We start from the raw sequence: 54,942 nt of genomic DNA, 5'->3' as shown, positions 1-54,942 counted from the left end.
CCTTGGTCAGCTCCGGCAGCTTCTCCCGGATCTGGTGCGAGATCGTCACCGCGTTGCCGTCGGGCGTCATCGTCACCGACACGCCCAGGCTCGTCTTGCCGTCCGTACGGGTGATCGTCGTCGAGTCCGCCAGCCCGCGCGTGATGTCCGCGACCTCGCCCAGCTTGACCGGCTTAAGTGGCTTCGGCCGCACCAGCTGCGCCTGAGCCTGTTGTGCCTGGGCCTGGGCGGACTGCCCCTGCCCCGGCTGCCCGGTCTGCGGGCGCGCCTGCTGCGGCTGGGACTGCTGCGGGGTCGCCGCCGGCTGGGCGGGCGTCAGGTACAGGTCCTTCAGCTTCTCGACCGAGTCGACCCGCGTGCCCACCTGGACCGTCAGCGACTTGCCGTCGGAGGTCAGCGAGCCCGCCGGGATCGGCGTGCCGTTCGCCTTGAGCACCTCGGGGATCTGCGCCGCCGACACACCCGCCGCCGCCATCTTCTTGGCGTCCGGCTCGATCGTCACGACCTCGTCACGGGTGCCCGTGATCGACGCCTCGCGTACGCCCGCCACGCCCTGCAGCTCCGGCACCATGATCCGGCGCAGCTTGTCGGCCATCGCCCGCTCGTCGCCACCGTCGCCCACCGCCAGCACCAGCACCGGGATGTCGTCAGTGTTGCCGGCCACCACCTGCGGATCCACGCCGTCGGGCAAGGGCACCCTGGCGATGGCCTGCTGCATCTTGTTCAGCGAGGACTCGATGTCGGTGCCGTACTCGAAGGCCACCTGGATCTGCGCCAGGCCCTCCTTCGAGGTCGAGGTCATCTGCTCCATCCCGGCCAGCCCCTGGAAGGAGTCCTCGATCGGCGCCGTGACCTGATCCTCGACGATCTCCGGCGAGGCACCCGGATACGGCGCGACCACGAAGGCGCCCGGGAACGACAAAGACGGCAGCAACTGCTGTTTCAACTGCGGGATCGTGAACGCGCCGAACGCGCTGAGCACGACCGCCAGCAAGATCACAAGGCTGCGGTTGACCAAGCTCAACCGGGCGAATGCGGTCATAGGCTCCCCTCCAAGAGTTCGCCCCAGACTAACACTTCGCCTTGTACGAATATTTAGACGACTGAAGCTTTCCTGATAACCTTCTCAGGAAGCGAGAGGTGAGCGTGAGCAACGAACGCGAAGAACTGATCCGCCGGATCGGCGAAACCCAGCGGGGCCTGGCCCGGCTGTTCGCCCAGCACCAATCCCCCCTGTTCAGCTCCAACCTCACCATGCGGCAGCTCAAGGTCATCATGGTCCTGTCCATGAACGGCTCCGTCTCCGGACAGGACCTCGCCCACAACCTCGGAGTCGGCCTCGGCACCGTCACCGGCATCGTCGACCGCCTCGTCGCCCACGGCCTCGTCAGCCGCCACGAGGACCCCCACGACCGCCGCGTCCGCCGCGTCGAGCTCACCCCCAAGGGCACCGAGCTCATCGAAGAGATCAACAACGCCGGCGTGCAGCACTACCAGCGCATCATGGACCACCTCGACACCGAGACCCTGCGCGCCCTCGACCACGTCACCCGCACCATCCACGCCGTGGCCGACAAGCTCTCCCACGACAACGGGTGATCCACCCCGCCGGTTCCCGCCGCTGAGGGTTTTCGAAGCGGGCGGCGGGAGGATTGCACCGACCCGCCGCCTTTACATTGTAGATTCCTTAGGTCAGGCGGGACAGGACCGGCGGCAGCTCGCCCTCGTGCACCACCGTCAGCCGCCGCGTCGCCCGCGTCACCGCCACGTACAGATCCTGGCCGCCCATCGGCGACTGCTCCAGGATGCCCGCCGGATCCACCACCACGACCGCGTCGAACTCCAGCCCCTTGGCCTGCCCCACCGTCAGCACCACCACCGGCGCGTCCAGGTCCCCCCGCGGGAACAGCCGCGCCACCTCCGCGTGCCGGGCGTCCGGCGTCACCACGCCCACCCGCCCCTCACCGCTCCCGCCGGCGACGGCCGCCAGCTCCCGCTCCACCAGCTCCGGCAGCCCGGACACCGGCAGGCGCACCGCCCGCGGCTCCGCCTCGCCCTCACGCACCGACTCCGGCGGCTCCTGACCCGGCGAGTACGCGCGCAGCACGTCCGCCGCCACCCGCATGATCTCCACCGGCGTGCGGTAGTTGACCAGCAGCCGCTCCACCCGCCAGCGGCCCGCCAGATGCGGGTCGAGCACCTCGCCCCACGTACGCGCGCCCGCCGCCGACCCCGTCTGCGCCAGGTCGCCCACCACGGTCAGCGACTTGGCCGGCACCCGCCGCATGATCATCCGCCAGGCCATCGGCGACAACTCCTGCGCCTCGTCCACGATCACGTGACCATAGGCCCACGTACGATCCGCCACCGCCCGGTCGGCCGTGGTCAGGCCCACGCCGTCGTCGGCATGCCGCTCGGCCAGCACGTCGGCCCGGTCGAAGACGCCCGCCTCGGCCACGCCCGTCGTCACCAGCACCTCCCGCGCGTACAACTCCTGCTCGGCCTGCTCCTCCCCGGACAGCCTGGCCCGCACCCGCCGCGCGGAGTCGTCCTCACCCAGCAGCTCGGCCGCCTCGTCCAGCAGCGGCACGTCCCCGTCCGTCCACTCGGCGCCGGCCGGGCGCACCAGCTCCTGCCAGTCCAGCCCCGGCGGCGCCACCGACCACAACGTCTCCGGCGAGGACAGCAGCTCCGACACCAGCCGCTGCGGCGTCAGCTCCGGCCACAGCCCGTCCACCGCCCGCCGTACCTCCGGCTCGCCCCACAACCGGCCCGAGGCCAGCTCCAGGTCCAGCTCGTCCAGATCGCCCTCCAGATCGAGCGGCTCGGTCAGCTCCGGCTCGTCGACGTCCAGCTCCTCGATGTGCAGCGACTCCTCCAGCGCCCGCGCCTCCGCCCTGGCCAGCTCCTTGAGCATCTCGGTGACGTACAGCTTGCGGGCCATGTTGTGCGGCAGCCGCACCGCCCGCGCCCGCTCACGCAGCCGCGCGCACGTCTCGTGCGGCACCCGCAGCCGCAGCCCGTCCAGCTCCACCACCAGCTCGCCCTCCGGCACCCGCTGGCGCAGCGCCAGCGCCCCGGCCACCACCTCGGCCATCCGCACGTCGCCCTTGACCACCGCCGTCGCCGGCCGGTCGGCCGCGACCGCCCGCACCCCCGGGAACATCTCACCGACCGTGGTCATCACCACCTGCGTCTCACCCAGCGCCGGCAGCACCTGCCCGATGTACCGCAGGAACATCGGGTTGGGGCCCACCACCAGCACCCCGCGCCGCTCGAGCGTGTCGCGGTGGGTGTAGAGCAGGTACGCCGCCCGGTGCAGCGCCGCCACCGTCTTGCCGGTGCCCGGCCCGCCCTGCACCACCAGCGCCCCCTGCAGCGAGGAGCGGATCACCCGGTCCTGCTCGGTCTGGATGGTGGCCACCACGTCGCCCATCCGCCCCGTACGGCCCCGCCGCAACGCCGCCAGCAGCGCCGCCTCGCCCACCAGCGTGCGCCGGTCCCCCTCGCTCATCCCCTCCAGGTCGAACACCTCGTCGTCGATGCCCACCACCTGACGGTCCTTCAGATGCAGATGCCGGCGCCGCACCAGGCCGCCCGGATCGGTGGCCGTGGCCACGTAGAACGGCCGCGCCGCCGGCGCCCGCCAGTCGATCAGCACCGACTCGTGCCCCTCGTCACGCAGCCCGATCCGGCCGATGTAGGTGCCCTCCCCCGAGGCGTCGTCGATCCGGCCGAAACACAGGCCCCGCTCGACCGCGTTGAGCTGCGCCAGCCGCCGCGCCTGCTCCGAGGCCAGCACCTCGCGCTCGACCATCGCCTGCCGCGTCGTTCCCGAGGACCCGCCCCTGGCGTAGACCGTACGCAGCGTCTCCCGCGCCCGCTCCCTGGCGACGTCGAGCCTGCCGTAGAGCCAGGTCACAGCACGCTGCTCGCTGTCAAGGGCTTGCGCGAGACCATCTTGACGGTTAGTCATTCCGTGGTATACTCCTATCGGGAGTCTTGTGAAGGCCCGGCTGTCGATTTGCAGTGTTCGAGCCTATCCCCGCGCCCGCCCGCGCGCAAACCCTCCCCTCTCGCGACCAGGTCAGCTGCCACAGGACCGGCCCGCCTCCCGCACCCTCCGCGCCGTGACCATCCGTGCCGGCGCGCCAACCTGCCCGGAACCGAACCCCGGGCCCCCAGGCCCCCAGGTGGCCGCGCGGCTGCTAGCTTGACCGTCCATGTCGGACTATCTGCGGGAGCTGTTCTCCCTCCACGGCCGGCGCGCGCTGGTGACCGGCGGCAGCTCCGGAATCGGGTACGCCATCGCCGAGGCCGTCGGGCGCGCCGGGGCCGAGGTCGTGCTGGTCGCCCGCCGGCCGGCCGAGCTGGAGCAGGCCGCCACCCGGCTGCGCGGGCACGGCGTCACCGCCTCCTGGATCAGCGCCGACCTCGGTGACCGCGACGACGTCCAGCGCGTCTGCGACACCACCGGCGACATCGACATCCTGGTCAACGACGCCGGCAACAACATCCGCAAGCCAATGGCCGACCTCACCCCCGACGACTACGAACGCACCCTCGCCGTCAACCTCACCGCCCCCTACCTGCTCGGCCAGCACTATGGGCCGAAGATGGCCGGTCGCGGCTGGGGACGCATCATCAACATCGGCTCCCAGCAGTCCATCAGCGCCTTCGGCAACAGCGGCGTCTACGGTGCCGCCAAGGCCGCCCTCGCCGGCCTGACCCGCTCCCAGGCCGAGGCCTGGTCGGCCGACGGCGTGTGCGTCAACACGATCATCCCCGGCTTCGTGCTGACTCCGCTCACCGAGCCCACCAAGGCCATCCCCGGCCGCGTCGAAGCCCTCGCCGCCCGCCACATGATCGGCCGCAACGGCCTCCCGCAGGACTTCGCGGGCGCCGCCGTGTTCCTGGCAGGCGACGCCTCCGCGTTCGTCACCGGCCAGATGCTCTTCGTCGACGGCGGCTTCTCCGTCCACTGACCCCGCACCGGGCCGGTCGCTTCCGGGCCGGTCGAGCAGGCGGACGACACCCGCCTCCTCGTCCCAGGCTGTCCCGAACGGCGACCCGCGACCGTCGGCGGGATTGTGAGGCGTCGCGGGAGGCTGTTGCACACCGGCCGGCGCCTTTACGTTGTAGATCACTTGCGGCGGAACTGCCGCACCCCCACCCCCTCGCGCCAGCCGTCGATGACGATCTCGTCGCCCTCCACCCTGGTCCACGCCACCTCGGTCAGCTCGATCCGGAACAGGTGCGAGCCCGGACCGGGCATCCCGTACGACGCCAGCACCGCCGCATCGGTGATCTCCACCGCCCGCCCGGCCAGCTTCAGGTCGCCCTCCCAGGTGGACGGATCCTCCCCTTCGGGAGCGCGGGAGGTCACGTGGATCGCCATCCGCGGATCCCGCAGCAGGTCGGCCGCCTTGACCGCCTGCGACATCGACCCGGTCCACAGCTCGCCGTCCTTGAAGCTCGTCTCGACCCCGCTCACCCGCGGCGAGCCGTCCTTGCGCAAGGTCGCCAGGACCTTGTGCCTGTAGGCGTCCATCAGCCGCCGCGCGACCCGGGCCAGCTCCGGCGCCTGCCGATCGAACTCTTGCCATGAGGCCATGGCCCCCATCATGGCCGCCGCCGCCGACAGAATCCACGCACCGCTCCCCGCGTTCTTGAACGCCGGTTTACAAACCCGGGCGGGTCTCGCTACGTTTGTAAACGAAGACTCATTTATAAATGGGGAGTGCGCATGTACGCAGACCGGCCGTTCAAGTCAGCGGTGTTCATCGGCATCAGCCTGGACGGGTTCATCGCCCGCGAGGACGGCGACCTCGGCTGGCTGACCAGCAGGGGCGAGGCCGCCGGGGACGACCTGGGCTACGACGAGTTCATCAGCGGCATCGACGCCGTCGTCATGGGGCGCGGCACGTACGAGCCAGGTCTCACCTACGACCCGTGGCCGCACGAGGGCCGGCACACCGCCGTCCTGAGCACCACCCTGGAGGCCGGCGCCGACCCGCGCGTCACCGTCTACCGCGACCTCGACACGCTCGTGCGCGGGCTGGCCGAACGCGGGACCAAGAGCGTGTACGTCGACGGCGGGCAGGTCGTCCGCACCTTCCTGCGCGCGGGACTGATCGACGAGATCACGCTCACCACGGTGCCGGTGCTGATCGGCACGGGGCTGCCGCTGTTCGGCCCGGCCGGCCGGGATGTCCCGCTCACCCATCTGTCGACCAAGGTGTTCGGGGCCGGGGTCGTGCAGTCCACGTACGCGGTCGAACATCCGGCCTGACCAGGCGAAGTCCTTGTCACGACCCGGCGATGCCACCTCACGGCCTCATGACTGCCGGGAACCCGGTCCAGCGCAGGCCGGGCGGGAGGTGGCTCATGTCGTTGAACATCACGATCGTGGGCGGCAGGCCGTTGCGGTACTCGATGACCGTCAGCGCGGTGTTGGCGCTGTTCAGCCCGAGCCACCGGGACGGCGGCGCGTCCAGCGCGTGCCGCACCAGCCACGCGATCGGGTAGGCGTGCGTCACCAGGATCTCGTGCGTGTCGGGCGGGGTCCCGTTCGAGGTCCGGTCCGGGATTCTGGCGAACCGGGTGACCAGGGCCTCGGCAAGCCTCTGGCCCGAGGCCGCCTCGGCGGCGTCGTAGCCGTCGAAGAAGCCGGCCCAGGACGGGGGTGTCTCGGCCGCACCGGGGACGTACGGCACGTGGTCGACGAGTTCGGCGGCCTCCATCACGGGCACGTCCGGCAGATGCCGGGCGAGTTCGTGGGCGCTGGCCACGGCGCGGGGCAGCGGAGAGTGCCACACGGCGTCGACCGGCACGCCGGCGAGCCGTTCGCCCAGCAGGCTCGCCTGCCGGTGGCCGATGTCGGTGAGTTCCCCGAACGCGTCGGCCGCGCCGTGGCGTGCCAGGTAGAGGTGTCGAGTTGCCATGAGCAGCGAGGGACGCGGTGGCCGGGCGGGCCCGCCTCCCCTCTCCTTTCGATCCGTGGGTGTGGGGTCGGCGCCTGGCCTGACGCGACCGAGGCGGCGGGGCGGCCGGTCACGCGTTCGCCGCCGTGACGGTGCCGGTGGTGCCGTCGACGGTGATGACGGTGCCGTCGTGGAGCCGGTCCGTCGCGTTCGGGACACCGAGGACGGCGGGGATGGCGTGCTCCCGGGCGACGATCGCGGCGTGGGAGAGCACGCCTCCGGTTTCGGTGACGACGCCGGCGGCGATGCGCAGCAGCGGCGTCCAGGCGGGATCGGTGAAGGGGCACACCAGGATGTCGCCCGGGCGCACGCGCGCGAAGTCGCCGGGACCGCGGACAATCCTCGCGGTGCCGGTCACGGTCCCGCGGCTGCCCGGCGTTCCGGTGAGGGCGGCGGCCGAGGTGCCCGGGACGCCGACGGGCGATGCCGACGGTGGGAGCGCGGCGGTGACCGGCCGTGCTTGCAGGACCCAGGTACGGCCGTCGGCGATCGCCCACTCGATGTCCTGCGGTCCACCGAACACGGCGGCGATCTCTTCACCCAGCTTGGCGAGCTGCGTGGCGGTCGCGTCGTCGATCGTCGGCCGGCGCCGAGCGAGGGTGGACACGTCGCGCGTGACGAGTCGCCTGCCGCGCCGGTCAAGGCGGGTCCGTTTGTCGGCGATGGTGCGTGTGACCGACCCGTCCTCGGCGACCCGGTAGGCGTCAGGAGTGACCGTGCCCCCGACGATGCTGGGGCCGAGGCCCCAGGACGCCTCGATCTCGGTCGCGCCGTTCGGGTCCGCGGGGGTGAACATGACCCCGGACGCCTCGGCGTCCAGATGGCGCTGGACGATGACGGCCATCGCGAGATCGCCGAACGGCCGACCGTCGCGGCCGGAGGCGCCACGGTAGCCGACGGCACGGGGGGAGAACAGCGAGGCCCAGCAGGCACGTACGGCCTCGGCGACCTCGCCGGCCCCGTGCACGGCGAGGAAGCTCTCGTGCTGACCGGCCGCCGATGCCAGGCCGGTGTCCTCGTCCGCCGCCGACGACCTCACCGCCACGGGCGGATCGCCGAGCTCGCGGAGTGCGCGTTCCAGCGCGCCGAGCAGGGCGGCGTGGACCGGGAGGGCCTCGATCGCCTGCCGCGTCGCCTCAGGATCGTCCGGCTCGCCGGCGAACCGCCCGAGGTCCAGGTCGCGGACCGCGGCGAGGTGAGCGGCGAACGGGACGACGAAGCCGTCGGGCACCGGCAGACCCGCGCGGAGCAACGCGCCGAGCGCGCCGGCCTTGCCCCCGCACGTATCGGCGGCAGCCTGCGCCAAGGGTACGATCACCGGCTCCCGCCTTTTCAATAGTTTGTTGACAACATTTTGTTGATTGTGCATCATGAGCCGCATGGCACGCAACCCGGACATCGATCACGTGCACGCCGACCACGTCCAGGCCCAACGTGAGCAGGACGCGCGCGAGCACCTCCTGACCCTGGGCGCGGACGCGCTCGAAGCCCGCCCGTGGCGGCCCCCGCCCGTCCCGCCATCAGCGGTCGACCTCGTGCAGTTCGCCGTCTGGCGCCACGCCGACCTGGCCCCGGAGGACATCTTGCGCGCGCTCGCCCTCCTGCCCGCCGCCCGCGCCGAGGTCGAAGGACTCGAATCCGCCCTGCTGTTCACGGCCCGGAGCGCAGGGCTCACCTGGGCGCAGATGGCGCACGCGATGGGGTTCAACTCCCCGCAGGCGTGCCAGCAGCACTACCACCGCCTGGCAGCACGGCAGGACGCCGGCTCGTGACGCGGGAATCCTCCTCCGGCCTCCTGGTCCTGCACGCCGTGCGCATCTCCGGGTACGCGGACACCCCGGCGATCGCTCATCGGTACGGGCTCGACGAGACCGAGACGAAACAGGCGCTGCGCGACGGCCAGGCGCGCGGCTGGGTCGAGCACACCGCCTTCGCCGGCACCGGAGGCTGGTCACTGACCGAATCGGGCCGGGCCGAGAACGAGCGCCGGCTCGCGGCCGAGCTCGCCCGCGTCGGCGGTGCCGAGGAGGTCCGTGGCATCTACCGCGAGTTCCTCCCGCTCAACGCCCTCCTGCTCCGCGCCTGCACCGACTGGCAGCTCCGGCCCACCGCCGGGGATCGGCTCGCCGTCAACGACCACTCCGATCCCGCGTGGGACGCCCGGATCCTCGACGAGCTCGCCGCCATCGACCGCGAGCTCACGCCACTCGCAGAGCGGCTCGGGAACGTCCTGACCCGGTTCCGCGGATACGACACCCGCTTCACCACAGCCCTGGCGCGCGCCCGAGCCGGGGAGGGCGCCTGGGTCGACCGCACCGACGTCGACTCCTGCCATCGTGTCTGGTTCGAGCTCCACGAAGACCTCATCGCCACGCTCGGCATCGACCGGCACGCGGAGCCCTGACCCCACGCTCCCCGCCCCACCCACGGCGGCCCGCCGCCACCTGCCGGGCGCGCCCCACCGGCCACCTCGCTCCCTCAGCGCCCCGGGCCCCGTCGAAGGCGGTGACGGCTCCGACCTCACCAGGGGTCCGCGTCCGGCGCGTCCGGCGCGTTCGGATCCGGTACGGCTCCCGGGGGACTGCGCGGAGCAACCCGGCTGCTCAGCGCGTCCCCGGGAGGTGCCTCCCTCGGGGTTCTGCACCGAGGCCAGGGCCCGGAACAGGAGTGCCACGCCCCATCGCGCCGGGGTCGGGCAGGCCGCGGGCCCGGTCCCCGACGTAGCCGGCGCGGCCGCGGCGGGCGCGGAGGTCGGCCGTGCCGCGCGCCCCCTCGGAGGCGGCCCGTGCCGCCGCCGCCGAAGCCGCGCCGCGTTCCAGCTCGGCCACCGCGGGAGCCAGGGCGTCCACCAGCGTACGGTCGCCGACCTCGGCCTCCCCCACCCGCTGGATGGCGGCCGGCCCGGCGGCGGTCCCGGCCGCCCAGCCCGTCTCCGGGTCGCGGTCGAGCTGCACGAGCGGATCCTCACCGTGTGGCGGGCCATCGACGGCCCCAACCTGCCGGCCACGCTCAAGGCCGCCCTCCAGCTGCAGGGGGCGCGACGGCGGGCGGCCGCGCAAGCCCTTCGCGCCCGCGAGTCCCGCCGAACGCGCGCGCATCGCCACGGCGCTGCGCGCGGCTAATCTGATCGCTTAGCCGTACACATCCGCCGAAGGGGAGACATAGTGCCGCCTCTGTCGAAGGGCTCGTCGCTGGTCGTGGATTCGATCGCGGACCAGCTCTACCGGATCCTGTGCGACCGGATCACCGGTGGGACGTACGCGCCAGGGGTCCGGCTCGATCCGCAGGCGGTCGCGACGGAGTTCGGCGTCTCGCGCACTCCCGTACGCGAGGCGCTGGCCCGTCTCGAGCACGACCAGCTCATCGTGACCCGCCCCCGCTCGGGCACCTTCGTGGCCCGGCCGGGCGTCACCGACGTGCGCGAGGTCTGCCAGCTCCGCAAGGGCATCGAGTGGGTCGCGACCGGGATCGCGGCCGCCTCGATGTCGCTGGAGAGGATCGCCGACCTGCGCGGCGAGGCGGTCGAGGCGCTCCGCCAGGCCGAGCGGGGCGACTACGAGCCGTTCTTCGCCAGCGACAGCCGCCTGCACAACGAGATCGTGGCCGCGACCGGCAACGCGCGCCTGATCAAGGCCCGCTCCTCCACCGAGCCGTTCGTGCAGTGGCTGCGCGTGCTGGGCGCCACCGGCCCGCACCGCATCGCCGGCTCCACCCGGCGCCACCTGGAGATCCTCGACGCCATGGCCGCCCGCGACGCCGACGGCGCCCAGCGGGCCGCCGCCGTCCACCTCGACGAGGTGGAGGAATGGACGATCGCCGACATGGAGTCCAAGGCGATCACGACGTGAGCGTGCGCGGGAGCGTGTCGAGGCCGCGCTCGGCGAGCCGGCCGACGTCGCCGGCTCCTGGGCCCGCCGCCTCTGAGCGGGGCGGCGGGCCAGGAGCGGCCCAGGAGCGGCCGGGTCAGACGCCGAACGCGGCCGGGTAGCGGATGGTGCCGGACGGCACGGGCCGGGCCGGGTCGAAGACGAGCGCCATCATGTACTTGTCCTCGACGTCGAAGGGCGGCCGGATGGCGTGGCGCGAGGCCGGGACGAAGCCGAAGCGGGGGTAGTACTCGGCGTGGCCGAGCACGAGCACGAGGTTCTCCCCCTGCTGCCGGGCGGCGTCGAGGGCGGCGCGGATGGCGGCCGAGCCGGCGCCGCGCCGCTGGTGCCCGGGGAGTACGGCGCACGGGCCCAGGGTGAGCGCCGGGGAGCCGTCGACGTGGCAGCGGGTCAGCAGCGCGAATCCGGCGACGGAGCCGTCGGGTGCCTCGCTGACCCAGGACAGGCCGGGGATCCACGCCTGCTCGTCGGCGCGCAGGGCCTCGACCAGGTCGGCCTCGTGGGAGGTGGGGAAGGCGGCCAGGTTGACCTCGCGGATCCCGGTGAGGTCGGCGGCGGTCTCGGGGCGGGTGATCCAGGACGTGGTCATCGGTGAAGTCCGTTTCTGTGGGAGGTGGCCGGTCACGACTGCCGGTCCCGGAACCTGTAGGTGGCGCGCAGATGGCTGGTGATGGCCTTCTGCCGGTTGACGCGGTCGCCGCGCAGCCGCGCGTCGGTGCGCGAGGCCGCCCACGCGTTCTCGCGTTGCAGCTTGCGGTAGCTGTCCAGGCGGCGCTCGGTCAGCTCGCCCGCCCGGATGGCCGCGCGGACGGCGCACCCCGGTTCGGTGCCGTGGGCGCAGTCGCCGAAGCGGCAGTCCCGCTCCAGCCGGGCCGCGTCCAGCGGGGCGGCCAGGGAGACGGCGATGGCGACGGTGTCGACGTTGGCGGCCAGCACCTGCCCGTGGGAGGTGCGTGACGCCGACGATCGCACGATCGCGCTGTGCCGGGGCAGCAGGGCCAGCAGGCGTGGCTCGCGGCCGGGGCGCAGCGCGGCCCAGTCGCCGGTGCAGGGCGCCAGCAGCGGGTCAGGCGAGTGCAGGGCCGTGAGGTCGGCCCGGACCGGGCCGGACCCGGTGACCGCGTCGCACAGGCCGCGGTCCACCCGGGCGATCCGGGCCGGTACGAGGCCGGCCTCGCGGTGCGCGGCGAAGGCGTGGTCGAGTGAGGTCGTCCATCCGTACCGGGACAGGCCGGCGTCGGACGGATCCGTGAAGAGGTTGGGCAACGTGAGACACCTTGCGGGAAGGGGCCCCGACGAGACGCAGGCATCACCCCCGCCTCGTCAGCCGGACAGCGGCTGCGGCGAGGGGAAGAAGTGGGTCAGACCGGGGCCCGGGACGTGAGGAATGTCCGGGCGCTGCACACGGCAGCGGTCTTCACCGCGGTCATCGAACCTCACCTCCCTCTCATCCGGAACTCCAACGCCAAACGTCCAGCAGCCTAGCACTCCCGGCGAGATGCCCGGCACAAGATCGCGGAGTGAGGGCACCGAAAGCGGCCGGTCCGGCGATAGACCTGATTAGCGCCGCTTTTTCAGCAGAAACCGGGACGCGCCCCGTTCGGTCCCGACAGCGACGACGCCGAACTCGTCGCCGCCATCGCGGCCGGCAAGGTGGAGGCGCTGCGAATCCTGCACCGCCGGCAGGCGCCGTGGCTGCGGGCCCGCCTGGCCCGCCGCTGCGCCGACCGGACGCGGTGGACGACGCCATCCAGGACACCTTCCTCGCCGTCTGGCGCGACGCCAAGCGCTACCAGGCGGCCAGGGCGAGGTCGCCGCGTGGATCTGGACCATCGCCATCCGCCGGCTGGTGTCGGTGCTGCGCGGTCCCGGCCACCGGTGGATCGGCGACGGCCGAGCCCCGGACGAGGAGCGAGGGCTCGCCGCGTCCGGGGAGGACGTCGTGCTGCTCGGCGTGGAGCACGGCGACCTCGGCACGGCGCTCGCCCGCCTGTCGCCCGACCTGCGCGCGGCGCTGCAGGCCACCGTCCTGGACGGGCTGACCACCAGGGAGGCCGCGCACCTGCTCGGCGTGCCGGAGGGCACCGTCAAGACCCGCGTCATGCGGGGCCAAGGCCCGGCTCAGGGAGGACCTGGCATGAACCGCGAGGACTGGCACGTGCCCGGCGACCTCATGGACCGTTACCTCACCGGGCGGCTCGAACCGGCCGTGGTCATGTCCGTCGAGGCGCACCTCACCCGGTGCGCGCGGTGCCGGGCGGCGGTGCCGTACGAGGAGGAATGGCCGGCGGCGGGCTGGGAGCGGCTGGAGGAGGAGGTGGACCGGCCGCGCCGGGGCCGGTCGAGCGGCTGCTGAGCCGGGCCGGAGTTCCCGGGCACCTGGCGCGGCTGCTGGTCGCCACGCCGGCGCTCAGCCGGGCCTGGGTGGTGGCGGTCGTGGTGGTGCTGGCCTGCGCGGTGGCGGTGGGGCAGGCGGCGCGGGACGTCGGGGCGTCGTACCTGCTCGCGTTCCTGGTCGCGGCGCCGGTGCTGCCGCTGGCCGGGATCGCGCCGGCGTACGGACGGCACGTCGATCCCGTCCACGAGACGCAGGCCGCCACCCCGATGGCCGGGCCGCGGCTGCTGCTCCTGCGGGCGGGCGCGGTGCTGGCCACCGCCGTCGTCCTGACCGCCGCCGCGAGCCCGTGGCTGCCGGGCCCGCCCGGACGCGGCGCCGGATGGCTGCTGCCCTCCCTCGCGCTGAGCGTCGGCTTCGCTGCCGCTGGCCGACACCGCGCTGGAGGCCGCGGTGTGCGTGCTGGCGGGACTCGCCGGGGCGGCAGCCGCGGTACGGCGCGTCGGCGGGCGGCAGACCGCGCTGGCCGCGAGCGCGTTGCTGGGCGTGCTGCCGGCGGGCTCGCTGTTCCTTACCGGTGACCTGTCGCCGTGGCCGGCATTGCCCGCGAGAAGACCTGGGACGCCGTCCACCGGGGCTGGCCGGCCGCGCTGGCGCTCCCGCCGCTCGTCCTGCTCGCCGCCCACCGCGACCTGCGCCGCTCGGGCAGGTGACCCCTGCGGGACGGACTACCGGACCGCGAGAATCGCCGCCACGAGCATGCACGCGGCCGACGGCAGGAAGAACATCCCTACGGACGCCAGCGAGACGAAGCACCAGGCGAACAGGGCCATTGCCGCGGCGATCGACGTCGTCCGGGGCAGAATCCGGCCGAAGGCCAGGGGAATCGCCGCGATCAGCACGGGGAGCAGGAAGTAGAGCGCCCGCATGCCGACGACGCCGGCGGCATATTCCGAGCTCTCGCCCTCCTCGTTCAGCGACGCGTATATCGGGGTGGCGAACAGGACGATCGTCGACAGGCCGGCCAGGCCGAGCGAAAGGATCAGCCAGGGCCGTAACGCGCGTGCCTGTTCACCACTCCAGATAGTCATTTCGTCGCTCCTCGATCTCGTTGTGAAGGCACCTGGCGGTAAATGCGTTGCGTCGGCAGTGGTGCCCACGCAGGATCATGACTACGCGTCCAGACGGAGGAAAAGGCCATGAATGAGATCCTGCTCGATGCGATCCGTCACAACAACTGGGCGACGAAGAGGCTCATCGAGTTCTGCCGGGATCAGGGTTTCTCCGCGGAGCGACTGGAGGTGCGCGGGGTCGGCACTTTCGGCGGCATCCTGGCGACTCTTCAGCACATCGTCGACGCGGACGGAAGTTACGCGCAGCGCCTGGCCGGAATCGAGCTTTCCTGGGTGGACGGCGAGGAGCAGGCCGATCTGCCGCTCCTGTCGGCCCGGGCGTCGGAGGTCGAGCGGGTCTGGGAGGAGGTGCTGGCCAAGCCGATCGACGTGGAGGGCGTGGTCGTCGTCGACGAGGGAACGCGTGCGGTCCGCGCCGGCATCTTCCTGGCCCAGGCCCTCAATCATGCCAACCACCATCGCGAGCAGGTCTGCGCCATCCTGACGGGCTTCGGCATCGAGCCGCCGGACATCCAGGCCTGGGAGTACGCCTGGGCCACGGGGCGGATCTGGGACCGCGGCTGAGCCCGGCCCCGCCGGTTCCGTACGCCCCGGACCCGGATCACCCCCGGCCCGGCAGTTCCGTACGGCCCGCACCTGGATCACCCCTGCGCGGCGGCGGCCGTCGGCTTCCCCGCGGCCGGCCCGGGACCGGCGACGCGCAGGTCCGGCATCAGGACGATCGCGACCAGGGCCAGCAGCCCGCCCACGCTCCCGACCCAGCCCAGGGTGACGCCGACCCCCCGGGCGACGCCCGCGGCCGTCGCCGCGCCGGCCAGGTGGTGGGCGAGCAGGGACTGGCCGCAGGCGAGGCTGACCGCGCCGCCGATCTGCTTGGTGAGCATGGACCCGGCGGTGGCGGTGCCGATGTCGGTGCGGGGGACGCTGTTCTGGGCGACGATGCCGGCCCCGCCCATAGCAGGTCCGGCGCCCAGGCCGATGAGCAGCAGGCAGCAGGCGATCAGCGGGATCGGGGTGGCCGCGTCGAGAGTGAGGAAGGGGATGCTGCCGGCGGTCAGGAGCGTGGCGCCGAGCAGGAGCGCGGGCCTGGGCCGCCCGGTACGCATGATCAGCGCCGCGGTGAGCCGGTTGCTGATGACCATGCCGGCCAGCATCGGCAGCAGGAGCAGGCCGGAGGCGGTGGCGGTGTGGCCGCGTACCTGCTGGAAGTAGAGGGCCAGGAAGATGCCGGCGGGCAGGCCGGCGGCCTGGAAGAAGAACCCGGCCGCGGCGATCGCGGCATAGGCGCGGTGGCCGAACAGGCGTAGCGGCACGATCGGCACGGCGGCCTGCCGCTCGACGGCGACCAGGGCGGCCAGCAGCACGATCCCCGCCAGGAGGGGCCCGCCCACCATCGGGTCGCTCCAGTCCCGGAGCCGGCCGTGCTCACCGTACCCCTTGAGGGTGAGCCCCAGCAGCACGAGCGAGAGCCCGGCGGTGAGCAGCGCGATGCCCGCCAGGTCCAGGCGGACGGCGGCGGTGGCAGCGGGACGGACGCGGGGCAGCAGGGCGGCCAGGACGGCCGCGGCCACCAGGCCGAGGGGCAGGTTGAGCAGGAACGCCCAGCGCCAGCCCGCGTGGTCGGCGAGCACGCCACCCACCAGGGGGCCGCCGATCATGCCGGCGACGAGCATGACCGCCATGATGCTCTGCATGCGTACCATGCCGGCCATGCGGCTGGGCGGATACAGGTCGCGCACCACCGACATGCCCACCGTGAGCAGCGCGCCGGCGCCCAGGCCCTGCAGGGCGCGGGCGGCGACCAGCAGCGTGATGGACGGGGCCGCGCCGCAGGCCAGCGATCCGGCCAGGAACACACCCAGGCCGATGAGCATGGGCCCGCGGCGGCCGTGCAGGTCGGAGAAACGGCCGTAGAGCGGGACGGTGACGGTGGAGGTCAGCAGGTAGGCGGTGACCACCCAGACATACCAGGTGTCAGTGCCGCCGAGCTGGGCGACGATCTTGGGCATCGCGGTGCCGGTCACGGTGCCGTCCAGCATGCCGAGGAAGGCGCAACCGAGGGCGGCGGTGGCGATCAGGCGGCGGCGCCGGTCCGGCAGGAGCTCGTGGCCCGTGATCGCGGCGCTGTCGTCTCGCGCCGCGGTGGGAGGTTCGTGCGGGGCGCGCGGATCCGGCGCGGGTGTGTTCGTCATGCGGCTCAGCGTACGGAGTGAGCACTCACTCCGTCAATGGTGGAGTGAGTGCTCACTCCGTGACACGCTGGTCAGTCTCGGCCCGAAGGTCCCGCGATGGCGGAGACGCCGGATCGTCGCCCTGGATCTCGCGCCTGACACGCCTGGTCCGCAACGCCGCATTGTTCGTCAGTCCGGCCGGCAGCTGTCGCGCGCTGCAGCGCCCCGCCTTGAGGCGCTCGTGCCGCCTGGTTCCCGACAGCCCGGCGTGTCCTCACCGGCCGCGACCGCGTTCCGGGTGCGGGCCAGGTCCTTCATGGCCTCGCACCTCCTCGTGAACCGCGGTCAGAATGTGGCGATCGGGTTGACCGGGCTGCCGGACGTACCGGCGAAGCGGACCGGCGCGACGGCGAGCTGGAAGTCCCACTGGCCGAGCTCGGCAGCCGTCGTCGCGCACGCCTCCAGGTCGCAGTTGTCGAGCATCCACAGACCCATCGCGACGAGGCTCACGGCGTGAACCGGCATCAACACGTCCTCGTACCCCGACGGCAGAACGTCCTGAGGGCTGTCGGCGCCGATCAGCGCGACCTCCCGTTCGTGCAGCCACGGCAGGCAGGACGCGTGCCAGCCGGCCTGCCTGAAACCGCCGGCCGCACCGGTCTCGTGCCGGGCGCGGCCATGGCCGGTCCGCAGGAGTACCGCATCGCCGGATCGCACCCGCACACCCTGGCGCCGCTCGGCCTCCTCGAGATCGTCGGGAAACACACCCTGCCCCGGTTCCAACCACGGCACATCGCGGACCCTCGCGATGTCCAGCAGGACACCACGCGTGATGATCCCGTTCGCCGCCGCCGTGACGGCCCCCCACGCCGATCCCGTCTCGGCGTCGACCAACGAGTGCGACCGCCCGTTGTACATCGTGCCGTCCCAGAAGATGTGGCACGGCGAGTCGACGTGGGTGAGGGTGTTGCCGTGGAACGTGATGCCGAGCCGCTCGGTCGAAAAGCCCCAGTGCCGGTCGTTGCGGAATCCGGGCGCCGGCATGTTCTCGGCACCCGGCATGTCGGCGGCGCACGGGCACGTCGTCGTCGACCGCTCCATGTCTGCCGGTACGGCAACCTCCCATGCGCACGACACGCTCCTGCCGTGGCGTACGGCCCGCGCCGCCGCCAGCCGGACGTCGTCGGTGATGTGGTTGAGAGTGCCGAGCTCGTCGTCGTCGCCCCACCGTCCCCAGTTCGACAGCGTGTCGAAGTACCCGAGCACGTCGCCCTGTGTGGGCATCGCTCGCCCTGCCGTCATCCCGGCATCGACTCCTCCGGTCGCGTGGTTCGAGACACCGCGGGCAGGGTATCCCGCCCTCTCCGTTGACATGATCTCGCCGGAGCCGGAGAGACTCCAGCTGACGTTACGAGCGATTCGACGAGTTCCACACTCGTCCTCCGTATATCGAGCCGCAGCCGCCCGTCCCGTGTCCAACCGAGAACCACCCCTCGGACCGGCTCCCCCTCGGCCGGCCACGCATCGGGTTCGAGCGGCGTGTCGGAGATGTACGAACGGTCCACGAATCCTCGATCCCCCGAGGGTGAGCGGATGATCAGACCGAACGGCTGGTGGCCGACTATCACGGCTTTCACCAGTGCGTATCTGGGATGAATGGTGGCTGGCGTTGTATCCATGTTCACCCACCCCCTGTCGCCAGCCAAAGGCGGAACAAATGACGCCGCCGCCCCGGCTCCGGATAATCCTCGTAAGCCGTTCGACCGTGCAGCACCACATGGTTGTTGAGGAACTGCATATCCCCCTCTCGCAAATCCATCGCCAGCGCGAAACGCGCATCATGCGTCAGCCGATCGAGCAGATCCATCACCTCCGCCTGCTCGCCCGTGAACGGCGGCACATCAGCACCCCGCTGTGCCGAACGGAGATAATCCGGCCCGTACGACATCGACACCCCACCATCGGCCCGCCGCACACAGATCGGCTTCGTGTAGAAGCTGTCCGGGCCGTCACCCGTACGCCGATCGTGCCACCACGGCCGATACAGCACCTCCGCGAGATCCGGCCGCAGCCGCACGATCTCGTTGTGCACCGCCACCGAACTCACGATGACACTCGAACCCCCCGCCCTCGCGGGCCGTACGCACAACAGCGCCACCACATCCGACGGATCGCTGTGGAAGCCCAGTCGCCCGCTGTGCTCGAAACTCCGCGTCCGAGCCCCCGCCGGATCGGCACCCGTGTCCCGCACGTGCATCAGCGGCTCCCGACCGGCGCCCTGCGGCACCACCTCACCCACGTGAGCGGCCAGCCCCACCGCCGCGACCTCGCGCTCCCGCTCGCTCATCTCCCCGACCGGCACCCCCTGCACCAGCGCGAACCCCCGCCCGCCCACCAGCTCCGCACGCACGCGCCGCAGCACCGGACCCAGCGTCGGCAACGCGAGCCCCTCCCCCGAACCCGCCCGGGGCCCGCCGCCGCGGAACCCGTCACCCCGGCGCCCGCCGCCACCGGCTCGGCCGCCCCAGCAGCCCGGACGACGGCCCGGACGGTAGCGCGGACGGTAGCGCGGACGGCGGCCAGCACCTCGCGCCGCTGCCCCTCGTCGAGCCGCACCTTCCAGGAGTCGCTGCCCCGGAGCTCGTCCGCCAGCCACTCCCCGGGACCCCGCACTCGCGCGACCATCGTCACGCCACCGCCCTCCCTGCCGACCGATCCTTCCGCCACCACCATCCCTTCTCCGACCGGCCGGGACACCCCGCCATCGCCCACGGCAGAACGCCTTCACCCACAGCGCAAACCCGGCCCCCACTGCTACCGCAAAGCCCGCCCCTGAACCCGGTCTCGACCGATCCGGCCGCCGGCCGACTGCAAGGCGGGTACTGCACCTCATTGCGCGCAGGCGTGCCGTGCCGGTCGCCAGTCGTCGGCCGGGTTGAGCGCTTGAAATAAAACGATTGCTGACATGCCGAGACCTTTACAAAGTAGATTTCTAAGGAGAGCCGATCAGCTGCATCAGTCGCCGCGCCTCCAGCACCAACCGGCTCGACCCCCTCCGCCCGGCCACGGCCGCCACCTCAGGCACGTCCACCCGCACCCCCGCGATCCTGGCCGCCCGCGTCCCTGTCGCCAGCAGGTCAGCCACTCCAGCCCGGGGCCGCTCCCCGTCCTTGGGGAGCAAGCCCGGCAGCACCCGTACGACCACCGCCCACACCGCCTCCTGCGCTCTCGCCTGCGTGGCGTCGTCGAGGACCGACAGCACGCGGTTGAGCTTCACGAACTCGGACTCGACCAGGTCCGTCACCGCCTCCCCCAGCGCCTGTGCCGGCACCTCGCCCCGGGCGGCCAGGGTGAGGAAGGCGTCGGTGGCGGCGGCGCGTTCGGCGGGGTTCGCGTGGCCCATGCCGCACGCCAGGGCGTACGCCGTCGCGGGGCCGAGCGGGCCGTCGCCGTGGGCCAGCGCCGCCAGTGCCTGCGTCTGCCGGTCGTTGGCGTCCATCGACGACGGCAGGTAGCAGGCCAGGTGCGCCGCCACGACCTCCCGGTGGGCGGGCATGACGAGCGGCCACCAGGTCAGCGTGTAGGTGTGCCCCGACCGCACCTCGAACAGGTCGCGGAGCTCCTCGTGCAGGCCGGCGGGCGAGGCGGGCGCCGCCGCCGACGGGCCGGGATAGGGGGCGGTGGCCACTGTGGCGGACACAGCGGCGGTGGTGGGCGCATCCGTTGGTGGGGCGGCGGAGGGGATGGCCGACGGGATGGTGGGCGGGGTGAATTCGGCGTGGAGGTCGTGCCAGACCGACCCGCCGTAGCCCTGGTGGCGGCGTACGGACACCGTCACGTCAGGGTCGGTCAGCCCGCCAGCCCGCATCCACGCCGCACACGCCCGTCCTGCCCCCGAGGTCAGCCGGCCGGCCCGCTCGATCTCCGACGGCGAGAAGTGGCGCGGTAGCCGCAGCAGGGCCTGGGCCAGGTCGGCGGGGAGGGCGGGGACCCCTTCGGCCTCCTGACGTTCCAGGCGGTCGAGGAGTGCGGGCGGGTCGAGGTGGCCGGTGCCCGACGTGGGCGTGGCCAGCAGGACCGGGTAGCCGGTTCCCGTCTCGAAGGGGGTCACCAGCTCCAGGGCACGCCGTAAGTAGAGGCGGTCGAACGCGCCCGGGGCCGCCGGCCGCCGGCGCTTGTGTGCCCCGCGCGTCAGCGTTCCGCTGTGCTCGGGGGAGGCGAAGGCGAGGAAGGCGCGGTTGACGGCCTCGCGCAGTCCCTCGTGGATCTCGCTGCCGTAGTGGCCGTAGGTGTGCGGGTCGAACGGGTGCCACCACGGCCGCAGCGCTTCCCGAAGTGCGTCGGGTGCGCGGTGCGACCACTCCGCCAGGCCCGCCAGGAGGCGTTCGTAGGCGTACACGTCGGGTGATCGGCCGAAGGCCGCGAGCTCGCGGGCCAGCTCCTGCGGCGAGGTGACGGGCGGCGGCAGGGACGGGCCGCGTACGGCCGCCAGGGGCGTCGCGACGGGGGTGCGCGCCTCGGCCAGGCCGCCGCCGTACGCCGCCGAGACCTTCTCCCGCTGCTCCCCGTCCAGCTCCGCCGCCGCCTGCCTTACCGCCTCACGACCGGCCCGGCCCGCCTGCGGCGCCAGCTTGACCGCCAGCCGCACGGCCCGCTCCCGCAGCGCCGGCGTGTCCTGCGCGAAGATCATCGACACGGCCGCCAGCACGGCGTCCACCCGGCCCGCCTCGCGCAGCACCGCGTCACCGGCCCAGGACAGGGCCGTGCGTAGCAGCTTCTTCTCCGGCCGGAACGCCAGCGCCGCCACCGCCTCGGCGAACAGCTCCTCCTCCAGCCGGCCCGCCTCCTCCAGCCGCCGCAGCTGCGCCAGCGCCAGGTCGGCCACCGCGACCGGACCCGCGGGCAGGAGCCTGGCATAGTCCCTGGCGCGGGCGGCCGACTCGTCGATGTCGAGGTCGAGCCGGTCGTGCAGGCCCGCGAGCTCGACGCGCGCTCCGGGACCGTCGCGCAGCAGCCGCCCCACCAGCCCGTCGATGACGGCCGCGCGGTCGAGCAGGCCGTTCTCGACCAGGCGCACGACCACCTCGACCACCTGCCACAGGGCGGTCTGGGACAAGCCGTCGATCTCGAAGAGGCGCCGGCCGTACGCGGTGAAGAGCGGGTCGCCCTCGGCCGTCGACGGGCGCAGGGTCCGCAGCCAGCCGACCTTGAACGCGTCGTCGTCCGGCGGCTCGATGCCCGTCCCGCGTACGAGCTCCGCGGCCACCACCCAGTGCCGCAGCTCCGGCAGCCGCGACCGTGCCGCGATGCGGCGGGCCACGTCGGCCTGCCACGCCACCGGGCGCCGGCGCAGCAGCTCAAGGATCCGCCCGCTCTCCCCCTGGCTCCCCCACCGGAACTCCCGCCTGAACAGCCATGCCGTCACCGCCGCCGCGCCGCTCAGGCAGGCCGTGCCCGCCAGCAGCAGCGGGCTTACCTGGCCGGCCCACTCCATCCAGCTCGTGGCGCGGAACTCGCGGGTGACGTAAGCGGGCAGCTCGGCCGCGACCGCCTTCCGGCCGGCCGCGTCCAGCTCGGTCGCGAACCGGATCGTGCCCGGCACGTCACCGGCCTTGACCAGCTTGAGCAGGTCCTGCCACGCGTTCACGCGCCCGCCTCCCGCCGGAGGCGGCGGGCCTTCGCCGGACCCGGCCCTCGCCGGGGTCTCCTCCCAGGGGGTCACCGCGGGCCCCCGAGCGTCAGAAGGACGTCTGAGAACACCGCCACCGCGTCAGTCATGGCCGGGACACTAACGGCCGCCCACGACAATTCTCGATCATCGAGAACGGCAAGTCCTCCGTGGAGACGGGCAGGGAGAGGCGGAACCACTGGTCGTACCCCATGGGGACGAAGCGCAGGACCCGCAGGATGAGCAGTTCGGACGTCTGGGGCTTGGTCCTGGTGCTGTGCAGGAGCCCTCGTGCCATGACGGGCTGCTCGTCGTGAGGGGGTGGCGCGGTGGACGGCCGGCGAGGCCGCCCACCGCACGATCAAAGAGAGGCCGGATCAGCGCCGTGGGGCCGGGCGTCACCGCCGCACGCTGCGCGGGCGCAGGTCCGTCCAGGTGGCGGCGACGTAGGCCAGGCAGGCGGCCCGGGTGTCGGGGCCGAAGCGCACCGACCAGCCCTCGGGCACGGCGGCGAAGGTGGGCCAGATGGAGTGCTGGTCCTCGTCGTTGGCCAGGACGAGGAACTCGCCGTCGGGGTCGTCGAAGGGGTTCATGGGTTCACTCCTGGAATCGGGCCGTGCCGATCTGGGCGATCGGTCCCGGCTGGGTCATGTCCTGGTGGCCCAGCCGGTATGGCATTGCTTTAGTTAGGCAAGCCTTGCCTAATTTGATCGTAAAGTCGGCATCTGTCAAGGAGCGCTTCGGTGCCACCGCCGGCCGCCACACCTCGCGAGCTCCGACCCCGGAAACTCGAACCGGCGTACGTCGATCCCCACGCGCTACCACGACAACCCGCTGCACCACGCGATGACCTCCGCCTTCGCGGCGCTGGTCGCGGGCGGCGGGCCGGTGGCGGACGTCGGGTGCGGCCCCGGCCACGTCACCGCCCACCTGCACTCCCTCGGCGTGCGCGCCTTCGGGGTGGACCTGTCGCCGGAGATGGTCGCGCTGGCCCGGGCCGCACATCCGGACCTGCGCTTCGAGGTGGGCCGGATGGAGTCGCTCGAGGTGGCGGACGCCGCGCTGGCCGGGGTGCTGGCCAACCACTCGATCATCCACACCCCGCCCGAGCTGCTCCCGGAGGCGTTCGCGGAGTTCCGCCGCGTGCTCGCGCCCGGCGGCCACCTGCTGCTCGGCTTTCCGGCCTGCGACGGCCGGGAAGGGCCGGCGCAGGCGTACGACCACGTGACCTACCGCGCCTACCGGCATTCGGCCGGCCGGGTGGCCGGGCTGCTGCTCGACCTGGGGCTCGACGAGGTCGCCCGGCTGGTGGTCGCCCCTGGCGAGGACGCCAGGCGGGGCTTCCCGCAGGTCTATCTCATCGCCCGCAGCCCGCTAATGGAATAGATGTGCCGTTAGCGTGTTATCTTACTAACGGGAAATCTGACCCGTTAATAGGATGGATGAGATCATGGAATATCGGCAGTTGGGCGCGTCCGGCCTCCAGGTCCCGGCACTGAGCTTCGGCGCGGGGACCTTCGGCGGGAAGGGCGAGCTGTTCGGCGCCTGGGGCAACACCGACGTGGCGGAGGCCAGGCGGCTGGTGGACGTGGCGCTCGACGCGGGGGTGACGATGTTCGACACCGCGGACGTCTACTCCGACGGCGCCTCGGAAGAGGTGCTCGGCCAGGCCGTCAAGGGGCGGCGCGACAGGGTGCTCATCTCGACCAAGGCCGGGCTGCCCGTGGCCGACGGCCCGAACGGGGCCGGCACCTCCCGGCCGCGGCTGATCAAGGCGGTGGACGACGCGCTGCGCCGGCTCGGCACCGACTACATCGACCTGTTCCAGTTGCACGCCTTCGACGCGGCCACGCCGATCGAGGAGGTGCTGTCCACCCTCGGCGACCTGGTCAGGGCGGGCAAGCTCCGCTACGTCGGCGTGTCCAACTTCTCCGGCTGGCAGCTCATGAAGTCGCTCGCGACGGCCGAGCGGTACGGCTACCCGCGCTACGTGGCCCACCAGGTCTACTACTCGCTGGTCGGCCGCGACTACGAGTGGGAGCTGATGCCCCTCGGCCGCGACCAGGGCGTCGGCGCGCTGGTGTGGAGCCCGCTCGGCTGGGGCCGCCTCACCGGCCGGATCCGGCGCGGCGTGCCGCTCCCCGAGGGCAGCCGGCTGCACCGCACCGCCGCCTTCGGCCCGCCCGTGGCCGACGAGCGCCTCTACACGGTGATGGACGCCCTCGACGAGATCGCCGCCGAGACCGGCAGGACGGTCCCGCAGATCGCGCTCAACTGGCTGCTCCAGCGGCCGACCGTCGCCTCGGTCATCGTCGGCGCGCGCAACGAGGAGCAGCTGCGCGACAACCTGGGCGCCGTCGGCTGGAACCTCACCGCCGGCCAGGTCGCCCGGCTCGACGCCGCCAGCACCGTCACGGCGGCCTATCCCTACTACCCGTACCGGAGCCAGGAGGGCTTCGCCCGGGTGAACCCGCCGATCGAGACGCTCATCGCGGCCCGGTAGCGGGGGCTGCGCTTCGCCGGCGGCAGGCCCGGCTCAGCTCCCCGTGAGCCGGGCCCGGTCCACCTTGCCGGTCTGGTTGCGCGGCACCGACGGCACGAACGCGACGTCGCGCGGCACCTTGAAGCCCGCCAGCTGCTCCTTCACCGCCCGCCGGAGCTCGTCGGCCGACAGCGTGACGCCGTCCTCGGCCACCACGTACGCCGCCAGCCGCTGTCCGTACTCCTCGTCGGGCACCCCCAGCACCGCCACGTCGGCCACGCCCGGCAGGCCGGACAGGAGGTTCTCCACCTCCTGCGGGAAGACGTTCTCGCCCCCGGAGACGATCATCTCGTCGTCGCGCCCGTCGATGAACAGCAGCCCGCGCCCGTCGCGGTGCCCGAGGTCGCCGGTGCTCATGAGGCCGTCCGCCCGGAACGTCAGCCCGCCGCCGACGAGCACCCGGCCCACCTGCCCGGCCGGCTGCTCGTGCCCGCCGGGGCCCTCGATCCGCACGGTGGTCCCGCGCGGCGGGCGGCCGACGGTGCCGGGGGCGGCGCGCAGGTCGGCGGGCGTGGCCAGGGCGGCCCAGCCGGCCTCCGTGGAGCCGTAGAGGTCGTGGAGCACGTCGCCGTAGGCGTCCATGAAGGCGGCGGCCAGGTCCGGCGGCAGCGCCGACCCGCCGGAGACCACGACCCGCAGGTGCGGCAGCCGCCGGGGCTTGCGCGCCAGCAGGCGTCTCAGCATCACCGGCACGGCCACCAGCGCCCCGGCGCGGTTCCGGTCGAGCGCGTCGAGGACGGCCTCCGGGTCGAAGCGGCGCATCAGCACGACCGGGCACCCGAGCACGAGCGCGACGGCGTACCAGAGCAGCCCGAGCCCGTGGAACAGCGGCGGCGCGATGAGTATCGGCTCCCCGCCGCGCACGGGCACGGTGGCCAGCATCGAGACGAACGGCTCGGCCGTCGCGGCCATGGACAGCCGCCGGGGCGCGCCCTTGGGCACGCCGGTCGTCCCGGACGTCAGCAGCACCAGCCGTCCGGGCCGCCGCGGCACCGGAGCGGCCCCGGACCCGCCTTCGCGCACCAACGAGTCCAGGTCGCCCGCCCGGGGGCCGTCGAAGTCGACCGCCGGCAGGCCGGGGGCGGCGATGAGCGCGTGCACGCCCTCGCGCCGCAGCACGTCACGCAGCCGCGGCCCCGCCAGCCCGGTGTTGAGCAGCAGCAGGTCGGCGCCCAGCCGGGACACGGCCGCGACCGCCTCGGCGAACCCGCGGTCGTTGGGCCACATGACCGCCACCGTCCGGCCGGGGCGCACGCCGAGCCGGCGGTACAGGCCCGCCGCCAGCGCCGCCGCCCGGGCGTCGAGCTCGGCGAACGTCAGCGTCCCGTCCTCGTCCACCACGGCGGTGCGGTCCGGCCAGCGGGCCGCCGCCACGGCCAGCCCGGCGGCGGGGGTCACGTGGAAATGCCGGTACGCCTCCACCACCCGGGCGAGGGCGGCGGGGTGCACCGGTCCCAGCAGCCCGTTGCGGGTGAGCGCGACGGCGGCCTCGATCCCGAAGCCGCCCAGCTCGATCAGCCTTCCGATCATGGGCGTGTCCGGCCTTTCTCGCGGGAGAACGTACGCGTACCCGTTGGGGCGCGTCTCCTATCTCCCCGGACGCCGGTAGGGGACCCCTATCCGCCACCCCAGAAAATCGCTTAATTCGGCGTTCATTCTGGATTCATCTGTTGTTTGTGTGCGAGACATGGAGCGAGCGCGGCGGCGCTGACCCGCCGACTGGCAACACCTCTCGCTACTGGAGGCGATCTCCCATGTCAACACCGGTGTCCCGTCGTTCGTTCCTCCGTCACAGCACCGCAGGGGGTCTGGGAATCGCTCTCGCGGGGAGCATCGAGGCCATCGCGGAGACCGGCACCGCCCGCGCCGCCACCCGCGCCCTGCACGGGTACGGCCCGCTGGTCCCCGATCCGGCCGGGCTGCTCAGCCTGCCCTCCGGGTTCTCGTACAAGGTCGTCGCCGAGGCGGGCGTGACGCTGCTGGACAGCGGCCAGCCCACTCCGAGCGACCCCGACGGCATGGCCTGGTTCGCCGGGCGCGGCGGGGGCGGGGCGCTGGTGTGCAACCACGAGATCATCCTCGAGGAGCCGTACGCCGTGCCCACCCTGCCCCGCCTCACCTACGACCCCGGCGCGCGCGGCGGCACCACCACCATCGAGCTCACCGCCGGCGGCGACCGCGTCAGGGAGTACGTCAGCCTCGCCGGCACGCTCAACAACTGCGCGGGCGGGCGCACCCCCTGGAACTCCTGGCTGACCTGCGAGGAGGCCGAATACCTGGCGACCGGACCGTTCCAGAAGGACCACGGCTACGTCTTCGAGGTGTACGCCTTCGACAACGAGGCCAACCTGGACCCCGTCCCGCTGAAGTTCTTCGGCCGCTACGCGCACGAGGCCGTCGCGGTGGACCCGCTCACCTACGCCGTCTACCTCACCGAGGACGCCGTGAGCCCTCACGGCCTCTACTACCGCTGGCTCCCCCCGCAGGGCTTCCGCGGCGGCACGGGCGCCTTACGCGCGCTGGCCCTGGCCCCCGGAGGCGACACCGCGGGTCGGCTGCAGGCGATGAGCTGCTACGAGGGCCGCCGGCACGTCGCCGACCTGTCGGAGGCCACCCGGCCGGGCACCACGTACCAGGTGCGCTGGGTGGACGTGCCCGACCGCGACGCCCGCACCACCTCGATCCGCCGCCAGCTCACCGACGACCAGGTGACCCGCGCCCACAAGCTGGAGGGCGCCTACTGGGGCGAGGGCGGGGCGTACTTCGTCTCCAGCTTCGCCCGCACCTCCGACGGCAGCACCCGCGAGCACGACGGCCAGGTGTGGTTCTACGACCCGCGCGCCCGCACGGCCACCCTCAAGACCATCTTCGGCGTCAACCCCGACCCCGCGAGCGGCTACGGCGGGCCCGACAACATCATGGTCTCGCCGCATGGCGGGCTGATCCTGGCCGAGGACGGCGAGGGCTACAACCACCTGGTGGGGGTGACGCGGGACGGCGTCCCGTACCTGCTGGCCCGCCACGAGGCCAGCGAGAGCGAGTTCGCCGGGCCCACTTTCAGCGGCGACGGCTCGATCCTGTTCGCCAACATCTACTCGCCCGGCCACGTCCTGGCCATCACCGGCCCCTGGCAGCGCACCTGAGCGCCCGCTCTCGGTGCTGGACGGCTCGCCGGCGGCCGTTCGCGTCGGTCGTGGGGCGGGGGGCGGGGACAGCTCGCTCCACCGCGTCGGCTGCCGGCGTCCGCCGCCGGCGTTCGTCGTGGTGAGAGGTGGTGACGTGGCTCAGCGGAGCGCGGTGGTCTCCCTGACCCAGGGCAGCAGCAGGCGCTCGGCCAGCACCAGGGCGTAGAACAGCGCGATGCTCATGACGCCGAGCAGCGCGATGGCGGCGAACGCGAGCGCGGTGTCGGCACTGCCCCCGGCCTGGACGATCACGAAGCCGAGCCCCGCGTCGCCCGCGCTGAACTCGCCGATCACCGCGCCGATCGAGGCCAGCGGCATGGCCACCTTCAGCCCGACGAAGATCTGCGGCAACGCGCCCGGGAAGCGGATCTTCATGAACGTCTGCCACCGCGGGGTGTCCAGCGACCTGGCCAGGTCCACCAGCTCCGGCGGTGTCGAGGACAACCCACTGGCCACCGACAGCACGATCGGGAAGAAGCACACCAGCAGCGCCATCACCACCTTGGGCTGCTGCCCGAAGCCCATCCACACCACCAGCAGCGGCGCCAGCGCCACCTTGGGGACGGCGTTGAAGGCCACCAGCAGCGGGTAGAACATCAGCTCCGCCACCCGCCAGGCCGCGATGGCGATGCCGATCACCAGCCCGCAGCACACCGACAGGGCGAAGCCGAGCGCCGTCTCGGCGAGCGTGATGGCGGCCTGTTCCAGCAGGTAGCCGGGGATCCGCCCGAAGGCGGCGAGCACGTCGGCGGGCGAGGGCAGGATGATCTCGGGGATCGCGAACGCCGAGACGACCAGGGCCCACGCGCCGGCCGCGACGACCACGCCCAGGGTGGACCAGCCGGCCGCGGTGACCGCGTCCCGGCGGCTCCTGTCCTCCTCCACCCCGGGTCAGCCCTTGGGGGCGAGGTCGAACGACACCACCGTCTCGGGTGCCACCTGGCCCTCGAAGGCCCCGGCCTCGCGCAGGACCGCGATCGCGCGGGTGACGCGGTCCCGGTCCATCGCGCCGACCTGCTCGGCGCCGGCCGGGCGCACGTACGGGGCCATCAGCGTCAGCTCGGCGGCGGCCGGTACGGCGTTCTGGGCCGGATGGTGCTTGACCAGGATCTCGGCCGCCTCCCGCGGATGCTCCACCGCGTACGCCAGCCCCTTGAGCAGCGCGCCGGTGAACCGCTTGACCAGGTCGGGCTTGTCCTTCACCAGGGTGGTGGAGGTGGTCAGGCCCAGGCCGTACATGTCGGTGATGACGTCGCCGAACGGCAGCACCTTCACCTCCTTGCCCTTGGCCGCGTTGCGCACGGTGGGCTGGCCGACCACGTACTGGCCGATGGCGTCCACCTGCCCCGAGGCGAGATTGGCGGGCAACTGCGCGGGCTCCAGGCTGACCCACTTGACCTTCGCCGGGTCCACCCCGGTGAGCTTGGCGTACGTGGGGAACATCATGGTGATCACCGACCCCGGCGCGTCCCCGACGGTCTTGCCCTCGAGGTCCTTCGGCCGGCCGATGCCGCCGTCGCCGAGCGCCATGAGGCCGGCGAGGGTCCGCTGGTGGATGGCCGCCACCGTGACGACGCCGGCCGTCTTGCCGCCGGCGGCGTTGATCAGCATGGCGGTGAAGTCGACGGGCGCGAAGTGGGCCCGGCCGCCGGCGACCGCGGCCAGGTTCTCGCCGCTGCCCTGGCCCGGCTGCACGGTGACGTCCAGCCCGGCCTCCCGGAAATAGCCCTTGTCGAGGGCGACGTACGCGTACGCCTCGCGGCCGAAGGTGCCGAACGCGGTCAGGTAGGTGACCCGGTCGGCCGCCGGGCGGGCGGGCGACGCCTCCTGCGCCCCCGAGCCGCAGCCGGCGGGGAGGGAGAACGTCGCTACGAGGGCGGTGATCGTGATGACGCGCGGCAGTCGCCTCATGACACAGATCATGACTGACCATCCAAGGGGGTCAATATGAATGCGTGCCAACCTCTCAGCATCCGCGCGAACGTCGCCTACGATCGAGGACGATCCGAGTTCCCCGGGGCTTGCGGGAGGTCACCACGTGATCCGGCTGCGCGAGGTGTCCCAGGTGTTCCGCGGCCGCCGGGGGGCGGTGGAGGCGCTGCGCGAGGTCGATCTCGACGTGGCCGACGGGGAGTTCGTGGCCGTCGTGGGCCGTTCCGGCTGCGGCAAGTCCACGCTGCTGCGGCTGGTCGCGGGCCTGCTCACGGCCACGTCCGGGGAGGTGCGGGTCGGCGGGGAGCCGGTGGTCAGGCCGCGCCGCGACGTCGCCATCATGTTCCAGCGCCCGGCGCTGCTGCCGTGGCGCAGCGTGCTGGACAACGTGCTGCTGCCGGTCGAGGTGTTCGGCTGGCCGAGGGAGGAGCACCGGCGGCGGGCGTACGGGCTGCTGGAGATGGTGGGGCTGGAGGCGTTCGACCGGCGGCTGCCGCACGAGCTGTCGGGCGGGATGCAGCAGCGGGTGGCGCTGTGCCGGGCGCTGATCCAGCGGCCGCGCGTGATGCTGATGGACGAGCCGTTCTCCGCCCTCGACGCGCTGACGCGCGAGGAGCTGTCGATCGAGCTGCAGCAGATCCACATGGAGCACGCCGCCACGGTGGTCCTCGTGACGCATTCGATCGAGGAGGCGGTGCTGCTCGCCGACCGGGTCGTGGTGCTGACGCCGCATCCGGGGCGCGTTCTGACGGTGGTGGACGTGGCCGTGCCCCGGCCGCGCACGCTCGGGCGGAACGCGTACGCGGCCGACCTGGCGCGCTGCTCGGCGGAGCTGCACGAGGTGCTGGGGGCCCGGCGAGCCGCCGTGGATCCGTGATACCCGGTTGCCGGGCGCGGCCGGTTGCCCGAATCATGTGCTTGTGGTGCGGCTGGCTTTCGGTGTGGTGACGGGACGCGACCAGGACGTCTGGGACGCACGGGGACATCTGGTGACGGGCGAGTCCCCGGAGGGCGGCCCGAAGATCGATGCGGAGAGCCGTACGCGGAACCGTGCTGGGAGCGGCGCGGAGGCGGACCCGGTGGCGGGCGCGCCCGTCGCGGTCGGTCCGGCCGGCGCCGACCCGGCACCCGCCCTGGCCGCACTCACCCGGCTCCTCGCGACCGGCCCTCCGGCCGCCCACCCTGGCGCGGAGGAGGGCGGGGACGGGGTGACGGCGGCGGGGGCCGGGGTGGAGTTGTGCCCCGGTTTCGTGTCGGCCCGCCTGGACGGGGTGCGGGGTGACCGGCGCGACGCCGTGCTGGCCGCCGTATCGGTGCTGGGGCCGGACGGCCTGCACCGGCTGGGCGAGCGCGCGGGGGTGCTGGTGGCGCTGTTCGGCGCGGAGGCGACCAAGCCCGTCGCCGCCGCCGCGAACCGGGCCATCGCCGAGGGCCGCTGGGCGGCGCTCCAGCTCGCCTCGGCGGCCAGCGGCGTGTTGGGCGCCGAGCAACTCGAACGCCTCCTCCATCTGGGCGCCCCCGCCGTGGCATCGACCCTGCGGGCCGCCGCCTCCACCATGGCCGGCCACCTCGAGCGCGTCCTCGAGCCGCTCCCCCCGCGCCGCCGTCTCGACCTCCTCCTCGACCTGTGGGACCAGGTGGCGGCGCAGCAGGAGCGGGCCAGGCGAAAGGAGCGGCTGCGGGCCACCCAGGGCAAGCAGAGCAGGCTGGAGGAGCTGACCACCCGCTACCGGGCCCACGACGACGAGCTGCTGATCCACCAGATCCGCACGGAGCTGGGCCACGAGCCGTCGCTGGTCGAGGCGGCCCGCTGGCGGCCGGGCTCCTGGCAGTGGACGGTGTTCATGGGTCGCACCATGGCCGACGCGATGGCCGCCACGGTGCTGCTGCGTACCGCCGTGGCCGTGGCCGACCACGGCGTCCAGGAGGGCATCGCCCGGTGCGCCACCCAGCTCACCGCCGCCGCCCGCCTCATGGGGTCCTGGGAGGCGGGCCGGGCCGCCCGCCGCGTCCCCGGCCTCGCGGGGCTGCCCGCCCGTCCCGGCTGCTACGTCAGGGACCTGGCCGCGAGGCTGAAGGCCCCTTCCGAGCCGTACGTCATGCAGCGCCTGGCCCGGGCGGCCGAGTACGCCCGGATCGTCATGGAGGCGGTCACCGAGCGGCTCGACGAGGCCGGCGAGCAACTGCACGGCTGGTCGATGTCGGCCCTGCGGGAGTGGCGGGCCGCCGTCGGGTACGACGCCCGCCGCGACCCGGCCGGCTGGGACCAGACACCGCTCGGCGGCGGGCGGGGGAGCCTGGCCACGCGATCGGCGGCGCGGGCCGGCGTACCGGTGGAAGAGGAGGAGCGGGTCGGGGACCTGCTCTGGTACGCCGAGCTCGCCGATGCGCTCGCCCAGCTCAACGGCCACGACCGGGCTGACATCCGGTACGGTCCCACCTTCCCCTACGCCGACCCGGACCCGGACCCGGACGACGGGGAGCAGCTCGTACCCCCGCTCGACTCGATCCCCTCGGCCCTGGCCGGAGCCGCGCAGCTCGTGGCGTTCGGCGGGCGGCCGGCCCGCAAGAGCCGCACCTGGCGGGAGCTGACCGCGGGCCTGGTCGCCGAGCTGGAGGTCGCTCAGGCCCTCACCGCGGCGTTCCGGCTGCCCGAGCCGCTGGCCGAGCGGGACGGCACGATCCTGCCCGGCACTCGGGTACGCCTGGAGTGCGCCCGCGACGCGCGCATGCTCGCCCGCTGGTCGTCGTACATGGGCAACTGCATCGCCTCCCCCTGGTACGTCGAGGCCGCCGAGCAGGGCAGGTGCGCGCTGCTGGCGCTGCGCGACGACAGCGGCAGGATCGTGGCCAACGTCGAGCTCCAGCACCGCGCCCGGGGCTGGCGGCTCGCCGAGATCCGGGCCAGGTTCAACGCCGATCCGGACCGCGAGCTGGAAACGCGGGTGGCGAGCTGGGTGGCCGCCCTCCCGGCGCCCGCCGCCACCGAACCTCCCGCACGCGAACGGCCCGAGGCGACCCGCCCGGCGCCCCGGCGGCCGGCGAACCGGGCGTTCCAGGAGGTCAGCGGCCCCCTCACCGAGCTCGCACGGCGTGCCATGGAGGCCCCGGACACCCTGGCGGCCCTGCACACGCTGCGGTCCCTGTACGACGCCCGCGGCGGCGGGGCCGCCGACGCCCCGGATGAGGAGACGATCACCGCCACCGGCCCCGCCGGACCGGCGTCCCCGGCTGCCACCACCCCCCGAATCCGTCCCCCCGCCGCCACCCCTCGGGGGCGTCCAGGGCTGTTGACGGCGGACACCGCCCGAAGCCATCCGCTTCCGGGCTCGCAGACACACGCCGGTCACCCGGGGACCGAGGTGCTCACGGCGTTACGCAGGCTGTCCGCCGACCGGATGGAGAGCGTGTGCCGGGCCGGGCTGCCGGCGGCCGGCCTGGTCGCGCTGTGGCAGGCGACCGGAGTGCGCCCGCTGGAACGCGCTCTCGCCGCGCTGGACCCCGGCCTGCGCGCCCGCCATGACCAGCTCGGCCTGCTGGCGGCCGACGAACCGCTGCCGGGCTCGCTGCGCGGCCTCGCCCGCCACGGGGCGATCGCGCCCGCCCGCTCGATGGAGCTGGTGGCCCGCAGGATCCGCGCCGCGCTCGGCCGCCTGGCGCGCGCCTCGGACCCGATGCTCGCGCACCAGGTCGCGCGGCACGCGGACACGGCGGTGCTCTGCTCCCTGGTGGTCGCGATCACGTCCTGGCCCCCGGAGCCCGGGTTCCCGTCCGTCGCCGTGAGCGAGCCGGGGGAGACGGCCGTGCCCGGCTTTCCCCGTACGAGCCTGGAGGACCCGGACGGCCCCTGGCAACGCGCCCTGACGGGAGCCGCGGAGCTGGGGGCGGGCGTGGAGGCGTTCCGGGAGCGGGTGGCCGCCGACGGGCTGCGCGTCCCGGCCGCCTGGCTGGGCAACGGCGGCTGGCCCGCTCTCTGGCAGCGCGCCGCCCGCTGAGACCACCGGCCGGCACCTCCCCTCCTCCGTCCACGCTCCGGTTCCTAGGCTGATCCCATGGACATCGCCTCGGCCCGCAAGCTCTGGGACGCCGACCCCGGCTGGCTCAACACCGCCTCCTACGGCCTGCCTCCGCGCCGCGCCTTCGAAGAACTCCAGGCGGTGCTGACCGAATGGCGGCACGGCAGCACCGACTGGAAACCGTGGGACGCCTCCGTGAACCGTTCCCGGGTGGCCTTCGCCCGTCTCGTCGGCGCTCCGGTCTCCGACGTGAGCGTCGGGTCGACCGTCTCGCAGATCATGTCGGTCGTGGCCACCGCGCTCCCGCCGGGGGCCAAGGTCGTCGTGCCCGAGATCGAGTTCACCAGCAACCTGTTCCCGTGGGCCGTGGCCGCCGACGTCGAGACGGTGCCCGCCGACCGGCTGGCCGACGCCATCACCCGTGACACCGCGGCGGTGGCGTTCAGCCTGGTGCAGTCGGCCACCGGGTACGTGGCGCCGCGGGCCGACATCGTGGCCGCCGCCAGGGCTCATGACGTGCTGGTCATCGCCGACGGCTCCCAGGCGTGCGGGTGGCTGCCCGTCGATGTCGCGGGTCTCGACGTGCTGGCCTGCGCGGCGTACAAGTGGCTGATGGCGCCGCGCGGGGCCGCGTTCGGGTACCTGTCGCCGCGCCTGCGCGAGCGCATGCGCCCGCTGGCCGCCAACTGGTACGGCGGCGCCGACGAGGGCGGCTCCTACTACGGCCCGCCGCTGCGTCTGGCGGGCGACGCTCGGGCGTTCGACCTGTCGCCCGCGTGGTTCTCCTACGTCGGCGCCGCCCCCGCCATCGAGCTGCTCAACGAGCTCGGCGTCGCGCGCATCCGCGAGCACGACGTCGCCCTGGCCAACCGCTTCCGTACGGGGCTCGGCCTGGAGCCGTCCGACACGGCCATCGTCTCGGTGGACGCGCCCGGCGAGCGGCTGGCGGCGGCCGGGATCCGGGCGGCGGTCCGGGCGGGCAAGGTACGCGCCAGCTTCCACGTCTACACCACCGAGGACGACGTCGACCGCGCCCTCGACGCCCTGACCTGACCCTTGGTCTCCTCGGGACCGCCGATGGCGCATCACAGGATCGCAACAGTGACGCCAGGTTGCCCTTGCGAACTTGACAGCGCAGCGTAACTGCACGTCACGTTCCGTTGTCAAGGTCAGCGGCAAAACACCTCAGGGAGAACACTGGCCCCCTCCGCAACCAGAAAGGCTGTCCCGATGCGCCATCCGATCCGCATCACCACCGTCGCCCTCGCCGGGGCGTTCGCGCTGTCCGCGCTCGCCGCACCGGCGGTGGCGCACGTCCCGCACGACGTCAAGGGCACGGTTGACGTGCTCAACAACGCCAAGGTCTGCGTGCCGGGCCTGGACGCCGCAGGCATCGGGGTGCAGGTCCCCATCGCCTCGCCGGAGTCCGCGAACTGCACGCAACAACGCTGACGGCCTGACCGCGGCCCGTCCCTGAGGACCGCGGCCACGCCCCGCGGCGCGGCGCTCCTGGCGCCCGGCCGGCATCCAGCACCAGGGCGCCGCGCCGCAACCCCCACCCCCTCCGCCCCACCCGATCCCACGCCCGCCGACCTCCCCCGGGCCGCCTCCGCCCGGCACGGTCCGCGTCACACGACGCACGGTGCCGGTCACGCCGGTTCCCCGCTTGGCGCGGGGCCGGCACCTCCGGGACCCGAGCCGCACGCGGCGGGCCCGGATCGTGGCCCTACGCTGGTCCGGGTGAACATCCGCCGCAGAACCCCCGAGGACGAGGCCGCCTGCGTGGCGGCGCTCGCCGAGGTCCAGCGCGCCGACCGCTATCCCGTGGACTGGCCGGACGACCCGTGGGGCTGGCTGGCTCCGGCCGGCCTGACGTCGGCCTGGATCGCGGTCGAGGCGGGACGCGTGCTCGGCCACGTGGGTCTCACCCGGGACGGGGAGATCGTCCGCCTGTTCGTCACCCCGCCGGCACGCGGGCGCGGCCTGGCGGCCCGGCTCCTCGACGCGGTTCGCGCCGCCGCGCGGGGGCCGCTGAAACTGGAGGTGTCCTCCGAGGGCGAGGCGGCCATCGCGTTCTACGAGCGGTCCGGCTGGCGCAGGGTCGGCAGCAGCCGCGCCCACTGGGTCAACGCGGCCGGCGAACCCGCCCTCGTACACCACTACGTGACCCTGTAGCCGCCGGGCCCGGCAGGCGTCCATCGACCGAGCCCGGCGGCATGCTCCCCGTCAGAGGCCGTAGCGGCTCTTCAGGTGGCGCCACCAGTCGCGGAACATCCACGCGTCGAACTCGGTGATCGACGACGCGCTGCCCGCCTTCATCAGGAAGCAGCACACCCCCGTGGGAGTCCAGTCGTAGAAGTCGTCCAGCCCGAACGAGTGGCCCATCTCGTGCAGCAGGATGTGCACGTTGTCGGTGTTGAGGTTGGACATGTAATACTCGCTGCCGATCCGCTGCCCCCAGTCACCGCCGGCGCCGCCGCCGAAGCCGGAGGTCAGCCAGAGCGACATGTCGTAGTGGTGCGACGCGCCGCCCGGGCAGTTGGGGTAGTTGCCGCTCTGGTTGAAGAAGCGGCCGCAGGGCTCGGCGCACTGGGGCGCGTTCTCGCGGATGTTGTTGACGTAGATGTCGACGGAGTTGTCGCTCCACTGGAGCTGGGCGCGGTCGCGTACGGCCCAGCCCACCACCTTCACCGGCACGCTGCTGTACGGCCAGCCGTTGTGGCCGACCATGAGGTCCATCCACTTCTTGAACTGGCGGGCCAGCGTGGCGTGGATCTGGTCGCGCTGGGCGGCGGTCACCGAGGCGCCGGAGTCCCAGCGCACGCAGTAGTTGATCGAGCCGCCGTTGGCCATGACCTGGTCCCAGCCGTAGTTGCGGAAGCCGTACAGGTTGGGGTACGTGCTCTCCTGGTGCTGCCAGACCTCGTTGAGCGGGGTGACGAGGTTGGCCGGCGGGTTCCAGCCCGTGCCGCCGCCCGGCGGGTCGGCGGCCCACGCCTTGACCTCCAGCAGCCCGACCGACGCCTGACCGCTCTGCAGGACGGCGCGCAGCCGCGTGGTGCTCACGGCCGCCGAGAAGGTGATCTTGTTGTAGGCGTTGACGGAGACCGGGTAGGTGCCGGGGATGTCGGCGTACGCGCTGCCGGTCCAGCGCTGCAGCTTCCACGACGCCGGTACGCGCACGCCGCCGCCGTCGTCGAAGAAGTACACCTCGGCCGACTTGATCGTCTGGGCTGAGGTCCAGGTCAGCTCGGCCCACTGGGTGCCGGTGTCGGGCCAGGTGCCCCAGCGGCGGTTCACGGTGTCGTTGGAGCTCGGGGGGTCGATGCCGTCGTTGATCGCGGCGGTGGTCTCCCAGGGGGAGGTGTACGAGGCCGACGGGGTCGCGTTCCTGGCCACGTTCGTGTCGGCCAGGGCCGGTCGAAGGGGTAACAGGAACCCGCAGATGAGCAGGACGGGCAGGATGGCCAGGCGTCGGATGAGTGTCTTCACGCCGGTCCTCCGTTTCTGGTAGCGCTAACATCCGTGGGCCTCGAGGAAGGGCGCGCTCCCTCAAGGCCCGGCTTGTCAGTTCCGGCTGTCCGTTCGCGCTGCCGCTCGTGTCGTCGCGCCGAGCCGCCATACGCGCGGCTTCGGCCGGGGCGGCCGAACTCGGGTGAGCCGTCGTTCCCGTCCGAGCCTTGATCGCACGCTCCCGGGTGGCCGTCAAACACACCGCCGTCGGGCTCTCACCGACCTGCGGGTTCCTGCTGAAACTTTCATCCCGGAACCCCCGCGGCCCGCATCGGTCCACCCCAGCTCACCCGCCCGCAGGGCCTCCTCCACCGAGGTCTCGTTCCAGCCGCTCAGCACGCTGACGCGCGTCACGCCCTCCAGCGCCGGGGCCGGCGTCCCGGACGCGGCCAGGTCGCCGCAGGGCCACCTCGACCAACTCGACGAGCTGCGCCACGATCTGGCGGCCGACGGTCCCCGTGGCGCCGGTCACGAGAATCGTCATCCGTCTCTCCCTGTCCGTAGGTGTTTCCAGGTCTCGGACAGGAGGCGCTACACGGGGAACAGCATCCGCTAGGCGCCCGCCAGATAGCGCTGCAACACCGGCCCGATGTCGCGTACGAGCGTCTCGACCTCGGCGTCCACCATCGGCGGGAACCGCAGGACGTACCGGGTCAGGGCCAGCCCCAGGAGCTGGGTGCTGGCCAGGCCGGCCCGGTACGCGGCGTCGTCGGCCCCGGTCGCGCGGGCCACGAACGCGGCGATCTGCCGCTCGAACACCTCCCGCATGCGCTCGGCGGCCATGGGGTTCGTGCTGGCCGAGCGCAGCAGCAGGATCAGCACGTCGTCCGACAGATCGCCTTCCCAGCGCGCCAGGAAGTGGCGTACGAGCAGCTCGCCCAGCCGGTCCAGCGGCGGCCGCTCGACCTTGCCCAGCTGCAGGTCCACGTCCACGGCGGCGCTGAACAGCCCGGCCTTGCTGCCGTAGTAGCGCATGACCATCGACGGGTCCACGCCGACCAGCGACGCGACCGCCCGGATCGTCATGGCCTCGTAGCCGCGCTCGATCAGCAGCTTCCTGGCGGCGGCGAGGATGGAGGCCCGGGTCCCGGCGGATCTTTCGGTGAAAGGCATGACAACAAGTGTAGGCCAACACGCGTATGCATTCGGCTGGGCGACATTTCCCGGTAACAAGCCGATAACACCCTCTTTCCCTCCCCCATGTGACCGATCACACTCAAGCAGAATCTGTGACCGGTCACATCAGGAGGCCGTACTGTCATGTGGAGGAAGAATGCCTGGTCGGCGGTGGCTCTGGCGGCGGCGATCATCGTGACCAGCACCCTGCCCGCGACCCCCGCACGGGCCGCGTCCCAGCTCGTCGTGGACCTCGCGACGCCCACCGGCCCGCTGCGCTACGGCGCCACCGGCTTCCTGTACGGGCTCGGCGACGAGGGCATCCCGAACGAGACCATGCTCGCCGCCCTGAAACCCCAGGTCACCGCCCAGAAGGCCCCCGACGGCCGGCAGCACCCGAACGGCGACGCGCTGAAGATCGCGCCGATGTTCAAGCGGGTCGGCGGCCGCGACATCCAGATCTACATGCAGGACATCTACCAGGAGTGGCCGTACGAGCGGCTCGGCCTGGCCGACTACCTGGCCAAGGTGGACACGATGACCAGGAAGGTCGTCGCCGACCCGTACCGGACCTCGTACGTCTACGTGCCCTTCAACGAGCCCGACCAGATCTGGTACGCCGGGAACCTGACCGCCTTCCTCAACGACTACAAGGCCGTCCACCAGCGCATCCGCTCCATCGACCCGGGCGCCCGCATCGCCGGCCCGAACTTCGCCTCCTACCGCTCGGCGGACCTGCGCGCGTTCCTGACGTTCGCCCGCGACAACGGCGTGCTGCCCGACGTCACCACCTGGCACGAGCTCGGGAACGACTTCTTCACCGGCTGGCACACCCACTACGCCGACTACCGGGCGATGGAGACGAGCCTCGGGATCGCGCCGCGTCCGATCACGATCAACGAGTACGGCCGCTCGTCCGGCGACCTGGGCGTGCCGGGGAACCTGGTGCAGTTCGTGGCCAGGTTCGAGAACAGCAAGGTCGACGGCTGCCTGGCGTACTGGACGACGGCCGGCGGGCTCAACGACCTGGTGACCAGGAACAACCAGGCGACCGGCGGGTGGTGGCTGTACAAGTGGTACGGCGAGCTGACCGGCACCACGGTCGCCGTGACCCCGCCCGCGCCCGGCGGCTCCCTGCAGGGCCTGGCCGCGTACGACCCGGCGCGGAAGCAGGCCCGGGTGATCTTCGGCGGCAACAACCCCGCCTCCGGCGTCTACGACACGGACCTCGTGGTCCGGGGCATCCCCGCCACCCTGGGGAGCACGGTGCACGCCACGGTGTGGGGCGTGGACGACACCGGGCTGAACCCCTCCCCCGGCCCCTACCGGGTGACCGAGTCGGACTTCACGGCCTCCGGCGGGCAGATCACGATCCCGCTGACGGGGCTGAAGGGCTCCTCGGCGTACCACGTGATCGTGACGCCGGACAAGGACCTGTCGCCGGCGGGCCCCCGCTACGAGGCCGAGTACGCCGCCCTGTCCGGCTCGGCGCGCGTCACGTACGGGCCCAACACCGGCTACTCGGGCACGTCCTTCTCCGAGGGGTACGGCGCCAGCACCACCGCGAGCACGAACTTCGTGGTGACGGCGCCGAACGACGGCTACTACAACCTGGCCCTGAGGTATTCGGCGGGCCCGTACACCGGCGCCCCGGCCGCCCGCTCGGTGCGGCTGCGGCTCAACGGCTCCGACCTCACCGACGTCGCCCTGCCCGGCACCGCCGACTGGAACACCTGGAACACGGTCACCACGAAGGTGTTCCTGACGGCCGGCATCAACCGCGTGGACGTCGGCGCGTACGCCACCGACGACCGCGACGCGGTCAACCTCGACTACCTCGAGGTCACCCCCGCGACCGGCACCATCACCTCCTACCAGGCCGAATCCACCGCCAACACGCTCGGCGGCACCGCCCGCGTGGCCGCCAACGCCGCCGCGTCGGGCGGCGGCTACGTGGGTTACATCGGCGCGGGCGCGGCCAACACGCTGCGCTTCAACAACGTCACCGTCCCGGCCGCCGGCCGCTACCGCATGGTCGTCACCTACGCCAACGGGGAGCTCGGCGAGGGCGCGACCAACTACAACACCAACATCGTCGACCGCTACGCCGACATCTCGGTCAACGGCGGCGCCGCCCACCGGCACTACTTCCGCAACACGCTCGGCTGGTCGAACTACCGCACCACGGTCGTGGACGTGGTCCTGGCGGCGGGCGCGAACACGATCACGTTCGGCAACGCCTCCGCGGGCTACGCGCCGGACATCGACCGCATCCAGATCGCCGCACCCGTCGGGTGAGCACTGGGGGCCGGGCTACCACCCCTGCTTGGACATCCACTCCCGCACGTCCGCCGCGATGACGTGCGGGTGGTCCTCCGGGGTGTGGTGCCCGGCCACCTCCTCGTGCGCCACGATCTCGAGGGAGGCGATGGTGGCCGCGCACCAGGCGACGGTCTCCGGCGTCCACATCGTGCCGGGACCGGGCCGGAAGTCGATCAGCAGCTTCGGCACCTCCACGCTGGCGGCCAGCCACCGGTCGAACGCCTCGATCCGGGCCACGACGTCGGCCGGCTCGCCGTCCAGCGGCATCGAGCGGGCCCAGCGCAGCAGCGGCAGCCGGCTCTCCCTGGTCGGGTACGGCCGCAGGTAGGCCGCCATGTCCGCGTCGGTCAGCGTCGGGACGGTGGCGGGCAGGCCTTCGCGGAGGAAGGCGTTGCCGTCCAGCATCATGGCCTCCCCGACCCCCTCGGTCTTGATGGCCCGGAACAGCTCGCGGCCGCCTTCGGGGAACTCCTCCCAGGTCATCGGCTTGACGACGGCCTCGGTGAAGGCGATGCCGCGCACCCGGCCGGGATGGCGGGAGGCCCAGTCGAAGGCCAGCGCGCCGCCCCAGTCGTGGCCGACGAGCAGCACGTCGTCCAGGTCGAGGGCGTCGAACCAGGCGTCCAGGTAGCGGGCGTGGTCGGCGAAGGTGTACGCGACGGCGGGCTTGCCGGACTCCCCCATGCCGATCAGGTCGGGAGCCAGTCGGCGGCCCCGGCCGATGGCGGGCATGACGTCGCGCCACAGGTGGGAGGAGGTCGGGTTGCCGTGCAGGAGGACGATCGGCGCGCCTTCGCCGAGCTCCCGGTAGGACATCGTGGAGTCGAGCACGTTCTGGATGGGCATGTTCATGGTCCTTTTCCGGTGTTGAGGTGCAGGGTTCGGTCCACCGCGATCTCGATCACGACCCGGCCGGGCGGATCGGGCGGCGGGGACAGGTAGCGCCGGGTGTAGCGGCGGGCGGCCTCGGCGATCCGGCGCGGATCGCGGGACACGGTGGCGGCGCCTTCGAGGGTGACCCAGCGGAAGCCCTCCACCTGGCAGAGCGCGGCCCGCCCGGGGACGGCCAGGTTGCGGGCCTTGCGCGAGGTGGCGACGGTCAGCACGCGGGCCAGCCCCGCGTCGCGGTCCCAGGTGAAGCGGACGGCGACCACGTGCGGGGAGCCGTCGGGGCGCAGCGTGGTGAGGGTGGCCACGCGCGGCTCGGCGAGGAAGGACTCCGCCGGGCCCGGCAGTGCGGGGGTCGTCGTCATCGGAAGGCCGCGACGTTGCGGGCGGCCCAGTCGGCGAACGTGCGCGGGGCGCGGCCGAGGATGCGCTCCACGTCCGGGCTGACCCGCCGCTCGGCCTCGGTGGGCGTGCCGAGGATGGCCAGGGTGCCCTCGACGACCGGCGCCGGCATGAACCGCGACATCTGCGTGCGGGCCTCCTCCTCGGTCTGCTCGACGAAGCGCACCTCCGCCCCGAGGGCGTCGCCGATGGCCGCGGCCCGCCGGCGCGGGGTGACCGGCTCGGGGCCGGTGAGCTCGTACGTACGCCCGGCGTGCCCGTCCTGCCGCAGCACCGCGGCCGCGACCTCGGCGATGTCGGCCGGGTCGATGACCGGCAGGGCGACGTCCCCGAACGGGGCGGCGGCCGTGCGGTGGGCGCGGATGGGCTCGGCCCAGGCCAGGGCGTTGGAGTCGAAGCCGCCCGGCCGCAGGATCGTCCACTCCAGCCCCGATCCGCGCACGGCCAGCTCGAAGGCGACCGGGTGCCCGTACGCGTGCGGCCTGGTGCCGGCGCCCTGGGAGGAGAGCAGGACGACGCGGCGGATCCCGCCCGCCACGGCTTCGTCCAAGACGGCGCGCGGGTCCTGACCGGCGACGAGCAGGAACAACGCATCGGCGCCGTCGAAGGCGGGCTTCAGGCTCGCGGGCTCGGCCAGGTCGCCGGCGCTGTGCCGGACGCCCTCGGGGAAGGGCGCGGTCCGGCGGGAAAGCGCGGTCACCTGCTCGCCCGCGGCGGCGAGCAGCCTCACCAGCTCGCCGCCGACCTGCCCGGTGGCACCCGTGACTACGATCATGGATTCGCTCCCATGGAGTTAGTTAGTTGACTGACTTAGTCCGGACCATAGCGGGCCGAGGGCGGGCCTGTCTATAGTGAGTCAGGTGACTAACTCAACACGGGCGGGGAAGCGGGAACGGCTGGCCGGCGCCGCCGTACGAGTGCTGCACGAGCAGGGGGTCGAGAAGACGACGCTCGCCGACATCGCGCGCGCGGCCGACGTCCCGGTGGGCAACGTCTACTACTACTTCAAGACCAAGGACCAGCTCATCGAGGCGGCCATCGAGGCGCACGGCCGCCACCTCGAGACCATGATCGACGCGTTGGAGCGGCTCCCCACCCCGCCGGAGCGGCTCAAGGCGCTGCTGCACGGCTGGATCGAGGAGCGCGACCTCACCGCCCAGTTCGGCTGCCCGACCGGCACCCTCGCCTCCGAGCTGGACAAGCGCGACGACGGCCTGGACCGCGCGATCGCCAAGGTCATGGGAGGGCTCCTGGACTGGATCGAGGGCCAGTTCCGGGCCATGGGGCGGGACGACGCCCGGGAGCTGGCGGTCGCGCTGATGGCCGCGTACCAGGGCGTCGCGCTGCTGACCAACACCTTCCGCGACCCCGGCCTCATGGCCATGGAGGGCCGCCGCCTGGAGCGCTGGATCGACTCCCTGGCGTGACCCCCGCGGGCCTCCCGCGCAGCGCAGGCGCGGGAGACCCCGTCAAAGGCGCCCGGGACGCTTCGGCGGCGGGCGCGGGCGCCGCGGGGGTGCCGCGCCCCGCCGCGGACGCCCACCTGTGCACGAACGCCAGGCCGTGGCCACGGTGACGCCGGCGGGCCGGTTGCTGACGCGCATGTGATTCCTCCTTCGCGCCCTGTCCTTCGGAGCCCAGCCAAGCCACGCGATCGGGGTGTCCAACAGGGTCGCGGACGGACTCGGCCGGGCTCGGACGGCGGCCGTCGCCGCTCGGAAATTCTCGGACACGAAGAGTCATCGTTCGTACACTGTGAATCACGATCAGGTGCGGCGAGAGGGCAGGGTCCGGGACGATGGGCGTGGACGCGGAAGGGGGCGAGGGCCTCCAGATCGCCGGAGAACCGCCCGCGCCCGGCCTGGAGTCGGTGACCCGGCACGAGGACCTGGTGAGACTGCTGGCCGAGGAGTTCGCGCGGGCCGACGTGTCGCTGCGGGAGCTGGAGGCGCGGGCGGACAAGGCGGGCGGCACCCGGCTGCCGCGGGCCACCTGCGCGGACATGCTGGCCGGTCGCCGTTTCCCGAAGAAGGCGGTGATGGTGGCGTTCCTGCGCGCGTGCCGCGTGCCCGAGCAGCGGCTCCCGGCGTGGGAGCAGGCCTGGGAGCGGGTACGCATCGCGCGCCTGCCCGCCCTGGCCGGGCAAGCCACCGCGCCCGGGCAACCCGCCGCCGCCGGGCAGCCCACCACGACCGGGGCCCCGACCGTGGCGGCGCAGCCCGCCGTACTTCCCCACGACACGGCCCCCGCCCCCAACCCCGGGCCGGGCCGGCGCCGGATGCTCGTGGTCGCGATGCTCGCCTCGCTCGCGGCCGCGTCGCTGGGCGTGCTGGCAGGCTTCTGGCTGCCGGGTCGCGGCCCGTCCGAGCCCCCTCGGGGCCGTACCGTCACCGACGACGGCCGGGCGTTCGGCCAGGGCGGGTCGAGCCGGTTCACCGTGACCGTCGATCCGGCCAACACCGGCGTACGCCTGATCCGCCGCCTCGACGCCGGCATCGGCATGCAGCGCGCCACCATCACCGTGAACGGGGTCCCCGCCGGTGCGTGGCAGCCGCTGCACGTGGAGCGCGTCTACCGGTGGAAGGACCAGAGCGCCGACATCCCACCGTCCCTCACCTCCGACCGTCGCTCGCTGACCGTCGTCAACACGTTCGTCTCCTCCTACCAGGACTTCAACGAGTTCCTGTACGTCGTCAAGCAGAAGGTCAACGGCGTCTGGTCGACCGCCGACACCGTCGACGTCGGCCCCGAGCACGCGGCGAGCGAGAGCGCCCACGGCTACCGCATCACCGGACCGCAGACCTTCGCCGGTGTCCAGGAGTTCGCCTACCCGCCGCCCGCCCTGTCGGGTTTGACGGCTGCGGCGAGGGCCGGTAACGTCCCCCTCCCCTAGCGACGCCTTCGGAGCTGCGGGTGGGGGCACACCCACCAGCTCTCTGGAGGCTTTCGTGCCCAGTGATCCCCCGTTCCGGCGCCGCGACTTCCGGCTCCTGCTTCTCGGCCAGACCACCAGCCAGCTCGGCGCCCAGGTCAGCGCGGTCGCGATCCCGCTGCTCGCGGTGGTGACCCTGCAGGCGTCCCCGATGCAGCTCGGCCTCGTCACGGCTTCGGGGACGGTCGCGTTCGCGCTGATCGGGCTGCCCGCCGGCGCCTGGATCGACCGGTGCCGCCGCCGGCCCGTCCTCGTCGCCGCCGACCTGGCCCGCGCCGTCCTGCTGGCGACGATCCCGCTCGCGGCGCTCCTCGGGACGCCGACCCTCGCCCACCTCGTGCTGGTCTCGCTGCTGAGCGGCGTGGCGAGGGTCTTCTTCGACGTCGGCTACCAGAGTTACCTGCCGTCCGTCGTCGGCAGGGCGGAACTGCTCGCCGGGAACTCGGCCATGGAGACCGTACGCGCCGGGGGCCAGCTCGTCGGGCCGGGCCTGGGCGGCTGGGCCACCACGCTGCTCGGCGCGGCGAACGTCGTGCTGATCCAGGCCGTGACGTTCGCGGTGTCGGCCGTGTCGCTGCTGGCGATCAGGACGCGCGAGCCGGCCGCGCCGAGCCGTACGGACGGGGTCCGGCTCGGGACGCAGATCCGGGACGGCCTGGCGTTCGTCGCGCGGACCCGGCTCCTTCGCGCCATCCTGCTCACCAGCGCGGCCTGCAACTTCTCGTTCGCGATGGCCTCGGCGGTGTCCTTCATCTTCATGGTCCGCACGATCGGCCTGCCGCCCACGGTGATCGGGATCGTGCTCGCGCTCGGCTCGGTCACCGTCATGATCGGCGCGGCCCTCACGCCCCGCCTGGCCCGGCGCTTCGGCTCCGCCCGGATCATCTGGCTGTCCCTGGCCGTGACCGGCCCGGTCACGCTGCTCGGCCCCCTGGCGGGACCCGGGTGGGCGGCCGCCCTGCTCGTGGTGGGCACGGCGGCCGGCGAGCTGGGCCAGATCGTGTACGCGGTCACCAGCGTCAGCCTGCGCCAGCACCTGTGCCCCGGGCACCTGCTCGGCCGGGTCAACGCCACGATGCGCTGCTTCATGATGGGCCTGTTCCCGCTCGGCGCGCTGCTCGGGGGGATGCTCGGGGAGGTGGCGGGGCCGCGGGCGACCCTGTGGGCGGCCGGGGCGATCATCGTCCTGTCGCCGCTGCCGGTCCATGTGGCCCTGCGCGGCGTCCGCGACGTCGAGGACGTACCACCATGGAACGCCGACCGAGGGTAATTGTACGATAACTAAGTGTGAGCACTAAAGAGACAGAGATGACCGTTACATCCGCTCTGTTCGTTCTCGGGGAGCGGCTGGGTGAGCGGCCCACGACCACTCCGGAGATCCCGCACCAGCAGCTCGACCAGATCGCCCCGGTGGAGCTGCAGGAGGAGCTGTGGCGGCGCATGTCCGGGCTGGACCACGTACGCACCGGTCCCAGCGTCGTCTCGCTGCCCGAGACACGCGCGCTGCACATGGAGCCGGCGCACGCGTACGGGCCCGCCTCGGCGTTCGTCCGCGATAGCACCGAGTTCGCGCACCTGCACGGCGTCTTCGACGGGAGCCTGCACGCGCTCCTGCCCGAGGCCGACGCGGCCGAGGCCGTCGAGAAGGGGTGGGCCGAGCTGCACCCGATCGTGCACGAGGGCCGCTGCCCGCCCACCCTCGTCCTGCTGTACGGGCCGCGCGACGAGGACGAGCTGGAGACGGTGTGGGAGCTGGTGCGCCGCAGTCACGCCTTCGCCTCCGGCCAGATCCTCTGACCGGAGGCTTCGGGCGGGCCCGCCCCCACACCGCCGGGTTCACGCGCGGACCGGGAAGTTGGCGCGCAGCACGCCGTGCGGGTCGCGGGCCCGCTTGATGTCCCGCAGCCGGGCGAGGTCCGGCTCGGAGAAGGCCGCCGCGGCCCGGTCCCCGCCCGCCAACATCGTGTACGGCTTGCGCCCGCTCACCAGCGGCCCGAGCTGCTCGGCGAACGCCCGCTGCCGATCGCCCACGGCCGCGGCCATCTCCGGGTTGAACGCGCCGCCGAGCAGGTAGGCCATGTACGGCTCGCTCATGGGACCGCTCGGCCCCGCGTCCGGCCGGGCGGCGGCCAGCGCCCCGCCCAGGTGCCTGACCTGCACGGCGACCAGCGGCTCCATCGGCGCGTCCAGCAGGGCCTCCGCCGCCGCGTCGTCCAGGCCGGTGAGCAGCTCGGTGCGGGAGCGTACGGGCGCCGGGTCGGTGGGCTCGGCGGTGATGTCGCCGAGGTCGGCCACGGCCATCGGCCCCCGCTTGTCGGCGATCACATCGTCGATCTTGTCCAGCCGGGCGAGCAGCGCGCGCCCCTCGCCCTCCTCGCCGAGGAAGGCGGCGTCCACGGTGACCATGGCCGGCGCCTGGGGGAACTGCACCCGGTTGAACCATACGGACAGCTCGCCCGGTGCCTCGGCGGTGATCTCGCGGAAGGCCTCGAACACCTCGCGGGCGCGGTGGCCCGGCCACAGCATGCGCCCCCCGTACAGGGCGGGCGCGGGATACAGCTCGAACTCGATCGCCGTGACCAGCGCGAAGTCGCCACCGCCGCCGCGCAGCGCCCAGAACAGGTCCGGGTCCGACCCGGCGGTCACCGTGGCCGGCTCACCGTCGGCGCCCACCACGTCGAACGCGCGCACGCTGTCGGCCGCGAACCCGTGCCTGCGGCCGAACCAGCTCAGGCCGCCGCCGAGGGTGTAGCCGGCCACGCCGACGGCGGGGTTGCTCCCGGCCAGGCCGGTCAGGCCGAGGGGTCCGGCCTGCGCCAGCACCTCCCCCCACTTCACCCCGGCGCCCACCCGGGCCACCCGCTCCTCGCGGCGCACCTCGACGCCGCCCAGCAGCCCGGTACGCAGCAGGACGACCCCGTCGGTGTCGCCCGAGGCGCCGTGGCCGGTCGGCTGGGCGCTCACCGTCAGCCCGGCCTTGTTCGCGTACCGCACCAGGGCCGCCACGTCATCGGCGTCCGTGGCCGCCACGACGGCGGCCACGGGCTGGCGTACCGACAGGTTCCACGCCGTGGCCGCCTGCTCGAACCCGTCGTCGCCGGGCACCAGGACCCTGCCCTCGACCGCGCCGCGCAGATCGGTGTTCGTCATGTCTCTCTCAACTCCCATGTCGTCTTCAAACCCCGGGGGTCCGGGTTCGCCGATATGACGGACGCGGGAGACGAAACGTGACGGGACACCCGGGTATTCTCCGCGCAGCGTTTTGGCATCCGGCCGCTGATCAGGCATATTCCCTCGGATGGAACGTGATCAGATCAGCGGCGTCGCCCACGGGGACCATCCCGTCTCCGCGCCCATCAGCGAGAGCAGCCTCGAACGCCTGCTCGGCCGGGCGAAGCTGCCGCCACGGGCCCGCATCCTCGATCTCGGCTGCGGCGAGGCGGCGTGGCTGACGCGGGCGCTGGCGCTCTATCCGGACGCGACGGCCGACGGGGTGGACGTCTCCGAGCGGGCCCTGGCCCGCGCCGCGGAGGAGGCGGAGCGCCGCGGCGTCTCGGACCGGCTCCGGCTGCACCGGATGCCGGCCGCCGACTTCACCACCGGCGCGGCCTCCGGGCTGTCCTCTGAGCCGACCTCTGAGCCGGCCTCCGAGCCGGCCTCCGAGATGGCCTCCGCCGGGACGTACGACCTGGTGCTGTCCGTCGGCGCCACGCACGCCTTCGGCGGGCTCGCGCCGACCCTGCGTTCCGTACGCGGCCACCTGCGCCCGCCCTCCGGGCTCGCCCTGGTCGGCGAGGGCTTCTGGGAGCGGCCGCCCGCGCCCGAGCTCCTCGCCCGGCTGGACGCCGAGCCCGGCGAGTTCGCCGACCTGGCCGGCACGGTGGAGCGCATGGAGAGCGCCGGCTTCGCCACCGTCTACGGCCACACCAGCACCCTCGACGAGTGGGACGAGTACGAGTGGTCCTGGACCGGCACCCTGACCCGCTGGGCGCTCGCCCACCCCGGCCCGGACGGCGACGCGGCCCTGGCCGCCGCACGTGACCATCGCGACCTGTGGCTCAACGGCTACCGCGGCGTCCTGGGCTTCGTCACACTCCTCCTCCGCCGATCCGACACCGCCGCCGGGAGCTGAGCGGGGCCCGGAAGGCGGCCCTGCGGACGGTCACCAGGTGACGTGGAGGGCGGCGGGGCCGAGGTCGACCCCGTCGCGTACCCATTCGACGTCCTCGACCGAACCCGTGAGGCGCAGGCCGGGCAGCCGCTGGGCCAGCGCACCGAGCGCGGCGGCCAGTTCGAGGCGGGCCAGCGGCGCGCCGAGGCAGTAGTGCAGGCCGTGGCCGAACACCAGGGACGGGCTCGACCGCCGCTCCGGCTGGAAGGTGTCGGGGGCGGCGAAGTGGCGGGGGTCGCGGTGGGCGGCTTCGAGCCGTACCAGCACCAGGTCACCGGCGGCGATCGCGGCCCCGGCCAGGTCGAGGCCGGTCTGCGCGTACCGGGGGAAGGGCTCGCCGGTCAGCCCGGCCTGCATGCGCAGGACCTCCTCGACGGTCGCGCCGAGCTCCTCCGGAGTGGCGCCGGCCAGGCCGGCCAGCCGTCCTTCGGTGAGGAGCCGGAGGGCGGCGGTGGACATGGCGTTGCGGGCCGACAGGTAGCCGGCGGAGACGATGGTGGCGGTCATGGCGACGAGCTCGCCGTCGCTGAGCCGCCCGTCCTCGGCGTCCCGTACGGCGATGAGCGAGCTGAGCAGGTCGTCCCCGGGAGCCTCGCGCCGGGCCTCGACCAGCGTGGCCGCGTACGCCGCCAGCCCCTCCCACCCCCGGGCGGCCCGGGCCACTTCCTCCTCGGTCCCGAACACGAAGTCGGCCCCGCTCGCCGCGTCCGCCACGGCCCGGAACCGGTCGCGGTCGCCGAGCTCCACGCCGAGCAGCTCACCGATCACCGTGATCGACAGCGGCGCGGCCAGCCCCGCCACCAGCTCGGCGGGCGGCCCGGCCGTGGCCAGCGCCGCGACGTGCTCGTCCGCCAGCCGCTCGGCACGGCCGCGCAGCACCTCGACGCCGCGCGGGCTGAACGCCTTCGACACCAGCCGCCGCAGGCGCGCGTGCGCGGCACCGTCCTGGAACAGCGTGTCGTTGCCGGGGTACGCGGCGCCGGGCGGGGCGAGCCCGAACCGGCGGTCGGACAGGACGGTCGTGACGGCGTCGTAGGAGGTGACGAGCCAGGCGGGGCGGCCGTCCGGGGTTCGTACCCGGGCGACGGGTGCGGTCTCGCGGAGCCGGGCGTACTCGGGAGGGGGCGAGAGGGGGCCGGGACGGTCGAACGGCAGGGTCATCGAGGTACACGCCTTTCCGGTGGTCAGGTGCTTGCCTGCGACCAGTCAAGACGTTGACGTCGCGTCAAGGTCAAACCGAGGCCGGCCGCGGTCTCGCGGGCGTCGATATTCGGTTGTGGGCGTCAGGCGCATCGCCGATGATGGCGGCCATGGCCACGACACGACGAGCCGACATGTTCACCGCGGACGGCAAGCCCTCCGACGACGATCCGCGTGAGCACGGGCCCACGCTGGGCGACGAGCGCGCCACGCTGGCCGAATCCCTGCGTTGTGCACGACTCACCTTGGAGATGAAGTGCGAGGGGCTCGATGCGGAGGCCATGGCGCGGCGGTCGGTCGAGCCGTCGACGATGTCGCTCCTGGGGCTGGTGCGGCACCTGGCCGAGGTGGAGCGGGCGACGTTCCGGGTGCTGATGGCGGGCCAGGACGTGCCCAAGCTCTACTGCTCCGACACCAACCGTGACGGTGATTTCGACGGTGCCGTTCCCGACCCTCAGGTGGTGGCGGAGGCGTGGGAGGCCTGGCGGGCGGAGGTGGACTTCGCCACGCGGTTCGTGGCCGAGGCGCCCAGTCTCGACATCACCGCCGACGATCCGTTGAATCTGCACGGCAGCGGTGGCGGGACGATGTCGCTGCGCGAGGCGCTGGTCGGAATGGTCTGGGAGTACGGCCGCCACATGGGCCACGTCGACCTGTTGCGCGAGCGGATCGACGGTCGCATCGGTCAGTGAATGCGCTGAAGGAATCACTGCATTCTCCCGCGAGAAAAGGGGCCCGCCGATCAAATATCGGCGGGCCCCTTTTCTCAGCGAATCAGCGCTTCTTGTGGCAGTGCCACTTGTACGAGTAGTGGTAGTGGCCCTTCTTGTGGTAGTGGCCCTTCCACCAGTGGCCGGCCTTGTACCACTTCTTGTACCAGTGCTTGTGCCAGTAGTAGCCCTGGGGGCAGCCGGTGGTCTCACTCATGGTGGTGGTGCCGGCGGTGGCGCTCGCCTGGGCGGGAGCGGCAGTGGCAAGACCCGTAAGGGTCAAGGAAGCGGCGAGGACACCGCTTGCCAGGAGCTTACGCATGATCTCTTCCTTCCGTGAGAGTGATTCCCACGATAGGAAGGCGACCAATTCGGCTCCAGGTAATAGTACGCGCTCGGCGACGCGCATTCATGTCGATCAATATGTTGATTCACCGGATCGGCGCGGCCGGAAATTCGGCGGCCACGATCGTCGCCGCGAGTGCCATTCGGTGGTCCTTCGTCCACGGCGGCCCCAGTGCCGCCCGCGGGCCGTGGAGCGTCTCGGCCGCCCGCCCGGCCAGGAGGCCGGCCGCCCGGGCCTCGACATCCTTGGCGTCATAGAAGTGGACGGCCCAGCCCCGTGCGTGTGCGAGCTCGGCCAGGATCTGGCGGTACATGACGGAGTCCGCCCGGGCTTCGTACGGTGTGCGGCGCTGGACGGCGAGGTCGTCCGGGAAGTCGAGCGGCCAGGCCCGGAGCGAGAGCGAGACGATGGGTCCGGGCAGTGCCGAGGCCAGGTCGTCCAGTGAGGCGGAGGTCGCCCGGAACGCCGAGGCCCGCACCCGGGCCACCAGTTCCGCGGCCGCGGCGTCGTCGAGGGCTTTGCCTTCGTGGTGGATGGGGGCCGCCGGCATGCCGGGCTCGATCAGGTCGATCCGCCGGCGGTCCACCACCCGGTGGCCGGACGACGCCGTGACGGCCACGGCCCAGCCGAAATGATGGGCTATCCCCACGCGCATGGCTCCGATTATGCTCCCGCCCGCACGGGCAGGGCACTGGCGATGCGCGCCGGCGGAAATCCTTTGCGGGCCGGCGCGGCCACCTGCGAGGATCCCGTTCCTGTGAGGATTCCAGCCGACTCCGAGATCCCCGACGGCGCCGTCGCCGTCCCGGCGGTCGTCACCGCGCTGGCGCGGGGCGACGCCATCACCCCCGTGTGGCGCAACGAGCTGGGCGGGCTGACGTTCCGCCTCGACGACACGCGCGGCGGGGGCGGGAGAGGGGCGCGATACGTCAAGTGGGTCGCCGCGGGCACTCCGGAGATCGACCTGGCCGCCGAGGCGGAGCGGCTGGCCTGGGCGGCACGGTGGGTACGCGTGCCACCGGTGCTGGAACACGGCGCGGACGGCGCGGGCGCGTGGCTGGTGACCGAGGCGGTGCCCGGGGTGCCGGCGGTGGACCGGCGCTGGGCCGCCGACCCGGTCGTCGCGGCGACCGCGATCGGCCGGGGGCTGCGCCTGCTGCACGACTCCCTGCCCGTCGCGGAGTGCCCGTTCGACTGGGGCGTGGCGCGGCGGCTGCCGCGCGCCGACGAGCGCATCGCCGAGGGTGAGGGGCCGGCCGACTGGGCCCCCGAGCACCGGCGGCTCACTCTCGCCGAAGCCCGGGCGCGGCTGGACGCGCCGCCGCCGATCGACCGGCTGGTGGTCTGCCACGGCGACCCGTGCGTGCCGAACACGCTGCTGCACGACGACGGCACGGTCGCCGCGCACGTCGACCTCGGCTCGCTCGGCGTCGCCGACCGGTGGGCGGACCTCGCCGTGGGGGCGTGGAGCGCGGAGCACGACTACGGGCCGGGGTGCGACAGCTGGGTGTACGAGGGCTACGGCATCGATCCCGACCCGGAGCGCATCGCCTACTACCGGCTGCTGTGGGATCTCGCCTAGCTCCCGGCGCGCTCCGCGGCCACGAGTTCCCGCACGGCCGGGGCGACCTCCTGGCCGAACGTGCGGATGGTGGCCGGGTCGTCGCCCATGACGACGTAGCCGGAGAAGCCGTACTCCAGGGTGAGCGCCGCGAGCTGCTCGGCCCACTGCTCGGGCGGGCCGGACAGGAGCCGCTCGCTGCGCGGGCCGAAGCGGCCGCCGACGTTGAGCAGGCGGCGGACGGCGGCGGGGTCGCGCCCGGCCCCGGTCGCTGCCTCGTCGATGACCGCGTTGGCCTCGGCGAGCTGGTCGAGGCTCTGCATGTACGGCAGTGAGGGCAGCCAGCCGTCCGCCTTGGCGCCGACGAGGCGGAGCATCTTCGGCTTGTACGCCCCCAGCCAGATCCCGATGTCGTGCGCCGGGGCGGGACCGCGCTTGGCCCCCTCGACCCGGTAGTACGCACCGTCCACCCGGAAGATCGATTTGTTGCCCGCGTCCCAGACGCCGCGGATGATGTCAATGGCCTCGCTCAGCGCGTCCACCGCCTGCCCGGGAGTCAGCCGGCGCCCGCCCATGGCCTCGATCGCGTCCCAGAAGCCGCCCGCGCCGAGGCCCAGCTCGAACCGGCCCCCGCTCAGCAGGTCGAGGCTGGCCGCGGCCCTGGCCAGCACGGCCGGCGGGCGGAGGGGGAGGTTGACGACGTTCCCCGACAGGTGGATGCGCTCGGTCCGCGCGGCGACGTAGGACAGCAGCGTCCAGGTGTCGAGGAAGGCCGACTGGTACGGATGGTCCTGGAAGGTCACCAGGTCCAGCCCCGCGGCCTCGGACTCCTGTGCCAGCGAGACGACCTCCTTCGGCGCGGCGTTCGCCGGCGTGATGAAGGACCCGAACAGCAGGTCGTGGCCGTAGTCAGGCATGTGCCCTCCCCCTCCGCCCGAGGGACAGATGTGTTGTCGCTCAGACAATCTCGATATCAGACGAGTGGCACAACAGCATGTCGCACGCGGGCATTCCACGCGCCTGCGACGAAGGCGGTGAGCGGCCGGCGGACGCGTCCTGTACCCGGGGATGACAGGCTGTCTCCTCCTGGAGTCGGATGTTCTCGCGGGCGATCCGGTCCATGGTCGAATGACCGAGGATTGGACGAGACATGCGAAGAACTGTCCTGACCATCAGCCTCTTAGGCGCGCTCACCGCGCCCCTGGTGCCGCCGGCCGCGGCCGCCGCCACCGCGGCGCCGGCGGCGGAGACGATCTCGTGGGCGCCCTGCGCGGAGGACCCCACGGCCGAGTGCGGCACGCTGACCGTGCCCGTCGACTACGCCAAGCCCCGCGGCGAGACGTTCGAGCTCGCGCTGGCCCGCCGCAAGGCCACCGGCCCGGCCGCCCGCATCGGCTCCCTGGTGATCAACCCGGGCGGCCCCGGCGGCTCCGGCGTCCAGGCCGTGCTGGACGACTGGCTCGGCCTCACGCCCGAGCTCACGAGCCGGTTCGACGTGGTCGGCTTCGACCCGCGCGGCGTGGGGCTCAGCCACCCGATCCAGTGCTCGCTGGACCTCGCCGTGCAGGCGCCCGACCTGCTGTCCATCAAGAGCCAGGCCGACTTCGAGGCGCTGCTGGCCTACAACGAGCGCTACCGGCAGGACTGCCGGCAGCGCACCGGTCCGCTGTTCGACCACGTGCACACCGGCAACGTCGTACGCGACCTCGACGCCCTGCGCGCCGCGCTCGGCGACGACAAGCTCACCTACTACGGCGTCTCGTACGGCACCCTGATCGGCCAGCTGTACGCCGAGCGCTACCCCCGCCGCGTGCGCGCCCTCGCGCTCGACAGCAACATGGACCACAGCCTCGGCACGACGGCCTTCCTCGACACCGAGTCGTGGGCCGCCCAGGACTCCTTCGCGGAGTTCGTCGCCTGGTGCGACCG

Annotated in this window: 56 protein-coding genes (2 of these 56 only partly in view); 27 read left to right on the top strand and 29 right to left on the bottom strand. The window is 73.0% G+C overall.

The window, feature by feature from the left end; genetic code table 11:
* Positions 1-1,042: the start of an efflux RND transporter permease subunit gene (locus ACBJ59_RS23010; RefSeq protein WP_375112282.1), read on the bottom strand. 2,198 nt of this gene lie to the left of the window's left edge; the window shows 1,042 of its 3,240 coding nt (coding positions 1-1,042); its start codon is at positions 1,040-1,042; its stop codon lies beyond the left edge, outside the window.
* A 104-nt stretch (positions 1,043-1,146) separates the two neighbouring features.
* On the opposite strand from ACBJ59_RS23010, the gene ACBJ59_RS23005 reads away from it, so the two are divergent.
* Positions 1,147-1,599, top strand: coding sequence for a MarR family winged helix-turn-helix transcriptional regulator (locus ACBJ59_RS23005; protein WP_375112281.1), 453 nt, complete (start codon positions 1,147-1,149; stop codon positions 1,597-1,599).
* 88 nt (positions 1,600-1,687) lie between these two features.
* Here the strand turns inward: ACBJ59_RS23005 and ACBJ59_RS23000 are convergent, their stop codons facing one another.
* Entirely contained in the window at positions 1,688-3,976 is a 2,289-nt protein-coding gene (locus ACBJ59_RS23000) for a HelD family protein (protein ID WP_375112280.1), read from the bottom strand.
* A 247-nt stretch (positions 3,977-4,223) separates the two neighbouring features.
* Between ACBJ59_RS23000 and ACBJ59_RS22995 the strand changes: the two genes are divergently transcribed.
* A complete protein-coding gene (locus ACBJ59_RS22995; protein WP_375112279.1) occupies positions 4,224-4,985 on the top strand; it encodes an SDR family NAD(P)-dependent oxidoreductase in 762 nt (253 codons plus the stop codon).
* A 158-nt stretch (positions 4,986-5,143) separates the two neighbouring features.
* Here ACBJ59_RS22995 and ACBJ59_RS22990 read toward each other — a convergent pair whose 3' ends face one another.
* Positions 5,144-5,614 (bottom strand): pyridoxamine 5'-phosphate oxidase family protein, encoded by a 471-nt coding sequence (locus ACBJ59_RS22990; RefSeq protein WP_375112278.1) that lies wholly within the window; start codon positions 5,612-5,614, stop codon positions 5,144-5,146.
* A 132-nt stretch (positions 5,615-5,746) separates the two neighbouring features.
* On the opposite strand from ACBJ59_RS22990, the gene ACBJ59_RS22985 reads away from it, so the two are divergent.
* The gene (locus ACBJ59_RS22985) at positions 5,747-6,292 is read left to right on the top strand and encodes a dihydrofolate reductase family protein (RefSeq protein WP_375112277.1); all 546 of its coding nucleotides are present in this window, start codon (positions 5,747-5,749) and stop codon (positions 6,290-6,292) included.
* Between the two features lie 37 nt (positions 6,293-6,329).
* Here ACBJ59_RS22985 and ACBJ59_RS22980 read toward each other — a convergent pair whose 3' ends face one another.
* Positions 6,330-6,944, bottom strand: coding sequence for a histidine phosphatase family protein (locus ACBJ59_RS22980; protein ID WP_375112276.1), 615 nt, complete (start codon positions 6,942-6,944; stop codon positions 6,330-6,332).
* Between the two features lie 109 nt (positions 6,945-7,053).
* Positions 7,054-8,301, bottom strand: coding sequence for a PEP/pyruvate-binding domain-containing protein (locus tag ACBJ59_RS22975; protein ID WP_375112275.1), 1,248 nt, complete (start codon positions 8,299-8,301; stop codon positions 7,054-7,056).
* A 61-nt stretch (positions 8,302-8,362) separates the two neighbouring features.
* On the opposite strand from ACBJ59_RS22975, the gene ACBJ59_RS22970 reads away from it, so the two are divergent.
* Both ACBJ59_RS22970 and ACBJ59_RS22965 read left to right on the top strand, forming a co-directional pair.
* The gene (locus ACBJ59_RS22970) at positions 8,363-8,755 is read left to right on the top strand and encodes a DNA-binding protein (RefSeq protein ID WP_375112274.1); all 393 of its coding nucleotides are present in this window, start codon (positions 8,363-8,365) and stop codon (positions 8,753-8,755) included.
* Positions 8,752-9,387, top strand: a complete 636-nt coding sequence (locus ACBJ59_RS22965; protein WP_375112273.1) for a transcriptional regulator — start codon at positions 8,752-8,754, stop codon at positions 9,385-9,387. The genes ACBJ59_RS22970 and ACBJ59_RS22965 overlap by 4 nt, the downstream gene beginning before the upstream one ends.
* A gap of 199 nt (positions 9,388-9,586) precedes the next feature.
* Here ACBJ59_RS22965 and ACBJ59_RS22960 read toward each other — a convergent pair whose 3' ends face one another.
* A complete protein-coding gene (locus ACBJ59_RS22960) occupies positions 9,587-9,937 on the bottom strand; it encodes a DAK2 domain-containing protein (protein ID WP_375112272.1) in 351 nt (116 codons plus the stop codon).
* 210 nt (positions 9,938-10,147) lie between these two features.
* Here ACBJ59_RS22960 and ACBJ59_RS22955 point away from each other — a divergent pair, with 210 nt between their 5' ends.
* Entirely contained in the window at positions 10,148-10,831 is a 684-nt protein-coding gene (locus tag ACBJ59_RS22955; protein ID WP_375112271.1) for a GntR family transcriptional regulator, read from the top strand.
* 115 nt (positions 10,832-10,946) lie between these two features.
* On the opposite strand, the gene ACBJ59_RS22950 is transcribed toward ACBJ59_RS22955, so the two are convergent.
* Both ACBJ59_RS22950 and ACBJ59_RS22945 read right to left on the bottom strand, forming a co-directional pair.
* Positions 10,947-11,459: a GNAT family N-acetyltransferase gene (locus ACBJ59_RS22950; protein ID WP_375112270.1), complete on the bottom strand. Its 513-nt coding sequence runs from the start codon at positions 11,457-11,459 to the stop codon at positions 10,947-10,949.
* Between the two features lie 32 nt (positions 11,460-11,491).
* On the bottom strand, positions 11,492-12,136 hold the full coding sequence (locus ACBJ59_RS22945) for a hypothetical protein (protein ID WP_375112269.1): 645 nt from the start codon (positions 12,134-12,136) through the stop codon (positions 11,492-11,494).
* Positions 12,137-12,719: 583 nt separating this feature from the next.
* Between ACBJ59_RS22945 and ACBJ59_RS22940 the strand changes: the two genes are divergently transcribed.
* The 3 genes from ACBJ59_RS22940 to ACBJ59_RS22930 are packed head-to-tail and all read left to right on the top strand — an operon-like array spanning position 12,720 to position 13,918.
* Positions 12,720-13,226: an RNA polymerase sigma factor gene (locus ACBJ59_RS22940; RefSeq protein ID WP_375112268.1), complete on the top strand. Its 507-nt coding sequence runs from the start codon at positions 12,720-12,722 to the stop codon at positions 13,224-13,226.
* A complete protein-coding gene (locus tag ACBJ59_RS22935; protein WP_375112267.1) occupies positions 13,151-13,786 on the top strand; it encodes a hypothetical protein in 636 nt (211 codons plus the stop codon). The genes ACBJ59_RS22940 and ACBJ59_RS22935 overlap by 76 nt, the downstream gene beginning before the upstream one ends.
* 9 nt (positions 13,787-13,795) lie before the next feature.
* Positions 13,796-13,918 (top strand): hypothetical protein, encoded by a 123-nt coding sequence (locus tag ACBJ59_RS22930; RefSeq protein WP_375112266.1) that lies wholly within the window; start codon positions 13,796-13,798, stop codon positions 13,916-13,918.
* A gap of 15 nt (positions 13,919-13,933) precedes the next feature.
* On the opposite strand, the gene ACBJ59_RS22925 is transcribed toward ACBJ59_RS22930, so the two are convergent.
* Entirely contained in the window at positions 13,934-14,296 is a 363-nt protein-coding gene (locus ACBJ59_RS22925; RefSeq protein ID WP_375112265.1) for a hypothetical protein, read from the bottom strand.
* Positions 14,297-14,404: 108 nt separating this feature from the next.
* Between ACBJ59_RS22925 and ACBJ59_RS22920 the strand changes: the two genes are divergently transcribed.
* A complete protein-coding gene (locus ACBJ59_RS22920; protein ID WP_375112264.1) occupies positions 14,405-14,902 on the top strand; it encodes a DinB family protein in 498 nt (165 codons plus the stop codon).
* A gap of 77 nt (positions 14,903-14,979) precedes the next feature.
* Here the strand turns inward: ACBJ59_RS22920 and ACBJ59_RS22915 are convergent, their stop codons facing one another.
* The 6 genes from ACBJ59_RS22915 to ACBJ59_RS22890 all read right to left on the bottom strand — a co-directional run bounded on the left by ACBJ59_RS22915 (position 14,980) and on the right by ACBJ59_RS22890 (position 22,770).
* The gene (locus tag ACBJ59_RS22915; protein ID WP_375112263.1) at positions 14,980-16,530 is read right to left on the bottom strand and encodes an MFS transporter; all 1,551 of its coding nucleotides are present in this window, start codon (positions 16,528-16,530) and stop codon (positions 14,980-14,982) included.
* A 324-nt stretch (positions 16,531-16,854) separates the two neighbouring features.
* On the bottom strand, positions 16,855-17,811 hold the full coding sequence (locus tag ACBJ59_RS22910; RefSeq protein WP_375112262.1) for a cyclase family protein: 957 nt from the start codon (positions 17,809-17,811) through the stop codon (positions 16,855-16,857).
* A 379-nt stretch (positions 17,812-18,190) separates the two neighbouring features.
* A complete protein-coding gene (locus ACBJ59_RS22905) occupies positions 18,191-19,402 on the bottom strand; it encodes a TauD/TfdA family dioxygenase (protein ID WP_375112261.1) in 1,212 nt (403 codons plus the stop codon).
* Positions 19,403-19,501: 99 nt separating this feature from the next.
* Entirely contained in the window at positions 19,502-22,156 is a 2,655-nt protein-coding gene (locus ACBJ59_RS22900; RefSeq protein WP_375112260.1) for a DUF6493 family protein, read from the bottom strand.
* A 127-nt stretch (positions 22,157-22,283) separates the two neighbouring features.
* Positions 22,284-22,475, bottom strand: coding sequence for a hypothetical protein (locus tag ACBJ59_RS22895; protein WP_375112259.1), 192 nt, complete (start codon positions 22,473-22,475; stop codon positions 22,284-22,286).
* Positions 22,476-22,575: 100 nt separating this feature from the next.
* Positions 22,576-22,770 (bottom strand): MbtH family protein, encoded by a 195-nt coding sequence (locus tag ACBJ59_RS22890; RefSeq protein WP_375112258.1) that lies wholly within the window; start codon positions 22,768-22,770, stop codon positions 22,576-22,578.
* 253 nt (positions 22,771-23,023) lie between these two features.
* Here ACBJ59_RS22890 and ACBJ59_RS22885 point away from each other — a divergent pair, with 253 nt between their 5' ends.
* Positions 23,024-23,563, top strand: a complete 540-nt coding sequence (locus tag ACBJ59_RS22885) for a class I SAM-dependent methyltransferase (protein ID WP_375112257.1) — start codon at positions 23,024-23,026, stop codon at positions 23,561-23,563.
* Between the two features lie 64 nt (positions 23,564-23,627).
* On the top strand, positions 23,628-24,680 hold the full coding sequence (locus ACBJ59_RS22880; RefSeq protein WP_375112256.1) for an aldo/keto reductase: 1,053 nt from the start codon (positions 23,628-23,630) through the stop codon (positions 24,678-24,680).
* 33 nt (positions 24,681-24,713) lie between these two features.
* On the opposite strand, the gene ACBJ59_RS22875 is transcribed toward ACBJ59_RS22880, so the two are convergent.
* Positions 24,714-26,249 (bottom strand): AMP-binding protein, encoded by a 1,536-nt coding sequence (locus ACBJ59_RS22875; protein WP_375112255.1) that lies wholly within the window; start codon positions 26,247-26,249, stop codon positions 24,714-24,716.
* Between the two features lie 224 nt (positions 26,250-26,473).
* On the opposite strand from ACBJ59_RS22875, the gene ACBJ59_RS22870 reads away from it, so the two are divergent.
* Positions 26,474-27,862, top strand: coding sequence for an alkaline phosphatase PhoX (locus ACBJ59_RS22870; protein ID WP_375112254.1), 1,389 nt, complete (start codon positions 26,474-26,476; stop codon positions 27,860-27,862).
* 141 nt (positions 27,863-28,003) lie between these two features.
* Here the strand turns inward: ACBJ59_RS22870 and ACBJ59_RS22865 are convergent, their stop codons facing one another.
* Positions 28,004-28,789 (bottom strand): ABC transporter permease, encoded by a 786-nt coding sequence (locus ACBJ59_RS22865; protein ID WP_375112253.1) that lies wholly within the window; start codon positions 28,787-28,789, stop codon positions 28,004-28,006.
* Positions 28,790-28,795: 6 nt separating this feature from the next.
* Entirely contained in the window at positions 28,796-29,815 is a 1,020-nt protein-coding gene (locus ACBJ59_RS22860) for an ABC transporter substrate-binding protein (RefSeq protein ID WP_375112252.1), read from the bottom strand.
* 127 nt (positions 29,816-29,942) lie between these two features.
* Between ACBJ59_RS22860 and ACBJ59_RS22855 the strand changes: the two genes are divergently transcribed.
* The 5 genes from ACBJ59_RS22855 to ACBJ59_RS22835 all read left to right on the top strand — a co-directional run bounded on the left by ACBJ59_RS22855 (position 29,943) and on the right by ACBJ59_RS22835 (position 36,027).
* Complete coding sequence (locus tag ACBJ59_RS22855; RefSeq protein WP_375112251.1) at positions 29,943-30,713, top strand: ABC transporter ATP-binding protein; 771 nt, start codon at positions 29,943-29,945, stop codon at positions 30,711-30,713.
* Between the two features lie 43 nt (positions 30,714-30,756).
* Positions 30,757-33,831, top strand: a complete 3,075-nt coding sequence (locus tag ACBJ59_RS22850) for a hypothetical protein (protein WP_375112250.1) — start codon at positions 30,757-30,759, stop codon at positions 33,829-33,831.
* 57 nt (positions 33,832-33,888) lie between these two features.
* A complete protein-coding gene (locus tag ACBJ59_RS22845; protein ID WP_375112249.1) occupies positions 33,889-34,905 on the top strand; it encodes an aminotransferase class V-fold PLP-dependent enzyme in 1,017 nt (338 codons plus the stop codon).
* A gap of 177 nt (positions 34,906-35,082) precedes the next feature.
* The gene (locus tag ACBJ59_RS22840) at positions 35,083-35,304 is read left to right on the top strand and encodes a hypothetical protein (protein ID WP_375112248.1); all 222 of its coding nucleotides are present in this window, start codon (positions 35,083-35,085) and stop codon (positions 35,302-35,304) included.
* Positions 35,305-35,592: 288 nt separating this feature from the next.
* Complete coding sequence (locus ACBJ59_RS22835) at positions 35,593-36,027, top strand: GNAT family N-acetyltransferase (RefSeq protein WP_375112247.1); 435 nt, start codon at positions 35,593-35,595, stop codon at positions 36,025-36,027.
* Positions 36,028-36,078: 51 nt separating this feature from the next.
* On the opposite strand, the gene ACBJ59_RS22830 is transcribed toward ACBJ59_RS22835, so the two are convergent.
* The 3 genes from ACBJ59_RS22830 to ACBJ59_RS22820 form a co-directional block, all read right to left on the bottom strand.
* Entirely contained in the window at positions 36,079-37,344 is a 1,266-nt protein-coding gene (locus ACBJ59_RS22830) for a hypothetical protein (RefSeq protein WP_375112246.1), read from the bottom strand.
* Positions 37,345-37,651: 307 nt separating this feature from the next.
* A complete protein-coding gene (locus ACBJ59_RS22825; RefSeq protein WP_375112245.1) occupies positions 37,652-37,849 on the bottom strand; it encodes a hypothetical protein in 198 nt (65 codons plus the stop codon).
* Between the two features lie 68 nt (positions 37,850-37,917).
* On the bottom strand, positions 37,918-38,478 hold the full coding sequence (locus ACBJ59_RS22820) for a TetR family transcriptional regulator (RefSeq protein ID WP_375112244.1): 561 nt from the start codon (positions 38,476-38,478) through the stop codon (positions 37,918-37,920).
* 147 nt (positions 38,479-38,625) lie between these two features.
* Between ACBJ59_RS22820 and ACBJ59_RS22815 the strand changes: the two genes are divergently transcribed.
* Positions 38,626-40,779, top strand: a complete 2,154-nt coding sequence (locus ACBJ59_RS22815; protein ID WP_375112243.1) for a CBM35 domain-containing protein — start codon at positions 38,626-38,628, stop codon at positions 40,777-40,779.
* A gap of 15 nt (positions 40,780-40,794) precedes the next feature.
* On the opposite strand, the gene ACBJ59_RS22810 is transcribed toward ACBJ59_RS22815, so the two are convergent.
* The 3 genes from ACBJ59_RS22810 to ACBJ59_RS22800 are packed head-to-tail and all read right to left on the bottom strand — an operon-like array spanning position 40,795 to position 42,868.
* Positions 40,795-41,649 (bottom strand): haloalkane dehalogenase, encoded by an 855-nt coding sequence (locus ACBJ59_RS22810; RefSeq protein WP_375112242.1) that lies wholly within the window; start codon positions 41,647-41,649, stop codon positions 40,795-40,797.
* 2 nt (positions 41,650-41,651) lie between these two features.
* Entirely contained in the window at positions 41,652-42,056 is a 405-nt protein-coding gene (locus ACBJ59_RS22805; protein WP_375112241.1) for a pyridoxamine 5'-phosphate oxidase family protein, read from the bottom strand.
* Complete coding sequence (locus ACBJ59_RS22800) at positions 42,053-42,868, bottom strand: NAD(P)H-binding protein (RefSeq protein ID WP_375112240.1); 816 nt, start codon at positions 42,866-42,868, stop codon at positions 42,053-42,055. The genes ACBJ59_RS22805 and ACBJ59_RS22800 overlap by 4 nt, the downstream gene beginning before the upstream one ends.
* An 85-nt stretch (positions 42,869-42,953) precedes the next feature.
* On the opposite strand from ACBJ59_RS22800, the gene ACBJ59_RS22795 reads away from it, so the two are divergent.
* The 4 genes from ACBJ59_RS22795 to ACBJ59_RS22780 all read left to right on the top strand — a co-directional run bounded on the left by ACBJ59_RS22795 (position 42,954) and on the right by ACBJ59_RS22780 (position 46,822).
* Positions 42,954-43,520 (top strand): TetR/AcrR family transcriptional regulator, encoded by a 567-nt coding sequence (locus ACBJ59_RS22795; RefSeq protein WP_375112239.1) that lies wholly within the window; start codon positions 42,954-42,956, stop codon positions 43,518-43,520.
* A 371-nt stretch (positions 43,521-43,891) separates the two neighbouring features.
* A complete protein-coding gene (locus ACBJ59_RS22790; protein WP_375112238.1) occupies positions 43,892-44,986 on the top strand; it encodes a hypothetical protein in 1,095 nt (364 codons plus the stop codon).
* A gap of 55 nt (positions 44,987-45,041) precedes the next feature.
* On the top strand, positions 45,042-46,295 hold the full coding sequence (locus ACBJ59_RS22785) for an MFS transporter (protein ID WP_375112237.1): 1,254 nt from the start codon (positions 45,042-45,044) through the stop codon (positions 46,293-46,295).
* Between the two features lie 38 nt (positions 46,296-46,333).
* Positions 46,334-46,822, top strand: a complete 489-nt coding sequence (locus tag ACBJ59_RS22780; RefSeq protein WP_375112236.1) for a luciferase family protein — start codon at positions 46,334-46,336, stop codon at positions 46,820-46,822.
* A gap of 39 nt (positions 46,823-46,861) precedes the next feature.
* Here ACBJ59_RS22780 and ACBJ59_RS22775 read toward each other — a convergent pair whose 3' ends face one another.
* A complete protein-coding gene (locus tag ACBJ59_RS22775; RefSeq protein WP_375112235.1) occupies positions 46,862-48,175 on the bottom strand; it encodes an FAD-binding oxidoreductase in 1,314 nt (437 codons plus the stop codon).
* A gap of 148 nt (positions 48,176-48,323) precedes the next feature.
* Between ACBJ59_RS22775 and ACBJ59_RS22770 the strand changes: the two genes are divergently transcribed.
* On the top strand, positions 48,324-49,157 hold the full coding sequence (locus tag ACBJ59_RS22770) for an SAM-dependent methyltransferase (RefSeq protein ID WP_375112234.1): 834 nt from the start codon (positions 48,324-48,326) through the stop codon (positions 49,155-49,157).
* Positions 49,158-49,187: 30 nt separating this feature from the next.
* Here the strand turns inward: ACBJ59_RS22770 and ACBJ59_RS22765 are convergent, their stop codons facing one another.
* Positions 49,188-50,357 carry a cytochrome P450 gene (locus tag ACBJ59_RS22765; protein WP_375112233.1) on the bottom strand — a complete coding sequence of 390 codons (1,170 nt, stop codon included), beginning with the start codon at positions 50,355-50,357 and terminating at the stop codon, positions 49,188-49,190.
* A 149-nt stretch (positions 50,358-50,506) separates the two neighbouring features.
* On the opposite strand from ACBJ59_RS22765, the gene ACBJ59_RS22760 reads away from it, so the two are divergent.
* Positions 50,507-51,088 carry a DinB family protein gene (locus ACBJ59_RS22760; RefSeq protein WP_375112232.1) on the top strand — a complete coding sequence of 194 codons (582 nt, stop codon included), beginning with the start codon at positions 50,507-50,509 and terminating at the stop codon, positions 51,086-51,088.
* A gap of 82 nt (positions 51,089-51,170) precedes the next feature.
* Here ACBJ59_RS22760 and ACBJ59_RS22755 read toward each other — a convergent pair whose 3' ends face one another.
* Positions 51,171-51,428: a hypothetical protein gene (locus ACBJ59_RS22755; RefSeq protein WP_375112231.1), complete on the bottom strand. Its 258-nt coding sequence runs from the start codon at positions 51,426-51,428 to the stop codon at positions 51,171-51,173.
* A gap of 109 nt (positions 51,429-51,537) precedes the next feature.
* Positions 51,538-52,107 (bottom strand): hypothetical protein, encoded by a 570-nt coding sequence (locus tag ACBJ59_RS22750; protein WP_375112230.1) that lies wholly within the window; start codon positions 52,105-52,107, stop codon positions 51,538-51,540.
* 102 nt (positions 52,108-52,209) lie between these two features.
* On the opposite strand from ACBJ59_RS22750, the gene ACBJ59_RS22745 reads away from it, so the two are divergent.
* Positions 52,210-53,034 carry a phosphotransferase gene (locus tag ACBJ59_RS22745; protein WP_375112229.1) on the top strand — a complete coding sequence of 275 codons (825 nt, stop codon included), beginning with the start codon at positions 52,210-52,212 and terminating at the stop codon, positions 53,032-53,034.
* Here ACBJ59_RS22745 and ACBJ59_RS22740 read toward each other — a convergent pair.
* Positions 53,031-53,930 carry an LLM class flavin-dependent oxidoreductase gene (locus tag ACBJ59_RS22740; RefSeq protein ID WP_375112228.1) on the bottom strand — a complete coding sequence of 300 codons (900 nt, stop codon included), beginning with the start codon at positions 53,928-53,930 and terminating at the stop codon, positions 53,031-53,033. The genes ACBJ59_RS22745 and ACBJ59_RS22740 overlap by 4 nt on opposite strands.
* 233 nt (positions 53,931-54,163) lie before the next feature.
* On the opposite strand from ACBJ59_RS22740, the gene ACBJ59_RS22735 reads away from it, so the two are divergent.
* Positions 54,164-54,942 carry the 5' portion of an alpha/beta hydrolase gene (locus ACBJ59_RS22735; RefSeq protein ID WP_375112227.1) on the top strand. 766 nt of this gene lie beyond the right edge of the window, so the window shows 779 of its 1,545 coding nt (coding positions 1-779); the start codon lies at positions 54,164-54,166; its stop codon lies off the right edge, out of view.

The organism is Nonomuraea sp. MTCD27, from assembly GCF_041950495.1.
Taxonomy (GTDB): domain Bacteria; phylum Actinomycetota; class Actinomycetes; order Streptosporangiales; family Streptosporangiaceae; genus Nonomuraea.
This window is presented reverse-complemented; position numbering and strand designations above follow the sequence as displayed.

Excerpts from the sequence above, each read along its gene's own strand:
- ACBJ59_RS23000 (WP_375112280.1), bottom strand. The coding sequence starts at position 3,976 with ATGACTAACCGTCAAGATGGTCTCGCGCAAGCCCTTGACAGCGAGCAG.
- ACBJ59_RS22995 (WP_375112279.1), top strand. The coding sequence starts at position 4,224 with ATGTCGGACTATCTGCGGGAGCTGTTCTCCCTCCACGGCCGGCGCGCG.
- ACBJ59_RS22990 (WP_375112278.1), bottom strand. The coding sequence starts at position 5,614 with ATGGCCTCATGGCAAGAGTTCGATCGGCAGGCGCCGGAGCTGGCCCGG.
- ACBJ59_RS22985 (WP_375112277.1), top strand. The coding sequence starts at position 5,747 with ATGTACGCAGACCGGCCGTTCAAGTCAGCGGTGTTCATCGGCATCAGC.
- ACBJ59_RS22980 (WP_375112276.1), bottom strand. The coding sequence starts at position 6,944 with ATGGCAACTCGACACCTCTACCTGGCACGCCACGGCGCGGCCGACGCG.
- ACBJ59_RS22970 (WP_375112274.1), top strand. The coding sequence starts at position 8,363 with ATGGCACGCAACCCGGACATCGATCACGTGCACGCCGACCACGTCCAG.
- ACBJ59_RS22950 (WP_375112270.1), bottom strand. The coding sequence starts at position 11,459 with ATGACCACGTCCTGGATCACCCGCCCCGAGACCGCCGCCGACCTCACC.
- ACBJ59_RS22935 (WP_375112267.1), top strand. The coding sequence starts at position 13,151 with ATGGCCGGCGGCGGGCTGGGAGCGGCTGGAGGAGGAGGTGGACCGGCC.
- ACBJ59_RS22925 (WP_375112265.1), bottom strand. The coding sequence starts at position 14,296 with ATGACTATCTGGAGTGGTGAACAGGCACGCGCGTTACGGCCCTGGCTG.
- ACBJ59_RS22920 (WP_375112264.1), top strand. The coding sequence starts at position 14,405 with ATGAATGAGATCCTGCTCGATGCGATCCGTCACAACAACTGGGCGACG.
- ACBJ59_RS22915 (WP_375112263.1), bottom strand. The coding sequence starts at position 16,530 with ATGACGAACACACCCGCGCCGGATCCGCGCGCCCCGCACGAACCTCCC.
- ACBJ59_RS22910 (WP_375112262.1), bottom strand. The coding sequence starts at position 17,811 with ATGACGGCAGGGCGAGCGATGCCCACACAGGGCGACGTGCTCGGGTAC.
- ACBJ59_RS22905 (WP_375112261.1), bottom strand. The coding sequence starts at position 19,402 with ATGAGGTGCAGTACCCGCCTTGCAGTCGGCCGGCGGCCGGATCGGTCG.
- ACBJ59_RS22895 (WP_375112259.1), bottom strand. The coding sequence starts at position 22,475 with ATGGCACGAGGGCTCCTGCACAGCACCAGGACCAAGCCCCAGACGTCC.
- ACBJ59_RS22890 (WP_375112258.1), bottom strand. The coding sequence starts at position 22,770 with ATGAACCCCTTCGACGACCCCGACGGCGAGTTCCTCGTCCTGGCCAAC.
- ACBJ59_RS22885 (WP_375112257.1), top strand. The coding sequence starts at position 23,024 with ATGACCTCCGCCTTCGCGGCGCTGGTCGCGGGCGGCGGGCCGGTGGCG.
- ACBJ59_RS22880 (WP_375112256.1), top strand. The coding sequence starts at position 23,628 with ATGGAATATCGGCAGTTGGGCGCGTCCGGCCTCCAGGTCCCGGCACTG.
- ACBJ59_RS22875 (WP_375112255.1), bottom strand. The coding sequence starts at position 26,249 with ATGATCGGAAGGCTGATCGAGCTGGGCGGCTTCGGGATCGAGGCCGCC.
- ACBJ59_RS22870 (WP_375112254.1), top strand. The coding sequence starts at position 26,474 with ATGTCAACACCGGTGTCCCGTCGTTCGTTCCTCCGTCACAGCACCGCA.
- ACBJ59_RS22860 (WP_375112252.1), bottom strand. The coding sequence starts at position 29,815 with ATGAGGCGACTGCCGCGCGTCATCACGATCACCGCCCTCGTAGCGACG.
- ACBJ59_RS22845 (WP_375112249.1), top strand. The coding sequence starts at position 33,889 with ATGGACATCGCCTCGGCCCGCAAGCTCTGGGACGCCGACCCCGGCTGG.
- ACBJ59_RS22840 (WP_375112248.1), top strand. The coding sequence starts at position 35,083 with ATGCGCCATCCGATCCGCATCACCACCGTCGCCCTCGCCGGGGCGTTC.
- ACBJ59_RS22825 (WP_375112245.1), bottom strand. The coding sequence starts at position 37,849 with ATGACGATTCTCGTGACCGGCGCCACGGGGACCGTCGGCCGCCAGATC.
- ACBJ59_RS22820 (WP_375112244.1), bottom strand. The coding sequence starts at position 38,478 with ATGCCTTTCACCGAAAGATCCGCCGGGACCCGGGCCTCCATCCTCGCC.
- ACBJ59_RS22815 (WP_375112243.1), top strand. The coding sequence starts at position 38,626 with ATGTGGAGGAAGAATGCCTGGTCGGCGGTGGCTCTGGCGGCGGCGATC.
- ACBJ59_RS22810 (WP_375112242.1), bottom strand. The coding sequence starts at position 41,649 with ATGCCCATCCAGAACGTGCTCGACTCCACGATGTCCTACCGGGAGCTC.
- ACBJ59_RS22805 (WP_375112241.1), bottom strand. The coding sequence starts at position 42,056 with ATGACGACGACCCCCGCACTGCCGGGCCCGGCGGAGTCCTTCCTCGCC.
- ACBJ59_RS22800 (WP_375112240.1), bottom strand. The coding sequence starts at position 42,868 with ATGATCGTAGTCACGGGTGCCACCGGGCAGGTCGGCGGCGAGCTGGTG.
- ACBJ59_RS22790 (WP_375112238.1), top strand. The coding sequence starts at position 43,892 with ATGGGCGTGGACGCGGAAGGGGGCGAGGGCCTCCAGATCGCCGGAGAA.
- ACBJ59_RS22780 (WP_375112236.1), top strand. The coding sequence starts at position 46,334 with ATGACCGTTACATCCGCTCTGTTCGTTCTCGGGGAGCGGCTGGGTGAG.
- ACBJ59_RS22775 (WP_375112235.1), bottom strand. The coding sequence starts at position 48,175 with ATGACGAACACCGATCTGCGCGGCGCGGTCGAGGGCAGGGTCCTGGTG.
- ACBJ59_RS22770 (WP_375112234.1), top strand. The coding sequence starts at position 48,324 with ATGGAACGTGATCAGATCAGCGGCGTCGCCCACGGGGACCATCCCGTC.
- ACBJ59_RS22765 (WP_375112233.1), bottom strand. The coding sequence starts at position 50,357 with ATGACCCTGCCGTTCGACCGTCCCGGCCCCCTCTCGCCCCCTCCCGAG.
- ACBJ59_RS22760 (WP_375112232.1), top strand. The coding sequence starts at position 50,507 with ATGGCCACGACACGACGAGCCGACATGTTCACCGCGGACGGCAAGCCC.
- ACBJ59_RS22755 (WP_375112231.1), bottom strand. The coding sequence starts at position 51,428 with ATGCGTAAGCTCCTGGCAAGCGGTGTCCTCGCCGCTTCCTTGACCCTT.
- ACBJ59_RS22750 (WP_375112230.1), bottom strand. The coding sequence starts at position 52,107 with ATGCGCGTGGGGATAGCCCATCATTTCGGCTGGGCCGTGGCCGTCACG.
- ACBJ59_RS22740 (WP_375112228.1), bottom strand. The coding sequence starts at position 53,930 with ATGCCTGACTACGGCCACGACCTGCTGTTCGGGTCCTTCATCACGCCG.